The organism is Lederbergia graminis (assembly GCF_042655485.1).
Classification (GTDB): Bacteria; Bacillota; Bacilli; order Bacillales; family Bacillaceae_C; genus Lederbergia; species Lederbergia graminis.
Map to the genome: position 1 here is coordinate 115,343 of NZ_JBHSMC010000010.1, position 51,662 is coordinate 167,004.

Genomic DNA, 51,662 nt, shown 5'->3' on the forward strand with positions numbered 1-51,662 from the left:
AATTTTAGAAGAGGCTGGAGTGACGGCACTATTAGAGCCTCTTAATAGTCTGGTAGATCATAAAGGAATTTATTGTGATAACTCGGAAGAAGCGTTTCGGATAATTGATGGAGTAGGTAGTGGAAATGTAAAAGTAATATACGATATTTATCATATGCAAATAATGGATGGAAATTTAATTCAGACAATCCAGAATAATCATGATAAAATAGGTTATTATCACCTAGCCAAAGTTCCTGGAAGAGTGGAGCCTGTAGGAGGAGAAGTGAATGTCCCTGCCGTTATCGAAGCAATTCGGGCGACGGGATATGATGACTTTATTGGTCTTGAATACAAACCTTCACTTAATGCAGAAACATCTTTTTCAGAAATTAAAGAATTATTTCCAACATATTTTGGTCAATTTCAAAATAGGTAGCATCTAGAGGGAATTTGATTCCCCTCTAGTGATATATGTGAGAGGGGAATTATGATGGAAGCAGTGAAAAAAACAAAAACTGGAACAGTAAGCAATATTATCCCTGATTGGTTCCCAGGAGTAATATTATTAGTAATTGTTGCGTTTATCGCACAGCAATTAGGAAAGAACTTTCCATTGATTGGTGGAACTGTAATTGCTATTTTCCTTGGTGTTTTTATCCGAAACGGATTATCCGTAAAACCTGTATACGAAGTAGGAATTGTTTTTACTCAAAAAAAGTTATTAAAGTTCGCGATAATTTTGCTAGGAACGAGTTTAAGTATCGCTGAAGTTTTAGCCATTGGTGGTCAGGCAATCACCATTATATTTATTGTTGTAGTAGCTGGTATTCTACTTACTATTTGGTTTGGAAAGCTGCTAAAAGTAGACAAAGATCTTGGCTTGCTTATTGGAATTGGTACAGCTATATGTGGAGCAACTGCAATAACCGCAACGAAAAGTTTATTAGATTCCAAAGGGGTTCAAGTTGCATATGCAATTTCGACCATCTTCCTATTTAACTTAATAGCAACTCTATTATACCCGGTTTTAGGTCACGCATTTGATATGGATCAAACTGTGTTTGGAATCTGGGCAGGTACTGCTGTTCATGATACATCCTCTGTATTAGCTGTAGGCTATATGTATGGAGATGAGGCAGGGGAAGTTGCTACGACTGTAAAGCTAGTAAGAACTCTATTCCTAATTCCGTTAATGCTTATTATTGGAATTTGGGTTGCTAAATCAAAACAGGACAGTGGAGACAGCTCAACTAATCTATCGAAAAGCATCTTTAAAGCTTTTCCATGGTTTGTAATTGGATTCATTGTGATGAGTGTATTAAATAGTTTTGGAGTATTTCCAGATGAAATAAAAGAGTGGATACAGAGCTTTTCTAAATTTCTTATTTTGATGGTAATGGTTGGAGTTGGTCTGCAAGTTGAGTGGAAGAAAATGATTGCACAAGGACTTAAACCGGTTATTGTTGGTTTACTAGCTTCCGTAGCAGTTGCAGTTATTAGCTTTGTTTTTATTTATATTTTAGTAGTGTAAATGGAGACGTGGTAATGAGGAAAAATAAGGACAATCCAAATGTTATTGTATTTTTCACCGATCAGCAGCGTTGGGATACTACTGGAATACATGGGAATCCGCACGGTCTAACGCCCAATTTTGATCGAATGGCGATAGAAGGTACACATGTCGCTAACTCTTTTACATGTCAACCTGTATGTGGACCTGCTCGATCCTGTTTACAGTCAGGACAATATGCGACAACAACCGGTTGTTACCGGAATGGTATCGCCCTTCCAACAGAGACGAAAACAATGGCACATTATTTTCGAGATGCTGGTTACAAGACCGGCTATATAGGAAAATGGCATTTAGCCGATCATGATCCAGTTCCACTAGAACAACGCGGTGGATATGAATATTGGTTGGCAGCAAATACTCTAGAAATGACATCAGATGCCTATGATACAGTTGTATTTAATGAGGACGAACAGCGTGTAAAGCTTCCAGGTTATCGAGTGGATGCACTAACAGATGCAGGGATTCGTTATGTGGATGAGCATCAAAATGAACCTTTCTTTCTGTTCATGTCTTTCTTGGAACCACATCACCAAAATCATCGTGATGATTACCCTGCTCCAGATGGATATGCACAACAATATATATCCAAATGGATACCAACTGATTTAGCTGCTTTGGGAGGTACGACACATCAGCATTTAAGTGGATATTATGGAATGGTGAAGCGATTAGATGAAGCATTAGGAAGATTGATAGATGCACTAAAAAGCTTGGATTTATTAGATAATACGATTATTTTATTCACATCTGATCATGGCTGCCATTTTAAAACAAGGAACTCAGAATATAAACGTTCTTGTCATGAAAGTTCGATACGCGTTCCAACCGCTTTACGGGGACCTGGCTTTGATGGGGGTGGACATGTTCGTGAGTTAGTAAGTTTAATTGATTTACCACCAACATTATTAGATGCGGCAGGCATTCCAGTACCGAAAGAGATGCAGGGAAAATCGATCCTACCATTATTGACCGGGAAATGTCAGGACTGGTCTGGGGAAGTATTAATTCAAATTAGTGAGTCACAAGTAGGGCGGGCAATTCGAACAAAAAGATGGAAATATAGTGTAGTTGCTCCGCATAAAGATGGATGGAAGGACTCGGATTCAAATCGATATGTGGAGGAATGCCTATATAATTTACAGGCGGATCAATATGAATTATGTAATTTAGTAGATCACCAGTCACATCAAGAAGTGAAAGAGATTTTAAAGAAACGTTTAATTCGAAAAATGGTGGAAGCAGGAGAAGAAAAGCCGATAATTGAATCTATTAAGGTAAAACCAAGTGGTCAGCGGAGAGTTGATAAAGAAGAAGCTTTCTTGTAGGAATCCATTACTAAAAATTGGAGTGGACCGTAATATGAAAAAGCAACGTTTACCTATATAAAGGAAAACGTTGCTTTTATTATTATTCTACTTCAATACTGGAAACTCTCCGATTCTTAGTTTAGCAGCCCCATATGGAACTAGCTCAATCGTTTCTTCCTTGGCATCTCTGTATGGAATTGGATTTAGAGGAGGTGCACCAGCAGAGTTGTTTTCCATTACCCAGTTTGCAACTTGTCTTCCCGTCGTTACTAACTTGATTGGGGCATCAGCTGTGTTATAAGGTTGATAAACAATATCCTGTATTTCCACTGTAAAAGTAGCATCTTTCACTAAACCATAACGCCAAGCAGATGTCGGATAAATTTCCCAATCATGGAAACGTACGCGCTCCTGCACTTTCACCCATTGCTCTCCAATTGGTAATGCAAACACAAGCGGTCCACGATTTACACTTACCGCCTCATTATTTCTTTCTTCTAGCTTCACTTCCATTGGTAGAGTAACTTCAATTACATCGTCTTTGTTCCATTCACGTTCAAAACGGGCAAAGCCATTTTTTACAATTGCATTTTGAACTTCTCCATTAATCTTCACTTCAAAGTTTACACACCACTCAGGTACACGTAGTAGCAGTGGAAATCGAATAGACTCCGACACATTCACTTCCATTGTTACTGTTTCGCGGAATGGGTATTCGGTTCTAACTGTAATCTCAAGGTCTTTTCCATCTGCAACTAAAGTTTGAACATTACATGGTACATAGGATATTGCAGCTACACCACCATCCTCTGTTGCCATCCATGCACTAGCTGTGAATTTCGGCCAGCCTTGATGCATATTGGAAGTACAGCACCCAAAGTTTGGTTCCAACCCAAACATATTCGCTTCTGCATTATTAGACCAAGGTCTGTGCGCAGCATTACAAATAACTTGATTCACTTGTTGATCATATTGGTGAGCATCCCATTCCTCCGAAATCGTTGCAGGTAGCGCATTAAATGCAACCTTTTCTAAAATATCACCAAACTTACCATCGCCAAGAATCCGGACGAGATTTTCCATACTGAACATATACTCGACAACGGCACATAATTCTACACCTTGACTTGGATGGGTACCTGATAGCCACTCATCACCAGAAAACATGCCATGGGCTTGACCATGATATGTCATTAAACTTTCAATCCCTTTATACACTGCTTCTTTTTCCCAATCATTATTTGTTTGTCGGTAGAAAACAGCTGGGGTTTTTATTCCCATCGCTACATTTACAACATGTGTACGGTGGTCCCATTGTTCTTGCTTACGCCAAAAAGGGAATTTATCAAAAATCTTACTCCAATCTGTTGTCTGTTCCCGGACAATTTCAGTTAGATCTAGCAACGAATCATCCTTATTCTTCTCATATAGCCAATGGATGGATAGCAGTAAATCAGCTCCACGTGCTTGTGCCCATTCTTTGAGTGGATATTGGATAAGGGCTTCTTGCAAATACGAAAAGTATTTTTCCATAAAAGGAATAACACGCTCATCATTAGTCGCTTCTTGATACTGGATCAGCACCTTAAGCATAATCATTTCTTGCCACCAGTCTTGATTATCATGAAGGATTGCATTTTCTTGGCGTAAATCATTGGGACCAAAAGATCCATCTTCCCGTTGGCTAGCAAGTGCCCACTCAATCCATGGCTTTGTTTTTGCAATTAATTTAGGATCGTCTAGTAAATACGCAAGTGGGAGTAAGCCATCTAAATAGTAAGGTCCACGTTCCCAACTATCTCCATTACCACCTAGCCAACCATTATTAGGTCCGACATCTTCCCAATGTTCATCTAAATGTCCAGTAAATCCATCTGCTTGGATTTGTAGTTGATTTTTAAGCCATCCCTGGGGCTTAATACTTCCAAGTGGTATAGCTTTCAAAGCGGTTGAAATAAGTTTGTGTTGGACTGCTTTTTCCATAATTATTCCCCCTGAGAAATTAATAATAATGTCTTATATGAAACTATTATAGTGTATAATGGACTGTAAGATATGCAGGATTCTAACAGCTTTTTGCACAATCGTAACATGTTGGAGGGTTGCAAATGCTGCACATAGTTGCACCACCTCTACCTACTTTAATAGCAGCAGGTGAGGATACGTACAATGTTGGTCAGTCACATCCAAATCGTCAAGGGATTGGAGTATTTGATTTGCTCATTGTAACAAATGGAAGCCTATACATTGGGGAAGAAGAGAATCATTTTCATGTAAAAAAACATCAGGTGCTTATTCTATATCCCGATTGCCATCATTTTTCTTTTCAAGCATGTACGGAAACTACTCATTTTTATTGGTTTCATTTTTCAGCAAAAGAATGGATGGAGTTACATGAAGCTTCTGGAAATCGCAATGTGGATAGAAGGGAGGAAGACAGTGGTAATCCTTTTACGGAAAGAACTTTCGGAATTCTGTTAGAAAAGTATTGCCCAATTCATAACGCACTGGCTGTCGAAACGATCTGTGAACAAATTCTTTACGCGGATAATGAAGCGCTTTATCGATGGGAATGGAAAAGGCAAATGTTATTCCAGCAATTATTACAAGAACTCTCCAATAATACGAAGTTATCACAATCATTACCCTCTTTAGCTATTGCGGAACAAGCTGCTGCATATTTGCGAAAGAATTTTCAGCGAAAAGTAAGTTACCAAGAGCTTGGGGAAGTTCTTAATTTCCATCCTAATCACATTGCTAGATGTATGATTAGTACTCTAGGCTGTACACCAATAGAATATGTGAATCGAGTTCGTCTCGATCAAGCAAAGATATTACTATTATCAAAAGACTGGAGTATTGAAGAAATAGCTATCCATTGTGGTTTTTCTCAATTGGCCTATTTCAGTAGGATGTTTAAAAAACAAGAAGGTGTATCTCCAAATCAATTTCGCAAAAAGTTTATGTCTGTAAAGGAAAACTAAAATAGGTAGGTGACAAATAATGGGTAAACATGTTTTAGTAAAACTATCCATTTTACTGATTGCCCTGTTACTCGTAATGGTGGGCTGTAGTAAAGAAAATGCAGAAGAGAAAGATAACGAGAATAAGGTGGTCGACAAAACACCTAGTAAGGAATTAGAAGAAGAGGAAGAAAAACAAGAAACGATTCCTTCTATCATTGATTTTGTAAGGATATCGGAAGTAGAACAATTAACTGGACAAAACTCCGTAAATAAAACGGAAGAAAGATATGATGTAGGTGGTACAGACCTAGGTAGTATATTTGAAATGGATGATAAGTTGTATTATGTGTTTGGTGATACTTTCGGTGCGAATAGTACGTTACCACCAGGAGAAGGTCCAACAACGAATTGGAGATCAAATGTTGTAGCATACTCCACAGATAAAGATCCATCTGATGGAATTGTGTTAGACGGATTTTTAGAGGAGAATGGAGTAGCTAAAGAACTCATCCCATCTAATAAACTACATGGTAATTTCTTAACAGCTATTCCTACTTATGGTGTTTCTGTAAACGATAACATGTATCTTTATTATATGGCTGTTGATGTTTGGGGAGAACCTGGTGTATGGGCAACCTCACATGCTGGGGTGTATAAATCCGCGGATAAAGGAGAAACATGGGAAAAGTTAGACGACTTGGAGTGGGGCATTGCAAGTAATTTCACACAAGTAGCGATAGTAAAACCAAATCAAAATGAAGCAGTATTAGGAGAAGAAATCTATTTTTATGGAGTGAAACCTGGAAGATACAGCAATATTCAATTAATGAAGGTTCATCAAAACGATATAGAAAATAAGGATAAATATGTTTATTTTACTGGTGTGGATGAAGAAGGTAATCCACAGTGGTCTAGTGAGGAAAAAGATGCGACAAATATGATTGAAACAACTGCAGGAGAACTTTCTGTCGTTTGGAATGAGGATTTACAAAGATGGCTATTAACGTATATTAATGGAACTACAACGAATATTGATTTAGTAGAAGCGGAGAATCCGTGGGGACCATGGACAGAGCCTCAAACAATGGTTTCTCAAAGTGCATATCCTGGTTTATATGGATCATATATGCATCCACAGTTTATTCAAGACAATGGTAAAACACTATATTTTACAATGTCTAGATGGGGCCCATACAACACATTTATTATGAAAGCAGACATCGTTTTAAAGGAAGAATAAATACTTTTGATAAATAGGTGTTGAAATAAAATTTAATTTGGTATAATATTAGTAGTGTGTAAACGATTACACACATTACACACGTTTTTAAGAATAAACGTGGTAGTTTAATAGTAAGTAATGAAAGCCCTTTAAAAAATAGCAAAAAGGAGATAGATTATGACCGTACTACAAGATGTGAAAAAAGCAATTGAAATTGAAGCAGCGGCTGTTAAAGCGCTAGCAGAGAATGTAGGTCCAGAATTTGAGGAGGCAATTAAATTAATCCAAAACTGCACAGGTAAAGTTATTGTTACTGGTGTAGGCAAATCTGGTCACGTTGGTAAAAAGATTGCAGCTTCCCTTGCAAGTACAGGTACCCCGGCATTCTTCGTACACAGTACGGAAGGAGTTCACGGTGACCTAGGCATGATTGAAGAGAAAGATGTAGTCATCATGATTTCAAATAGTGGGGAAACAGCAGAAGTTTTAAATCTACTTCCATCACTATCAGTCATTAAACCGAAGAAAATTGCAATTACGAAAAATGCCGATTCGTCTATGGCAAAGGCTTGTGACGTAGCGCTAACGTATAAATATGAAACAGAAGCAGATCACCTTGGACTTGCACCAACAACAAGTTCCACATTGGCGCTAGTAATTGGAGACGCTTTAGCAGTTGGCCTATGTAAAGCGCAAGGATTTACAAAGGAAAACTTCCACCTCTATCACCCAGGTGGTAGCCTAGGGAAACAATTATCAAGATAAAGCTTTGAAGATGAAAAAAAAGACCGTTTATTAAAAAATGATTGAAGCGTAAGGTGGCGAGACTCCTGTGGGATGAAGGGTCAGGGTGAGACCCCACAGACGCGGAAGCGTCGAGGAGGCTCACCGAACCGCCCGCGGAAAGCGAGCCACCTGGAGCGGAAATCAACACTTGTAGAGCATAGAAGAAAATAAACAAGGTATAAAGGAGAAATGATGATGAGTTTTGTAGGAACTTCTTTAAGAGATTTATATCGTGAGAGAGATGCAAAGCGTAAAAGATTTTCAAGTTATGATGTTACTGGAGGAAATAAGGACTATTTAGAAATTTTCCCTGGTGAAACAAAAACAATTACAGACATTGAAGGTTCTGGCTGTATCACACATATTTGGACAACAATGGCTCCAATAAGTGAGGTAATGGAACAATACCTACACAGAAAAGTTGTTGTTAGAATGTACTGGGATGGCGAAGAAAACCCAAGTGTACAAGCTCCTATCGGTGACTTCTTCGGTATGGGACATGGTATCACGAAAAACTATTCTTCTGCACCACTTCAAATGAGCCCAGAAAATGGAACAGCAATGAACTGCTTCTTCCCAATGCCTTTTGGAAAAAGCGCAAAAATTGAAATCGAAAGTAATGCTGATGAGCCAATCAAATTCTACTACTATGTTGACTATGAGCAATATGATGTAGAAATCGATAGCCCACTTCGTTTCCATGCAATTTGGCATCGCGAATTAACAGAAGGTATCGATCCAAACACAGATAATGCACTATACAGCTTTGGTGGGAAAAATACAACTGGTGAAGGCAACTATGTCATGCTAGAAGCAGAAGGTAAAGGTCACTATGTTGGCTGTAACTTAAATATTCATAACTTAAGAGAAACACATGAGTGGGATTGGTATGGAGAAGGAGACGACATGATCTTCATCGATGGTGAAAAATGGCCACCAGCGCTACACGGAACAGGTATGGAAGATTACTTCAATACTGCATGGTGCCCACAGCAAGAACAAAACACACCATATCACGGTATTATTTTAGGCGGTGGACCTAACTGGTCAGGAAAAATTTCCGCATATCGTTACCATATCCAAGACCCAATCATGTTTGATAAATCAATCAAAGTAACAATTGAGCACGGTCATAACAATAACCGCAGTGATGACTATTCCAGCACTGCATACTGGTACCAAACAGAGCCACATAAACCAGCGGCTGAAATTTTACCAGTAAAAGACCGTTTACCATTACCTGACATTAAACCATTTAACCCAGAAACATTAAAACAATGCTTCTCACATGATAGTAAATAAGAAAAGCGGAAGTGCCTGCTTATCGACGTACGGATTTTCTAGGGACCTGACGAGATAAAGGAAACACGATGAGCCAAAGGCGAATCGATGTTGACTTATCGTAGGAAGATACCGGAAATCCGCTAGTCGATAGGCACTGTAGCTAGCCAATAAGAAAAGCGGAAGTGCCTGCTTGTGAGTAATCTAGTAATTAACTAAAATCAAACCTCCTATGATAATCCAGACAATTACTATAATTGATAGAGGATTTCTAGGAGGTTTTTTCATCTTTTTACATGATAACGTTTACTTAGATTGGGGAGAGAGAGATGGAGAAAAAAATATATATTGGAGCAGGATACTACCCAGAACATTGGCCAAGAGAACGATGGCCAAAAGATATTGCAATGATGAAAGAGGCGGGAATAAAAGTACTTCGTTTAGCTGAGCTTTCCTGGTCTTTCCTTGAGCCGCGAGATGGAGAATTTGATTTTTCATGGCTCGATGATTTTATCGAACTAGCAAGTAAGGAAGGATTGCAATTTATCTTAGGAACACCATTCGAAGCTTCCCCTCCATGGGTACGTCATCAACATCCGGAAGTAGTGAGGACAGATCGCTTTGGTAGAATTCATGGAGAGAGGGGAATGCATTGTAAGAATAATAAAGCGCTCATCTTCTATATAGATCGCCTAGTCAATAAGATGGCGACACATTACGCAAATAATGATGCGGTAATTGGCTGGCAAATCGATAATGAATTAAGAAACGTTGAATGTTATTGTCAAGATTGCCGTGAAGGCTTTGTGAAGTGGTTGCAAGAGCGTTATGGTACATTAGATAAATTGAATGAAACGTGGGGAACAAAGTTTTGGAGTCAAGTGTACAATAGCTGGGAGGAAGTAACACCACCATCTGCAGATCAGTTAACAATTTCTATCTCACAAAAACTAGACTTTACTCGTTTTGGTTCAGATTCAACAGTAGAGCATATAAGTCGTCAAGTCGATATTATTAAGAAACATGCTCCACATCAATTTGTCACCCATAATATGCTAGGCTGGTATGAACGTCTCAATTCCTATGATGTAGCAGATAAGTTGGATTTTATTGGCTGGGATTGCTATCCAAGTGTAGATGGTGATAATCATATTGAGACTTTACTACATGACCATTATCGAAGTGCAAAGCATAAAGGACATTGGGTATTAGAGCAAAAAAATGGTTATTTTAACTATAGTGATTATAATCTTGCCAATGAACCCGGCTTAGTTCGATTATGGTCTTATCAAGATATTGCTCGTGGTGCAGACGGTATTCTATATTACCGTTGGCGTTCAAATAGGTACAGTAATGAACAGAATCCAAATGGATTATTGCGTCATGATGGTAGTCCGAGAAGACCATATTATGAAGTGCAGCAAATGACAAAGGAACTCGCAAAGTTCGAAGATGAACTGGCAACTACAACGGTAGAAGCACCTGTTGCGATTTTCTATGATTTTGATCAAATGTGGGCATTTGATGCTCATAAACAATATCGTAATTTTGACCATCGTGGCCACATACTAACTTACTACCGAGCTTTAACAAAAATGGGAGTTACAGCAGACTTAGTAAACCCAACTACTGATTTATCGAAGTATAAGGTAGTAATTGCTCCATCCATGGCCATGGTGAGTGATGAAATCTATGAAAATATAAAATCTTACGTTGAGAATGGTGGAAGTTTAATAATAGGTGCTAGAAGTGGTATGAAGGATTGGGCAAATGTCACGATTGAGGAACCATGGCCAGGAAAATTGGCTGAACTAGCAGGATTAATTATTGATGAGTTTGAAGTTTTACCAGATCGTTATGCAAACTCTATTTTTTATAATGGAAAAGAGTATCCAGTAAAAGTATGGCTAGACATGCTTGAAACAAATACGGCTGAATCTCTAGCAACATATAAACAAAAATTCTATGCTGGTAGAACAGCAGTGGCAAAAAATCAATATGGAAATGGTACTGTTTACTATGTAGGAGTAATGGGTAGTGATGAATTTGCGAGTGACTTTTTGACAGACATAGTAAATGAGCTTGGGATACCGAATGGAACATTGCCAAAGGGTATATTTGTAAGCAGTCGTGTAAATGAAAATGTCCGATACACATTCTATATAAACATTAACCGAGAACCTACGGCAGTTACTGTACAAGAAAATGGCTTTGATGTGATTAAAGAAAAGAATGTTTCAGGGGAAGTAATAATAGATGGGCTAGATGTGTTGATAGTGAAATCTTAAAGTCGACGAGTGCTTATGTGAATGTATGCATTCATTAAATGGCCATTCTAACTTTTAACTAAAGCCCTAACATAAATTAACTGATTCCCGTAATGCCTTTTAATTATTAAAACGGGAATCAAAGAGGTGTTTTGATTCCCGCAAAGCCATTTTATTTATGAAACGGGAATCAAAGAGGTGTTTTGATTCCCACAAAGTCATTTTATTTATGAAACGGGAATCAAAGAGGTGTTTTGATTCCCACAAAGTCATTTTATTTATGAAACGGGAATCAAAGAGGTGTTTTGATTCCCACAAAGCCATTTTATTTATGAAACGGGAATCAAAGAGGTGTTTTGATTCCCGCAAAGCCATTTTATTTATGAAACGGGAATCAAAGAGGTGTTTTGATTCCCGCAAAGCCATTTTATTTATGAAACGGGAATCAAAGAGGTGTTTTGATTCCCACAAAGTCATTTTATTTATGAAACGGGAATCAAAGAGGTGTTTTGATTCCCACAAAGTCATTTTATTTATGAAATGGGAATCAAAGAGGTGTTTTGATTCCCGCAAAGCCATTTTATTTATGAAACGGGAATCAAAGAGGTGTTTTGATTCCCGCAAAGTCATTTTATTTATGAAATGGGAATCAAAGAGGTGTTTTGATTCCTAAAAATCTATAATACTTTCAAATGGGAATCAAAATTGAATTTTTATAAAGTTTCTATAGCATTAAGCAAAATACCTTTATTTCCTTTGCAATCCTTATAGAGAAACGGTAAAATGGTATTGAAAGCGTTTAATTGTGTAAACGATTACACATACAAAATGTGGTGTAGGAGGGATTGGGATGAGCATAACTCTTCCTAATTGGTTGGATAGTTGGATTGAGATTAATAATAATGATGATTTGAATGTAATAGTTTCAGAGGAGAAAGACGAAAATGGTAAACGAGTTGCTGTAGTGGAGGCATTTTGGAATGGTAATGCAACTGAAGTTTCTCAAGCGCAAGTAGATATGGTACTGAAAAATGAAACCGCTAACTGTACTTGGAAACCACATTTGTCTCCATTCGAAGATATGGTTATTGGGGATTTGTTTTTCCAATCACCTGCCATGATATTTGAAAATGACGAAGAGCTTTTTGCTCTTGTTCCAGATTTGGATTTTTTAGATGAAAATAGAATTGCTCCACATGTAATGGATTATGTTGAGCCAGACAGAAGTTTATTTTATGGCCTAGGACACTATGAGAAGATATTCCATGTTTATCATCGCAGAATTGATAAACCAATTTCAGTAGAAAAGGGACAGTTACTATTTCGTTTTTATTTAGTCCAGTGGCAAGGGGTAACAGAAAAAAGGAATTATACAAGAGTGACAGATTTCCTTTGGGAAAGATTTGCGAAAAAACGAATGGTACAAGCCTCAACAGAAAAGGATGCATTAAAAGAATTAGAGCTTTATGTTGATTACACGTATGACTGGGCATTTAATCGCTGGGAACCGATTGTGTGGCAAGAATTTGATTTAGATGGACAAAAAGTTGGCGGAAGTGTGTTCATTGTACGAGCTGCGCAAACTCCTGGGCTTGGTAATGAAGATAGCTGGAGAGAGAAGAAAAGTATTTGGAATCAAGCTTGGTTCTCTAGCCTTCGTAGTGCATATGGTTACCGACTTTGGGGAGAAATGCGAAAAGATAATGATTTAATTCGTCGAGCAGAATTAACGAAAAACTTCGCTTTATCTGCACCGCAAACAGATGGATTATTCCCGTCTGTATATTGGGCAGGAGCAGATAATGAATGGGATACAGGGAATTGGGGTCATTCCGATCGTAGGCCAGTCAATCATGATAACTATGCGCATTTATTAGATATGTCTTGGACATGTATTTGGATGCTGAAATGGTATACAGATCTGGAAAAAGATCCATCTCTCTTAGATTATTCAACGAATTATGCGAAGAGATTACTAACACTTCAAGGAGAAGATGGTAGTTTCCCAGGATGGGTGCATGAAGAGACTGGTGACATTTCTCCTTTCTTGAAGGATAGTCCAGAAACATCGATGCATGTCTGGTTCTTAACGAAACTATATGAAATTACGAAAGAAGACCAATATTTGCGAGCAGCTGAAAAAGGGATGCAATTCGTAATAAATGATGTAATTCCAGAAGGTCGTTGGGAAGATTTTGAAACATATTGGTCTTGCGCAAGAGAGTGGGAAGGAAAACAATATGGAGTGAAAGATAAGCGGAGCGGCTTATACAATCAATGTAACTTCTCAATTTACTGGACAGCAGAAGCATTGAAAGAATTGTATATTGTTACGAAAAAACAAGAGTATCTAGATGCTGGGGAGCAAGTATTGGCGGAGCTTTCCTTGTATCAAGCAATTTGGAACCCAGAATATTTGAACCAGCCAGTATTAGGTGGGTATAGCGTTATGACGTCAGATGATGAATGGAACGACGCACGTCAAAGCTTAATTGCTATCACATTTGCTGATTATTACAAACTAACGAATAAAGAAGAGTACAAATACCGTAGTTACTGGGCAATGAAAGCATCATTCTATATGATGTACTGTCCGGAAAATCCAGAAGTAAAGGCATTGTTTGATAAAACATTCCCTCATTTTACTGAAAAAGATTATGGCTTTACGATGGAAAATGCACACCATGGAGAAAATATTGACATTGCAGGTGAGTTCACTATTTTCGACTGGGGGAATGGAGCAGCAGCTGCATCACTTGGAGAAATTCTATTTAAAAGATAAATAGTTTACTATGCTGATATTAAGGAGGATAAAAAGATGAAAGTACTAGACAAATTCAATCTTAAAGGTCAAGTAGCAATTGTAACTGGTGCAGCAACAGGCCTTGGTAAAGCAATGGCAACTGCATTAGCTCAGGCAGGATCTAATATTGTCATTCCTGATGTTAATTTGGAAGCAGCTGAAAAGACTGCCCAAGAACTAGCAGAGAATGAAGGTATTGAAGCAATAGCGATTAAAATGGATGTAACGAAAGAGGACGAAGTAAATGCCATGGTTGAAAAAGTGGTAGAGCGCTTCGGGAAAATCGATATTTTATTTAATAATGCAGGTATTGTCATTAATGGAAAAGCAGAAGAAACATCCTACGAAGACTGGTATAAAGTCATTGATATTAACCTGAATGGTGTATTCCTAGTATCTAAAGCGGTTGGAAAAGTGATGATTGAGCAGAAGAAAGGTTCTATCGTGAATATTTCTTCGATGTCTGGAATTATTGTTAATACACCACAATGCCAAGCTTCATATAATGCATCAAAAGCTGGAGTTATTATGCTAACAAAGAGCTTAGCAATGGAATGGGCGAAACACAATATTCGAGTTAACACAATTGCACCTGGTTACATGAAGACAGAATTAACGAAGAAGTTCTTTGAATCTGGTGGTGGCGAAGTGGATACATGGTTAAGTATGACGCCAATGGGCCGCCCTGGAAACCCTGAAGAATTAGGAGCAATTGCCCTTTACTTAGCTTCAGATGCTTCTTCATTTGCAACTGGATCAGTATTCACAATTGATGGTGGCTATACAGCACTTTAAAGGAATGAATGCTCTTTTACACAAATGTGAAAGAGCATTATTCTTTTTTAAGAAAAGGATTTTACGATGATTCATAGAATTATATAAAAAAAGGGATATGTAAAAAAGAGGGGATATTATGAGGCAAAATAAATTAATGCAAATCGCCACATCTGTAATATTGCTGATGGTTATTTTAACTGCAGGATACTTCCTGGCACAAAATAGAGATACAGCTAATACAGATGAGGATAAAACAGAACAGAAAGATATTGATGAGAATAAAGAGAAAGAAAAAGAGAATGAAAAAGAAGACGAGAAAGTAGAAATACCACAACCAAATGAACATCAGTTCCGAAATCCAATTGCATGGAATGGAGCGGATCCTTGGGTTGTGAAGCATACTGACGGACTATATTACTACACACATACAACTGGTAATAATATAACGATTTGGAAATCAGAAACATTAGTAGACATTGGATTAGCTAAGAGGAAAATTGTTTGGTCTCCATCTCCAGGTGCACCGAATAGTGGATCGATATGGGCACCAGAGCATCATTTTATTGATGGAAAATGGTATATCTATTACGCTGCTTCTGTTGAGAATGATGATAAACGAATGTATGTATTAGAGTCGGAAGGCGAGGATCCATGGGGTCCATACGATTATCCAGAAGGAACAGAAGAAACATATGGACAAATTACCGATCCGTCGAATAAATGGGCGATTGATGGAACAGTGTTAGAACACGAAGGGAAATCATACTTTGTCTGGTCAGGATGGGAAGGCGACGTGAACGTTAGCCAAAATACATATATTGCTCCTATGTCCAATCCATGGACAATTAGTGGGGAACGTGTAGAAATTTCTCGACCTGAGTTATCCTGGGAGGCTAACACAACACCAAAAGTCCAAGAAGGGCCACAAGTATTGAGAAATGAACAAGGGCAATTATTCTTAATTTACTCTGCAAGTGGCAGTTGGACAAACACATATTCTTTAGGAATGTTAACATTCGTTGGCGATGATCCACTTGATCCAGCAGCTTGGGAAAAGAGTCAACAGCCTGTTTTTGCCTATAGTCCAGAAAACGAAGTGTGGGGGCCAGGCCATAATAGTTTTGTTAAATCAGCAGATGGAACAGAAGATTGGATTGTATACCATGCTGCAAAAGAGATTAATTCTGGTTGGGATCGAAATGTGAGAATGCAGAAATTTACTTGGAATGAAGACGGTACACCGAACTTTGGAGTGCCAGTTCATATTGATACTATTTTAGATAAACCATCAGGAGAGTAGGGAGAAAAATTCCTACTCTTTTTTTGGGTATTTAATACTTATCGTGCTAGGTCTTTTGGATTATTTTTCAAATAACAACAGGAATTTCTTGAGATGGAGAGAATTGTATAATTGGACGAATTATATAAAAATGAATTGGAAGACAAAAAATGATAGCGTTTACTAATGTGTTGTAGAGTTGGATAGCACTATTTTTTATATTTTATATGTAAACGTTATCACAAAGCAGAACTGTTTTAAATAGCAGATAGTAGATGAAATCGAAGAAGGAGGAGAATTACTGTGTAAACGTTTACTGGTATGATAAAGATTTTTATCTAAATATAATTCGTTCATTTAATTATATGAATACAAGGGGGAAGAAAATGTGAATTCAAAGAAAAGACGTTCAATTGGTTCGATGATCGTATTAATTATTATGATTGTATCTTTAGCAATACCGCCATTTCCATCACCATCTTTTGCGGTAACACAGCAAGATCTTCCAGAATCAACTACACAACAAGAGCTTCCAGAAAAATTTGAGTTAACCGCAACAAAGGCAGAAACGATTGCTAGAGTAACTGGCCCAACTCTAGAAGGGGAAACGATCCCAAATCCAAACCAAACACATGAAAGATGGGGATTAAGAGCAACTGACTTAGGGGTTATTTGGGATGCTACTACTGATCCTGAAGATAAGAAAGTAATGATTGCCTTTGGAGACTCTTATGACGACGGTTGGGGAGGCTTCGGTGGCGGAGGTGGAGGTTGGAGATCTAATTTATTAGCTCTCTCACATGACACGGATTTATCCGATGGTCTTGCATTCTCTTCCATGATTACAGAAGAAGGAAGAGATGATTATGCGAAGGAAATTCTATTTTCAGAGAAAAATACATCTGGTAATGGTGATTTTACCGTTATTCCTAATGCAGGTGTAACAGTTGGCGATCGCCACTATATCCACTACTTCCAATTAAGAACTTGGGATGGTTGGACAATAAACCATGCAGGAATTGCTTATTCAGATGATGAAGGACAAAACTGGACATATTCTGATGTGCAATGGGATGGAGATAGTAATTTTGGTTTTGCTTCTTTTATAAAAGAAGATGGTTATGTTTATATGGTTGGTGCTCGTACAGGTAGAAACCATGCTGCTCATTTAGCTAGAGTACCTGAAGAAGATATGTTAGTGAAAGAAAGCTATGAATATTGGAACGGATCTGAATGGGTAAATGATGAATCAGCATCTGCCGTAATAGTCGATGCTCCTATTAGTGAAATGTCTATAATGTATAATTCCTACTATGACAAGTACATTCTCATGTATTTAAATGTTAATAGCTATGCAATGGTTATACGATCATCTGACCATTTAACACACGGTTGGTCAGACGAAGTAGTTGTTGCTACTGGAGCGGAACATCCACAATTATATGGTGGATATATGCATCCATGGTCAATGGATGGAAAAGATCTCTATTTCGTAATGTCCTTGTGGGGTCCATATAATGTTGTACTCATGCATTCTACATTAGATGCTCAAAAAGTACGCGACGAAGTAAATTTATTAAGTGACCCGTCATTCGAAGAACAAACAACAAATGAAGTTTCTGCACCTTGGCAATTAGAAGGGGAAAAGGAGGGGGGAATTGATCTTCATGGTCTTGCGTATAGTGGGAACAAAAATTTGTATTTACGTCATGAAGCTGGTTGGAATGCATTTACACAAACAGTAGATGTGGAACCAAATACCGACTATAAATTTGAAGGTTGGGTACGGACTTCTGGTAATAACACTGCTGGATATTTCGGAGTGCGAGATGCTTCTGGTGGAATAATGAGTGAAGTTCAATTCGGTTCTCACGGAGGCTATGAAAAGCTAACAGTACGCTTTAATTCCGGTGACAATAATAAGGTAACAATTTTCACTGGAATGCATGCTGTTAATGGCGATACATGGATTCAAGCAGATGCATATAAATTAACAGAAACTGATATAAATCCTCCAGTAATTACACTAAATGGTGATGAAACGATAGAAGTTCCTGTAGGTGATACATTCGTAGATCCAGGAGCAACAGCAATAGATGAATTTGATGGTGACTTATCAGAAAAAATACAAGTAAGCGGTGAAGTAGATACAAACTTTATCGGAACTTATACACTAACTTACGATGTAACAGACTCAGATGGTAATAAGGCAGAAACTGTTACACGTACTATTATTGTAACTGGTGATGACTATACGGTGAGCAATGCTAAATTCCAAGATGAGGAAGGCAATGAAATTAGCAAACTACCGAAAAAAGGACTTGTTACTGCAAGTGTAGATGTACGCAATAATACAAAAGAAGAGCAAACAGTGACAGTTGTAGTTGGGTTATATGATAAGAAGGGTAAATTAGTAAATATTTCTGGGCTAACACAAGCAGTACCTTCCGGAAATACAGAAACAATTACAGGTGGTTTCATGATGCCTGGAAATAATTCTGGCTATGAAATTAGAATCTTTGTTGCAGAGTCTCTAACAAACTTAGATGCACCACTTTCAAACATTGCTAGTTTAGGACAAAAATAAGAGTTTAAGAGAAAAACAGGCGAAAACACTTGGCCTGTTTTTTTATATGAAATGAAGACCAATTTTGGTGTTAATATGGCTAGTAAAAGGAATGGAGCATAAAAGTAAGGTAGATGAACAGTCTTAAAATTTTGATTATCAGTAAAAGAGTTTGTAACTAGTGTGTGCAAAGGTTGTTGATTAATAGGAATATAGGGCTGATGTTTCTACTGAAATTGATAATAAGTCCTATTTGTTGGAAGGACTTTAGGATGAAATTATAAATTGATAGAGGGATTTTCCTTCTTTAAGTGAATTGTATAAGAGGATATGACTTAATTCTGTGGATAAGTTTTTTAATAAAATAAATATATAATTCTCTTCGATAAAAATGTAAACGTTATCATTCGGATTGGAAATAGGGAAGTACTACCTATTAAGTACTTTTTACCAAAAAATATTAAATGAAAGGAGTGATGCAACATTCTAAGTCTATTTAAAAGAGGTACCACTTAGTTAATTAGAAAAGACAGAAGCAATAACAAAATTTTATTAGGGGGAAGAATAATTGAACAGTAAGAATCGTCGTTCCACTCGCTTTATTATCGTAATTGCACTAATGATTATTTCTTTAGCGATTCCACCATTTCCATCACCATCCATTGCAGTTACACAACAACAAGATCTTCCGGAATCATTTGAATTAACTGCTACAAAAGCAAAAACAATTGCGAGAGTAACAGGTCCAACGCTTGAAGGAGAAACTATTCCAAATCCAAACCAAACTCATGAAAGATGGGGATTAAGAGCGACTGATTTAGGCGTTATTTGGGATGCTACAACAGACCCGAATGATAAGAAGGTAATGATTGCTTTCGGTGATTCTTGGGATGACGGTTGGGGAGGCTCCGGTGGCGGTGGTACTTATGAAGGATGGAGAGCTAATGTACTAGCAATCTCGCATGACACCGATTTATCTGATGGACTTGCGTTCTCGTCTATGATTACAGAAGAAGGCAGAGATGATTATGCAAAGGAAATTCTTTTTTCAGAGAAAGACATATCTGGGACTGGCGATGGTACTGTAATCCCAAATGCTGGTGTAACGGTAGGGGATCGCCACTATATCCACTATTTTCAACTGAGAAATTGGAATAACTGGACAATTAACCATGCTGGAATTGCTTATTCTGATGACGAAGGTCAAACTTGGACTTATTCTGATGTTAAATGGGAAACGGATAGTAATTTTGGCTTTGCCTCATTTATAAAAGAAGATGGCTATGTTTATATGATTGGTTCTCGTACAGATAGAAAATATGCAGCGCATATCGCTAGAGTGCCAGAAGAAGATATGTTAGTGAAAGAAAGCTATGAGTACTGGAATGGATCTGACTGGGTTAATGATGAATCCGCGTCGGTTTCTATAATTGATGCGCCTATGAGTGAAATGTCGATTATGTATAATTCATATTACGATAAGTATATTCTGATGTATTTAAATATAAATAGCTATGCAATGGTCATTAGAACTTCGGATCATTTAACACATGGCTGGTCCGAAGAAGTAACAGTAGCAACGGGTGCGGAATTCCCACAATTATATGGTGGCTATATGCATCCGTGGTCAATGGACGGTAAAGATCTGTACTTCGTAATGTCACTGTGGCAGCCATATAATGTCGTATTGATGCATTCTACCTTGGATGTTAAAAGAGCGAAAGTTAATTTACTAGAAGATCCATCATTTGAAAAACAAACAACACATGAAGTTTCTTCGCCATGGATACTTGAGGGAGAAGAGAAGGGTGGTATTGATTTAAGTACTGGCGCAGCATATAGTGGCTACAATAATTTATATTTGCGAAATGATGGAGGTTGGAATGCGTTCAAACAATCTGTAGACGTTGAACCGAATACCGATTATAAATTCGAAGGGTGGATTCGAACTTCGCCAAATAACGTTGCAGGATTTTTTGGTGTAAGAGATTCTGCTGGAGGAATTTTAAGTGAATTGCAATTTGGCCATCATGCTGGATATGAAAAGCTGACTGTGCGCTTTAATTCTGGAGAAAATGAACAGGTAACTATTTTTACTGGAATGCATGCAGTGAATGGTGATACGTGGATACAAGCAGATGCGTATAGTCTTTCCGAAACTGATATAAATCCTCCTAAGATTACCTTATTAGGTGATGCTACGATGGAAGTAGCAGTAGGTGATACTTTCATTGATCCTGGAGCAACCGCAATTGATGAATTTGATGGAGATATTTCAGATAAGATTCGAGTTACTGGGAAAGTGGATACTAATTTTATTGGAACATATACGTTAACATATGATGTCGTTGATACAGATGAGAATGAAGCAGAAACAGTAAGGCGTACGGTTATCGTAACCGGTGAGGATTACAAAGTTACTAATCCTGTTTTCAAAGATGCGGAAGGAAATGAAATTAGCAAACTACCGAAAAAAGGACTAGTTACCGCAAGTGCTGACGTAAGTAATCATACACATGAAGAACAAACGGTTACTGTAGTTATTGCTCTATATAACAAAAAAGGTGAAATTGTTAACATATCAGGTCTTACGAAAGCAATACCTGCCGGGGTTAAGGAAACAATAACTGGTGGTTTCATGATGCCTGGAAATAATTCTGGTTATGAAATTAGAATCTTTGTTGCGGAGTCACTAACAGACTTAGATGCACCCCTTTCAAACATTGCCAGTTTAGGACAAAAATAATAGTTTAAGAGAAAAGCAGGCGAAGTGTTTTCGCCTGTTTTTTATATGGGTGACGGATAGTTTGGTGTTAAATTTTTCAATTATGCAAGTTGGTAAATATAGGGAACGAAAATTCTTGCTACTTCAACAAAAAACTGTCCCCCGAATCTAAATTATGATTCGATGGGACAGCTTTAATTCAAATTTTATAATCTGCAATAATTTTCTCTAAAAGCTTAGTGCATCCTTCTTCAACCAGGTCATATGTTTCTTGAAAGTCATCTGTGTAGTAAGGATCCGGGACATCAGTTTTTTTATCGGTTAAATCTAAAAGTCGAATAATCTTTGGATGGTTTGGTTGACCTGTCATTTCATAAATATCAGCAATATTGCTTTCGTCCATACCTATTATGTATTCGAACTTTTCAAAGTCATCTTTAGTAAGTTGGCGCCCTTTCATACCTTCAAAACTAATCCCATACTCTTTTAGTTTTAATTGGGTTCCTTTATGTGGTGGTGCACCAATATGCCAAGAGGAAGTCCCAGCAGAATCTACTGTAATCTCATTTTCCAATCCTGCTTTTTTCACCATATCACGAAATTTTGCTTCCGCCATTGGAGAGCGGCAAATATTTCCCAAGCAAACAAATAAAACGTTAATCATGAAAAATCCCCCTTATATATTTGTATGAAGTTGGACACTCCAATGTTGTAAATCTGCATCATAGCGTTGAACAGTGTCTTTTGAAAATACAAAGGACCAAGGTTGTGAATGATATGAATCGATATGTAGGTTAGGTGAAAAAGCTGCTTCTGCAATTACTTCACTTTTAGCATCTAACACAGTGACCTTCACATCTTCTAGTGCTAATTGTTGGTTTAACCCGTTATTTATTAGGATAGTAGCAGAAAAGCCACCATTCTTTTTATATGTTGCACGCACAACTGTGTTGGTGATGCCATTAGTGTTTATGGTTTGCGTCTCGGCTAACTTTTTATAAGCTAAAATCTCTTCTTCTGGGAGTTTTTCTTCCCAAACAGGGTGAAGCTGTAGTTGATAGTAACTCATGTATTCACCACCAAGGTTAGATATGTAGCCTTTATAATAGCATTGACATGACAACGATTGCAAATAATCGTAATCTGCAACTCTATTGAAATCCAAATTCACACAAGCGTATAATATAAAGAAAAAAGGATAGTATCATGCAGAAAAAACATATTTGGATAGTCATAACGATTCTGTACTGTGCAGCGATTTTTATCGCAACAGCTTCTCCATCTATGACGGGAAATAGTACAAAATCATTTATAGCGGAAATTTTAAAACTAACACCAGAGCAAGCAGCAACATTAAATTTCCTTTTTCGCAAAAGTGTTCACTTAAGCGCATTTGGTGTATTAGCATTATTAATCTACCAATGCTTTGATAGAGAAAAGTACGTCTGGCCATGGATTCTAACTACTGTATATGCAGCCACAGATGAACTGCACCAGGCTTTTATACCAAGCCGAACAGGATCTATTATAGATGTAGGAATTGACTCACTTGGCGCCATCATCGCACTTACTTTAGCCAGAGTATATATGGAATATCGTAAGAGGAAGTTACAAAAAGAATATTAATGATGGAGTTTTTTGATGGATGCGTTCTAAAGGACATTTTGTTTGCGAGTGGAGGGGGAAATGTCTAATAGGGGCGTTCTAATGGACGTTTGTTTGAGGGATGGAGGCTGAAATGTCTAATAGGGACGTTCTAATGGACATTTGGTTAAGAGGTGAAGGTGGAACTGTCTGATAGAATGGCTCTAATGAACGTTTGGGTGAGGAATGGAGGAGGAAATGTCTGATAGGAAGGTTCAAATGGACGTTTGGGTGAGGAATGGAGGCCGAAATGTCTATTAGATACGATCAAATCAACATTTGAAAGCTGAAAAAATGAAGAAATGTAAAATTGGATACTTCTCAAGACGTTTTCGTCCAAGAATCGAGGTAAAATCAGTCAAGATAAGCCTCCTCAAGACGTTTCCATCCAAGTATTAACTCCAAATCCGTCATGATGAGCCCTCTCAAGACGATTCCACTCAAGAATCAAGTACAAACCAGTCATGATAAACTCCCTCAAGACGTATTCATCCAAGAATTCAGGTAAAATGCGTCATGATAAGCTCTGTCAAGACGTTTCTACCCAAGAATTAAGTACAAACTAGTCATGAAAATCCCTCTCAAGACGCATTCATCCACCAATCAAGCTAAAATCCTTCAAGATAATCCCCCTCATGCCATTTTCACCCAACAACCAGCATCCATCCAGTCATGACGCCCTCCACATAACATCCTCATCCAAAAATCACCTTCCCATTCTAATCCAACACCGAAAAACCGGTAAAGAAACTATTCACGTTTCTCTACCGGTTTTATTAGTTTTAAAGTAACGCTCTGACGAGTACAGGTTGTATATGGCTATAAATCTCATCAAATTGTGAGATTGGGAGTGGGTTTTGGCCGATGCCGAGTTCTAATGTAAAGCCAGGTCTGCGGAAGTCTTGGATGAACCAATCTTTGTAGCCTGCGAAGCTATCTACATATCGTACAGAACGGTAGCCACTTAAATTTGCAAAGTCAGTTGCCAGTACTTCTGATTCTGGTGGCTCGAGTCCTTCGAATCCCCAATAAATTTCTTGGCCTTGCGTGTGTAAGGCAAGCAGGCGGTCAAAGCTTTCATTTCGTACGAGGTTTGCCATTGCCTGCGTTTCTGGTTCGGATAGTGGTTGCGTTCCTGGGAAATCACGTGGTCCGGGCTCTTTTGGTTTTCGATCTCGTTCAATTTCCCAAAGGGCAGGGAACTGTTTATTCAAGTCGACACCACGTATATTTGCTTTCCATCCAGAAAAATCACGGCTACCATTATTTAAATTAATGAGTTCATTTTCAAGACCTGATGGTGGACCATTTAAGACAAGGCTCACTCCGTCTGGATTTACCATTGGTATTGCAGATAATTGAAAACGTTCATACATAATTAATGGATCGACACCACTCATTAAATAACTGTTCGTGAGTGCTAATAAATATTCATTTAGGAATTTCATTAATACAGGTGTTGTTATCCATTCATTGGCGTGGAAGGAGGCGTTCATTTGTACTTTACGGTCACTTTTACCGACACGAATGTCATACAAAGGTAAGTTGAGAACACTATTTCCAGCGCTACGTCTTGTGATAAATGGATATATGGATTGTAATTTTTCCAAATCAGCCTGCATGCGGGTAAAATCGTAGTGTGCTTGAGGGTTAACAATTAATGAAGTTACCCTTTCCGGGAGGCTGATTGTTTGGCCAACTTGCAAATTATTAGGATTTACTTGTTGATTTAAAAGTTGAAGAGCATCGATGCTTAAATAGCGAGATTGAGCAATTTTCCAAAAAGTATCTCCAGGTCGAACTGTATATGAAGTTTCAGTAAAACCAGGAATTGTAACCGTTTGGCCAACTTGCAGAGCATAGGGATTAATGCCCGGGTTGGAATCAATGATTAAAACGGTTGGTATAAAAAATAACTGACTGTAGTGCCAAAGCATGTCTCCAGGTCTAACTCTGACTTCCATAGGCGTCCCTCCAAAAAGCATTATCATAATAGGTATATGACTAGAAATGCAAATCGTGACTGAAACATGTAATTGCAAAGGAAGTATTAGTTAAAGATAAAAAAACTACTTGTCCCATCCAAGTAGTTTTTCTACAATATTCATTCAACAATTGGAGTGGAGCCCTCGAATATTTCTCCAAGTACTAAAGCTGCTGCACCCATAGCTGTGGCATTTTTACCTTGTTTGGAACACGAGATCAATGTGGATTTCGCTTGATTCGTAATACCTCTTTTCGCTATCGTATCTTTAACACGAGGCAAAATAAACTCACTCGCTTTTGCAACTCCACCACCAATAATAATTTTCTCCGGATTCAACATATGGATGAGATTGGTGAGCCCAATCCCAATAACATCTCCAGCTTCTTGTAAAATTTCAATCGCCAGTGCATCCCCATTTGTTGCTGCACTATATACCGTTTCCCCATTTATTTTATCCACATCACCGTTCACTAATGAAAGGATATCTGTTTCTGGATGTTGAACACTTTTTTCTTTGGCAATCTCAGCAATGGCAGGACCAGAAACGAGTGTCTGCCAGCAACCAGTATTACCACATGTACATTTGCGACCAGCTACGTCGATTGTCATATGGCCAATCTCACCAGCTAAAAAGTGATCTCCGTGAAAAAGCTCACCATTTAGTACGATTCCCGCACCGACACCATGTCCAATATTTACCGTCACCATATTTTTACTCGTTTCCACATCGGAATACCAATACTCCCCAAATGCCATAGCTCGCACATCGTTATCTACTTTTACAAGCACATTATATTCCTTTTCTAATTCCTCTTTTAAAGGAATATTTCTTAAGTTTAGGTTAGGGGCAAACACACTTGTACCTGTTGCGACATCGACAACCCCATGCATTCCAACACCAATTCCAATGATCTCTTTATTCTGATGTGATTCAATTAATTTTGATATTGATTTTTTTAATAAAATAACCAATTCATTTTCGTCAATCGCATGAGGAATAGTGTTACCAACCGCTTCAACTAAGTCGCCGGATAAGTCCGTTAAAGCAGCACGAATCTTTTTCGGTCCGATATCAACTCCTATAATGTAGAAACGGTTGCTATTAATGATTAACATAGTAGGTTTTCTACCACCGAGCGATTTTCCTTGTTCACTTTCAATTACAAGCTCTGATTCCAATAACTCATTGACGAGGCTACTTACAGTCGGTGGCGTTAATTTCGATACTCTTGCTATTTTTGCACGAGAAATTGGACCTTGTGTACGTATTATATTTAAAACAATTGATCTATTAAGTGATTTCATCCATTTAAAACTACCTTTTTCCATAAAAAAATCATATCCTTTTTCTTATTGTTTATCTCTAAGTTTTATCATCGTTTTTCTTCTATATTAGTCTACGGTATTAAAGTTGTCGATGACCAGTGCCTTCTGTTTTTTCTTTGGCTAACTAAAGGCGGAAAGTACTTGGGGCGAATGTTTTACCCCTAAAACATCCTGCTTTTTTCTTGTAAAAATTGATTGCAAATCGCTTACATTTATTATAACATAGTAAGTAAGTTAAATTAATTAATTAAGTGTTTTATAGATAAAAATTTTGAGGGTGGGATATGTTGTGAAGTTTGAGGAGCTTAAGCAGGTATTCATTTCAAAGTTCGGTGAAGAAGGAGAAATTCGTCAATTCTTTGCACCTGGACGCGTTAATTTAATTGGGGAGCACACTGATTATAATGGTGGTCATGTATTCCCATGTGCACTTGATGTAGGTACAACCGCTGTAGCTAGAAAAAGAAATGATAAAAAATTACGTTTTTATTCGGTTAATTTTGATGAAATTGGTATTATAGAATCTGATCTAGAACAACTGGTGTATACAGAAGCTGATGATTGGGCGAATTACCCGAAAGGTGTTGCAGATGTTTTTCAAAAAAGTGGTTTAGAATTACAATATGGAGTGGATGTTGTCTATTATGGTAATATTCCAAACGGTGCTGGTTTATCCTCATCTGCTTCTATAGAACTTGTGACAGCAGTAATTTTTAAAGAACTGCTACAATTAGATGTAGATATGATTAAAATGGTAAAACTCTCACAAAAAGCCGAAAATGAATTTATCGGTGTCAACTGTGGAATTATGGATCAGTTCGCAATCGGAATGGGGAAAGAAAATCATGCTATTTTACTAGATTGCCAGACACTTGATTATCAATACAGCCCATTACAGATGGATGACCATATACTCGTAATAGCAAACACGAATAAGCGTCGTGGATTGGCTGATTCTAAATACAATGAAAGACGTAGTCAGTGTGAGCGAGCTTTATCTCAGCTACAAGCTAAGCTAGAAATTCAATCGCTTGGAGAACTTTCAGAAGTGGAGTTTGAAGAAAATAAACATCTTATTACGGATGAAACAGACCGTAAGCGTGCGACACATGCTGTGACGGAAAACCAACGCACAATCGCTGCCGTTGAAAAATTGGGAGCAGGGGACCTTGATGCGTTTGGTCAATTAATGAACGCATCTCATGTTTCATTGCGAGATGACTATGAAGTAACAGGAAAAGAGTTAGATGCACTAGTAGAGGCTGCATGGGATGAAGGTGCAGTTGGAGCAAGAATGACAGGTGCTGGTTTTGGCGGATGCACAATCAACCTGATCAAGAAAGAAAATTTACATGATTTTATCGATAATGTTGGTAAAAAGTATGAACTGGCTACTGATTTAAAAGCTGATTTCTATGTTGTTCAAATCGGCGATGGAGCCCGTGAAATAATCGAAGGGTAAGTTTCTGCCTCAGATTATATTTTGGAATAGGAGGAATTAAGATGGCAATTTTAGTTTGTGGTGGTGCTGGGTATATCGGTAGTCACGCAGTTGCAGAGTTATTAGCTCGTGGTGAAGAGGTAGTGGTAGTTGATAACTTGCAAACCGGACATAAAGAGGCAATTACAGAGGGTGCCTTATTTTATGAAGGGGATTTACGTGATGAAGTCTTTCTAGATAAAGTGTTCTCAGAAAATGATATTGAAGCAGTCATGCATTTTGCTGCTGATTCACTTGTTGGTGTAAGTGTGAAGGAGCCAATTCAATACTATGACAACAATGTTGGTGGAGCGATTTCACTTGTAAAAGTTATGAATAAGCACAATGTGAAAAAGATTGTCTTTTCTTCCACGGCAGCAACATACGGCGAACCAAAGGAAATTCCAATCTTAGAAACATTAGAAACAAATCCAACGAATCCATATGGTGAAACAAAGCTAGCAATTGAAAAAATGTTAAAGTGGAGCGATAACGCATACGGTCTCAAATATGTAGTTCTGCGCTACTTCAATGTTGCGGGTGCCCACACAAATGGAATCATAGGAGAAGACCATAACCCAGAAACACACTTAATTCCGATTATTTTACAAGTTGCACTTGGTAAGCGCGAGAAGATTTCAATTTTCGGTGAGGATTATGATACACCAGATGGCACATGTATTCGCGACTATATCCACGTAATGGATTTAGTAGATGCGCACATATTAGCAATTGAAAAATTACGCAAAACAGAAGAAAGCGGCACATACAACCTCGGAAATGGCAATGGATTTAGTGTAAAAGAAGTTATTGAAACAGCACGTCAAGTAACGGGCCATCCAATTCCAGCAGAAGTTGCACCAAGACGTGCAGGAGACCCAGCACAACTAGTTGCCTCATCCGAAAAAGCAAAACAAGAACTTGGCTGGAACCCACAACACGCATCATTAGAATCAATGATCGCTAGCGCCTGGGCTTGGTTCCAAAAACATCCAGATGGATATTAAGAAATAGGTTCGGAGCGGGAGTTGGCTATCAAGTAGGGAGTTACTCTCGGGAGATTCTCGCGATTTTGGAGTTAATCTCGTGATTGTGGAGTTATACTCGCGCTTGTGGAGATATACTCGCGCTTGTGGAGATATACTCGCGCTTGTGGAGTTATTCTCGCGGTTTTGAAGATATTCTCGCGATTCTGGAGAAATACTCGCGCTTGTGAAGATATATTCGCGCTTGTGGAGATATACTCGCGCTTGTGGAGATATACTCGCGCTTGTGGAGATATACTCGCGCTTGTGGAGATATACTCGCGCTTGTGGAGATATACTCGCGCTTGTGGAGATATACTCGCGCTTGTGGAGATATACTCGCGCTTGTGGAGATATACTCGCGCTTGTGAAGATATATTCGCGATTCTGGAGTTATACTCGCGATTCTAGAGATATATTCGCGATTCTAGAGATATATTCGCGATTCTAGAGATATATTCGCGATTGTGGAGTTATTCTCGCGGTTTTGAAGATATTCTCGCGATTGTAGAGATATACTCGCGATTGTGGAGAAATACTCGCGCTTGTGAAGATATACTCGCGATTGTGGGGATATTCTGCGATTGTGGGGATATTCTGCGATTGTGGAGATATTCTCGCGATTGTGAAGATATTCTCGCGATTCTGGAGAAATACTCGCGATTGTGGGGTTATACTCGCGATTGTGAAGATATATTCGCGATTGAGGGTTATATTCGCGGTTCTGGAGTTATTCTCGCGATTGTGGAGAAATACTCGCGATTCTAGAGATATATTCGCGATTATGAAGATAATCTCGCGATTCCGAAGAAATACTCGCGAAACCGAGGAAAATACTCGCGAACCCGCAGAAAATTCTCTCGCATCCAAACCAAATACGATTGCTATCAATTACTATATATAAAAAGGAGGGCAAGATGATGAAGATTTATGAGAAACTGGAACAGCTCATTCAGTATGGCTTAAGGAAGAAACTGATTGAGGATGCTGATGTTGAGTTTGTCCGTAATGATTTACTTGCTATCCTCGGATTGGAAGATTGGAAGAGTGTTTCTGTTGAACCAGTAGATGATGAATCACCAACAGCAATATTAGCAGATATTTTAGATTGGGCTGCTGAAAACGGCATACTTCCTCATAATACCGTTACGTATCGTGATTTACTAGATACAGAAATAATGGGTGCGTTCATTGCAAGACCATCAACGATTATTAAGGAATTTTCACAAATATATCGTGAAAGTGGTCCTGAAGCAGCGACAAAGTATTTCTATCATCTTTCCAAGGATTCTAACTATATCCGCACAGATAGAGTTGCTAAAAATGAGCATTGGTTCACGAAAACTGCTTATGGAGATTTGGAAATTACGATAAACTTATCAAAACCGGAGAAGGATCCTGTTGCAATAGCTGCGGAGAGGAACCAGAAAAAGGTTGGTTATCCAGAATGCTTGCTATGTAAAGAGAATGTTGGCTATGCGGGTCGAGTAAATCATCCTGCTCGTCAGAATCACCGCATAATTCCGGTTGATTTAGATGGTGAGCCTTGGTATTTACAATTTTCTCCTTATGTTTATTACAATGAACATGCGATTGTTTTTAGTAGCGAGCATAAGCCGATGAAAATTTCCAAGGATGGATTTAATAGATTGCTAGCTTTTACGGAGCAATATCCTCATTATTTTGTTGGATCAAACGCTGACTTGCCAATTGTGGGCGGCTCCATTTTAAGCCATGACCATTTTCAAGGTGGGAATCATTCCTTCCCGATGGCAAAAGCAGAAATTGAAGAAAGTTTTACTGTAAAAGGTTTTGAAGAAATTGAAGTGGGGATTGTACGTTGGCCTATGTCGGTAATTCGCCTACGTGGTAAAAATCGAGCACAAGTTGCTGATCTAGCAGAGTATATTACAAATCAGTGGAAATCTTATAGTGATCCAGAAGTGGAAATCATTGCCGATACAAACGGAACACCACATAATACGGTAACTCCAATTGTTCGTCGCTCTGGTGAAAATTTTGAGTTTGATATCGTATTGCGTAATAATCGTACAAATGAGAAACATCCAACAGGTATTTTTCATCCTCATGCAGAGGTTCAACATATTAAAAAGGAAAATATTGGACTCATTGAAGTAATGGGACTGGCAGTTCTTCCAGGACGATTAAAAGAAGAGTTGCAATTAGTTGGGGAGTACTTATTAACAGAGGATTATGAGGAAAAACTGCGTGCAAGTGAATTAACAGATAAACATGCAGATTGGGCAATTCAAGTAAAAGCGAACTACCCTGAACTTAATAGCAATAATGTTGAACCAATATTAAGAGACGAAGTAGGCAAAATTTTCGCGACGGTGTTGGAACATGCTGGAGTGTTTAAAAGAACGGAAAGCGGTCAAGCTGCATTTCGGAAGTTTGTACAATCTATTACAACTCCGTCTGTATCAACAAAATAAGTTAGAACAAAAAACAAAAGACGAATTCGTTTTAGAGTTCGTCTTTTTGCTTATTTTTAAGGCTCTGTTATAGTTCATTGTTGTTAACAACTTAGTTGATTGTAGCGGATGTACACGAGACTCCTGCGGGAATAGCACGAGCTGAAGATCCACTTGGCAAAGCGGTTTTCTTTGCCAAGTTAGCTGAGGCCGTGCCCGCGGAAAGCGAGTATACAGGAGCGAAAATCAACAACAGAGTTTAACAGAGCTATTTTTAAAAATAGATTCTAGAAAGTACTATAAATTTCTATAAAAGAATTGTTTTGCCAGAAAAACTGTAAAAAACTATATACTGCAATAATATGATTCTTAGAATATACTATATCAGTGGGTTGAAAAAAGATAATCCACCTTGCACATTTTGAGCAAAACAAATTTAAACATCAATGGGAGAGACCTAAATGCATAAAAGAATGAATTATTTAATCGTATTTTTATTGAGTATTTTTTTAGTTGGATGTACGAGCGTTGAAGATACAACCAAACCAGATGTTGAAACAGGTAAAAAAGAAGTAGCTACAGTTGAAACAAATGAGAATAATGAAACGGAAGAAACTGAGGTTGAAACAACTGAAAATAATGAAACTGAGGAAACTGAGGAAACGGAAACTTCAGCTGATAATCCCGTAGAAGAAGAAACACCAACTCCAGCAAAAAATGAATTATTCCCGGGATATACACTTATGGAAGTGGACGGTGGTGATTTATCTGGTTTTCGTGAACCTAACGCCGTTGTTGACATTGGCTTTGGAGACCGTGAATATTGGGCATTTACGAATCAACATGGGCAACTAGTACGTGTCATTGCGGATAAAATCATTTTACAAGATGACAAGAACGAACCTGTTTTATCTTCTGGAAGATACTATTCCGATGAGGCAAAAGTTCCTGGTGTTGAAAGTGATGTTTTAGATGAAGGACATGTCATTGCTGATTCTCTAGGTGGGGTATCAAATGCATACAATATTACCCCACAAAATAGTACACTTAACCGACATGGTGATCAGGCCTACATGGAAAAAGTAATCCGAGACGCAGGTGGAGCTACGAATTTTGAAGCAATTATCACATACCCGAATACAAAAACACACATTCCTTCCAGTTATCAGTATACGTATACGGTAAAGGGGAACAAAGTCGTAGACAAGTTTGACAATGTAAACCCTGATAAAGTAAACGAATCACAAGGCTTAACAAAAACGGAGCCTACTAAGCCAAAGCCGAAGCCATCCAAGCCAACTAATACAAACAAAAACGATTCAACTTCTTCTAACACAAAAGAAGATGTTTCTAGAGTGGATACGAACGGTAATGGTAAGGTGACAATTAAAGAAGCAAAAGATGCTGGTTTCAAAATGCCTATTACGAGTGATCATTGGTTATACAAATATATGGATGATCGAGATAACGACGGTATGGTAGGCGAGTAAACCTTTATAACTTAAAGGTGAAGAACTTGGGCTGTTTTAGATAAAATTTGAGTTCTAAGAAGAATATAGAAAAAAGAAACGCAGAGACTTTAATGTGTCTCTGCGTTTTGTAATTTTCCTTGCTATGTACCTTGCGAAATCTCATTTTAAAATCAGTAACGATTAGAAATTATTCCACATCTATTTCTAAGTATTCGTTTTTTCCTACATTTATTGCCGCTTGTCCATTTGTTAGTTCTGTTATCCATTCAGTAAAGGCTTCTGTTTGGGCATCTTCTACATACACTTCTACTTCGACGAGGTCGGAGTAGTGAATCTCCTTCAAAAGGTAATGGGATGAGCGAATTTCGTTTTCTAATTTTCCGAGCCATGTGTAGTCTGCTTTTACATGCATGATGGCCATTAGTTTCCGTTCCACAACACCGACTGCATTAATTCCTTCGGATGTTGCTTTTCCGTATGCGCGAATTAAGCCACCTGCACCAAGCTTAATACCACCGAAATACCGGGTTACAACGACAACGGTATCCTTTAAGTTGCGTTTTTTTAGAACTTCTAGCATCGGTACTCCAGCAGTACCACTCGGTTCACCATCGTCATTTGCTTTTTGAATTTGGTCATGTTCACCAATCATATACGCAGAACAATTATGTGTAGCATTCCAATGTTGCTTTTTTATTTCCTGAATAAAATTTTGTGCTTCCTTTTCTGTTTCAGCACGTTTAACATGAGCGATAAATCGCGATTTTTGTATGACAATTTCGTGTTCTCCATGTTCTTTTACAGTAAGATAGTTTGGAAGCATAGAGCGAACTCCTCCCCCAGCAATGATAAGAAAATCATACTATATAAGTGAATTATACATGAAATAATAGTCACTGTCTTTATCGAGGGGATGAGGGTTATAGGAATGAAAAAAGAGTAGTTGATTCTACTCTTTCGTAAATGTACCAAATTTAAAATACCATTTGTGGTAAAGATGGGATATATAGTAAGTTATCCAAATCGTAATAAAACTCCAGTACCATCTCCATTTATGGTAATTGATTAATTTTGTATACCTAACTGCAAATGCTTCAAAAGCTGTAATAATCCCTGTATGGAAGAAATAATATAGAAACTTTTTAATGGCATTCTTCCTTTCTGGGTAATATAAATTAAATAACGCGCATAAAGCAGGGTACACAAAGTATTCAAATGTAAAACTAGACTTAATTGCTTTTTTAAAGAACAGTCGTTGCGGGTATGATATCAGATTTTTCTCTACTACAAGTAATCCGAATATCCATGTAATCACATGCTTAAACATAAAAGCTACTTGTGCTTCTCGCATTCTTTTTTTCGGCACAAATTTTATAAGTAATAAGATAGTAGCGATCCATGCACCCACTTCAATTGATTTTTCCAATTTATATCGCAATGCCATTCACCTCTATAGATATAGAATGACAAAAAACAAAGTTTATATTCATAATAGTTTTTTATTTGTGAATGACAACGTCTGTGCCTATAGAGACCCTAGAAGATAAATCTAATACATCCTGATTGTACATTCTGATACATCCAGCAGACACATTCTTCCCAATAGAGGCAGGATTATTAGTTCCATGTATCCCATAATGAGGTTTGGATAGTCCCATCCAAAAGGCTCCATATGGCCCACCAGGATTCTGTTGTTTATTGATGATCTTATATGATCCAGTTGGTGTCGGTGTTAACATTTTTCCAAGTGCAATAGGGTATGTTTTGATCAGCTTTGATCCATCAAAAAGTTTTAATTCGTGCTTTAAGGTAGATACATTAATCCATTTAACCAATTTCAACATCTCGATTCTAATGAAATAAGAATACCAGGTTGTACTGGCTATTAAAATTGTTGAGAGAGAGCTTTATTTGCAAGGTTCATATCATTTTGGAGTAATTCCCTTAAATTATAAGAAGGATAAAAACCTTTATCATACATATATTTATATATTTGACCATGTAGATCAATTGCTGCCATTAATTGTTTTGTTAATACCTCTCTAAGGGAGGGGGTAGCTGTTTCTGTAATGGCAATAGAATAATTTCTTACCGAGGTTTTAAATAAGCCTAAAAGATCCCCAGAAAAAAATGGTAGGTAATCTTTACGTTCATCTAAAAGTCGATCGGTAGTTGGAGCTAAAGGATAAAATTTTAGCAACTCTTGAAGGTTATTACTTATACCAGCTATCGATTTTTTGTACAACTGTTTTAAAGTTGGATCCGTAATGCTGGGAAAAGTTTTTTTAAGTCTCATTAAACCAATTGCTTGAAAAGCAACTAGCTCGTGTATTTCTAAAGTTTCATGCCAAGCAAGATGGCTGTGATTTGCATAAGAATAATTTGGGGTCATGATGTTCCTCCTGAAATAAAGTTTTGAATAACCTATTCAAGAATTCCTCATTTGGTGATTTACCTAGTTAGAAAAAAGCAAATTGGCAAATAGTTTAGATTTATTACTATTAAATTTCAAAGCTATCACATTTTCACCGTTAGGCTTTTTAATCTGTAAATTTTGATATAATATATAGATGCAATACGTAATAAATAAGGATTTTAAGTGAGAAATGTATGTTATAATATGGAAGGTGAAGTAGATTATACAGAATAGGTCTTTTTGCTAATGTCTAGGAAATAAGTCTGTATGGTCGTAATCGTTTTCTATTCTATTATTAGTCTATTCGAATTGTTTTTTCGAAAATGAATCTCTAAAAATAGGTGAATTGTATATATTCAGGTACAATAAATTTAATCCGTAAGGGAGGGTATCCCCTGAGGGAAGCATGCCATTACGAAAGTTAGACGTAAAATCACTAGATTATATAGTGGAACAAATGATTAGTACGGTTGAACAAAGTAAGAGTGAAGTTTTCCGTATAGGGGAACAATGCCGGCACGATCATGATGCATTAATTGCAGAATTAAAAGAAATAAAAGAACAAGTCCATCATGTCATTCATGAAGGTGATAAATTAGAAAGTCAGGCGAGATTAGCTAGAAAAAGACTTTCCGAAGTAAGTAAAAACTTCCAGGCTTATTCGGAAGAGGATGTACGCAATGTGTATGAAAAAGCACATGAATTGCAAACAAAACATATGGTGAACAGCCAACTTGAAAAACAACTACGTCTTCGTCGTGACGAATTAGAACGCCGGTTACTAGCTCTACAAGAAACAATTGACCGTGCGGAAGTGTTAGTTTCTCAAATAACCGTCATCTCTAATTATCTTGTAAGTGACATTAAGGGAATTGGAGAGGCTTTAGAAGATGCAAAAATGAGACAAGACTTTGGCCTTCGGATTATTGAAGCCCAAGAAGAAGAACGGAAAAGAATATCACGAGAAATCCATGATGGTCCAGCACAATTACTAGCAAATGTGCTTATCCGTTCAGATATCGCAGCGAAAGTACATCAGGAAAGTGGTCCAGAACAATCACTTGCCGAGATTCGTAGTTTAAAAGAAATGATTCGCTCAGCATTATACGAAGTGCGTCGCATCATTTACGATTTACGACCGATGGCATTAGATGACCTGGGGCTTGTACCAACGCTACAAAAATATTTAGCTACTATCGAAGAGTATCATAAAGTAATTAAGATTGATTTTATTCATATTGGAGAAGATAAGAGACTACCTCAAAAATATGAAGTTGCACTGTTCCGACTCATTCAAGAATCGGTACAGAATGCAATTAAACACGCAAATGCTAGTTTAATTAAAGTGAAACTAGAAATGTGCTCAGAAAACCTTTCCGTCATAGTTCAGGATAACGGTATTGGTTTTGACCCTAACTTGAAAAAAGATGGCTCATTTGGGTTAATGGGAATGAGAGAACGGGTAGTAATTCTTGAAGGTGTTCTGGCGATTGATTCGAAAGAAAATAAAGGAACAACGATTAAGATCCAGATACCTTTAATAGATTAATATTCAATTATTAATATACCTAGGTACGGGGGGAGTAAAAAAAATGACAACTAAAATCGTGATTATCGATGATCATCAATTATTTCGTGAAGGTGTAAAAAGAATACTAGAATTTGAAAAGTCTTTCTCTGTTGTAGCTGAAGGGGATGACGGTAGTGTTGCAACACAATTAGTGGAAAAATATAATCCGGACGTTGTTCTTTTAGATATTAACATGAAAACAACAAACGGAATTGAAGCAACAAGACAATTAGTGGAAGCAAATCCAGAAACAAAAGTGATGATCCTTTCAATCCATGATGATGAAGCATATGTTACACATGCCTTAAAAACAGGTGCATCTGGATATATGTTAAAAGAAATGGATTCAGATGAATTAATAGAAGCGGTGAAAGTAGTAGCGGATGGCGGATCATACATCCACCCGAAAATTACACACAAATTAATCAATGAATACCGCAGAATTGCGAATCAACATACACATGGTCGTGGTTATCAACAACCAGAAGTACAAGTACCACTACACTTATTAACAAGTAGAGAATGTGAAGTACTACAATTACTAGCAGATGGTAAAAGCAACCGCTCCATTGGTGAAGCACTTTTCATCAGTGAAAAAACAGTTAAAAACCATGTAAGTAATATTTTACAAAAAATGAATGTAAACGACCGTACGCAAGCAGTTGTAACAGCCATTAAAAATGGTTGGGTAGAAGTACGCTAAAGAATAGGGGGAATTCTCCTATTCTTTTTTACGTTTTATTACATAAATATGTAAAGACTTTTCAAATGCTATGTAATTAGATAGAATGAAAGGACAAGTGTTAGAATATAAGATTGAGGGTGAAGAAGATGAAGACGGTAGTAGTGACCGATAGTACTTCATACATACCTAAACACATTCGGGAAAATCTTAATATACATATGATTCCATTAAGTGTTGTCATTAACGGCGAGACATATCGCGAAGAAGTTGATTTAAATGTTTCAGATTTTTATGATGCAGTAAAATCGATTGAAACACTTCCTACGACTACACAACCACCAATTGGTGAGTTTGAACAATTATATTCAAAACTAGCGGAAGAGTATGATGCCATTATTAGTATTCATCTTTCGAGTGGGATTAGTGGTACATATCAAGGAGCAGTTGCCGCTGCAGAAATGGCAGAGAATGTAAGGGTATACACGTATGATTCTGAAATTAGTTGTATGGCACAAGGCTTCTATGTACTAGAGGCAGCGTCTATGGCGCAAGCAGGTAAAACTCCAGAGGAAATTATCCCGCGTTTAGATGAATTAAAAGCGGAGATGAGTGCGTATTTTATGGTAGATGATTTATCCCATCTGCAACGTGGTGGTAGACTTTCAAGTGCGCAAGCTGTTATTGGAAGTCTTTTAAATATTAAACCATTACTTCATTTCCAGGATAAAGTGATAGTTCCTTTTGAGAAGATCCGAACTCGTAAAAAAGCGATGAAGCGGATTGTTGACTTACTCGCGGAAGATGTAGAGAAAGGGAAGTTCTTACGTGCTACCATTATTCACGCCAATCGTGTGCAGGAAGCAGCAGATTGGAAGGCAGAATTAGCGGTACAATTCCCAACTGTTGATTTTAGTATTAGTTATTTCGGTCCTGTCATTGGTACCCATTTAGGGGAAGGTTCGATGGGGATGGCTTGGACGATTAAATAAAAAACATCTTAAAGGGTTGTCTTCTTGGAGACGGCCCTTTTCCTATAAACTATATGAGGTGATATTTTGAAAGAAAGAAAATTAACTCCAATCACACCTTCCTCATCGCTAGATCTCTCCACTTATCTCTCCGGTCGTTCGCTTCTTGCTAGTGAGATTCCTTATCCAGAAGAGAAACTTCAAAAGGCTGAACATGTTCATGTTAGCCCTGGGCTTACGAAAAAGGCGAATAGTTGGCAGTGTAATCGTTGTGGAAATAGCAAGCAACGGTTATTTGGGAATTTTCCTTGTGCTAATTGTCATCAAGAGGAAGGATGCTATTATTGTAGGAGCTGTATCATGATGGGCAGGGTTTCTTCCTGTACACCCTTGTATCAGTGGGCTGGTCCAGCACTGGAAATAGTACCGGCTTCCCATCTTGTCTGGGACGGTGAACTATCAGAGGGACAACAATATGCATCTGATGAAGCTGTTCGCGCTGTAGAAACCGCTTCTGAACTGCTTGTGTGGGCAGTTTGTGGTGCAGGTAAAACGGAAGTGCTCTTTCAAGCGATTGATAAAGCATTACAGTTAGGAAAAAGGATTTGTATTGCTACCCCAAGAACTGATGTCGTATTAGAATTAGCTCCTCGTTTTAAGAAAGTGTTTCCTACAATCTCAGTAGCTGCTCTTTATGGAGGCAGTGAAGACCGTCATTTATTTGCTCCTCTCACCATTTCCACGACTCACCAACTTTTCCGATTTAAAGATGCTTTCGATGTAATGGTAGTCGATGAGGTTGATGCTTTTCCGTTTTCATATGATGAAAATTTACAATGGGCAGTCGAAAAAGCAACAAAGCAAATTGGCACCCGTATATTTCTAACTGCGACTCCAAGTGAAAAATGGCAACATGAATGTACGCAAGGTAAACGTCCCCATGTGAAAATTCCTGCTCGTTTCCATCGCCATCCACTTCCACTTCCAACATTTAAATGGACTGGAAACTGGGAGAAACAACTTCGAAAAGGCCGCATTCCAGCACCAATTGCAAAGTGGGTACAACAACGAAAAGACAGCGGAAAACAAGCACTGCTTTTCCTCCCAAACATTGAATTAATGGACCAAGTTCTTCCCTTATTTGAAAAACTAAATCCGAGTATTGCTGCGGTCCATTCCGAAGATCCGGAGCGGAAAGAAAAAGTAGTGAAGATGCGCCGCAATGAAATCTCTCTTTTACTAACGACGACAATTTTAGAAAGAGGGGTAACATTTCCGAATATTGATGTTGCCGTTATTGGTGCGGAAGACGATATTTTCACGGAAGCCGCACTCGTGCAAATTGCAGGTCGAGTAGGAAGAAGTGTGGATTTTCCCACCGGAAATATAACGTTTTTTCATTTTGGCAGATCGAGGGCAATGCTACGCGCTTTATTTCATATTGACCTGATGAATAAAACGGCAAGAAAGCAGGGATTAATCGATGAATAGTCATTGCCTATATTGTGATTCCTTTATACAAGGGCAAGTATCATGGATGACATTTCTATTTCCAACAGACGAACCAACATTGTGCAGCACTTGTTTACGACAATTACATGTAATAGAAGGAAAGCGATGTGATATATGTTCTCGTAGCCTTGAAAATTTAAAAACAGAGTACATCGAAGATAATACATGTTTGGATTGTATACGTTGGAGTAAGCAAGGGGAAGTATTAGAGAAAAATATCTCCCTGTACCATTACAATGATTTTATGAAAGAGTTAATGGCGAAATTTAAGTTTCGCGGTGACTATGAATTAGGAAAAGTGTTTGTACCAGCAATTCGGAAGGCGCTGAAAAAAATGGAATATGACATGCTTGTACCAATACCGCTAAGTAGGACGCGACTGAAAGAAAGAGGTTTTAATCAAGCAGCGGCAATTGGACAACTGGCTGGCTTTGAAATATACGATGTGTTAGAACGACACCATTCCGAAAAACAATCGAAGAAAACAAGAAGGGAAAGGTTACAGCAATCAAGCATTTTTACATTAATAAGAGGTGAAGTAAGTGGAAAGCAAATTCTCCTGATTGACGATATTTACACAACAGGGACAACGTTGCGACATGCAGCAAAAACATTGAAAGATGCGGGTGCAAAAAATATTCAAGCTATAACGATTGCGAGATAGTGAAAAAATAAAAGAAATAGCCGATATAAAGGATAGGATCATTGGATGCAAAGGAGCGTTCTTAAAATGGATTTGTCAAACTGTCCAAAGTGCGGCGAAATTTTTGTGAAAAACGCTGTTAGGGAAATGTGTGAAAAGTGTTTTCGTGAGGAAGAAAAACTATTCCAGAAAGTATATACTTTTTTAAAGAAACGAGAAAATAGAGCTGCAACAATTGAAACCGTCGTAAAAGCTAACGATGTGGAAGCAGAATTACTATATAAATGGATTAAAAAGGGAAAACTTCATACGACGCTTTTTCCAAATATGGGTTATCCTTGTGATAATTGTGGAACAATAATTACGAAGGGCAAGCTTTGTGATAAATGTTCGAATACAATTACAAGTGAATTAGCAATATTTGAAGAAGAAAAAGAGCGAATGGAGAAGCTACATAGAAGCACGTACCACTCGCAGAAATAGTCGAAAATTGAAGAAAGGTTCTTTGATGATGTGACTAAACATTTATTACAAGCAACCGATAAAAAGAGTACAAGGTAATTTTGGACGGATTGAAGGAGTGAGAATATGAAGATCAATCCTTTTCGACATGTGGATATGAACCCATATAAAAAGCAAATCAATAAAGTTGAACAACCACAAGTAACTGGAAAAAAGGATAAGGTGGAGATTTCATCAGAAGCGAAAGAAATGATGCAAGTTTCCTCTGTTGTGAAAGAACGCGAAGCTCGTGTTGCTGAGTTGAAGAACCAAGTTCAAAGTGGTAACTATAAACCAGACCCAAAAGCAATAGCCAAAGGGATTGCAAATTTTTATAAGTAAATAGATAAGGAACGGATTCGATGATTGCTCAAGGATGAGCAGCCATGTAAGCAGCAAAGGCCAAGATAGTTGGTCTTATTTGCTGAGCTTACTTTTTGAGAATCTGACCTGTAGGAATGTACCCTGCAAGGCGGTTGCAGACAAGGTATATTCCTTTTTTATTTTGATCAAAAGGTGTGAAAACCATGATTATACAAAACCAAACTCAATCTACAAAAATAGCACAGACCCCACAGCCAGTGAAAACTGGAACGACTCATCAAGCGACTGTAGTCGAAAAACTACCAAATGATGAAGCAATAGTACAAATGAAGGGTCAGGATGTCCGTGTGAAGGTGGAGGGGGAACTACCTGCTTCCGGAAGAGTCATGTTGCAAATAAAAGATGCTTCACAGGATATGCCTGTTGTTAAGGTAATACCTTCACCTGTATCAAAGGAACAAGCGACAAAACCAACTCCTGCATTACCAGAAAATCTAAAACAAGTTGTACAACTATTACAGGACAATAAAGTTCCGATATCACGAGAAATGCTTCAGCAAATAAAAACGTTTCTTGACAAGACACCTAACGCAACTGCACAACAGCTTGAAACAATCACTCGGATGGTGCAAAAGAAACTTGATTTTACACCAACGCAAATGAAGGCAGTGCATGAAGCGTTACACGGAAATAAGCTGGGAGCTGTTTTACAAGATTTACTAACAGACATGGATTCGGATTTCCATGTACAACAAACAAAGCCGAATGAGTCCTCTCGTGTTGTTGCATTGCTGAGTAAGCTTGAACAAGTTGTTGCTGAACCAGCAAAATTGCAAGCTATCCAGCAGTTACTAAATCAAGCGACAAAGGGAGAGAGCGTCGATAAAATTGCTAAAGCAATCATGAATCAATTTACTCATGAATTAAAGGGAAATCCAGAGCTAGCGAGAGAAGTGGCTGCCATCATTAAAGAAGCATCTGCTTCAAAACCAAGTGCCATTACCATTCAACTTTCTGGATCTGAAGCTACTTTAGCGAAAGAAGATTCTCCTTTACAAGCAATGCTGAAGCAAGCGATGCAACAAATAAAATCGGGTCCAGATTTGCAAAAAGTTATTCAATTGATAAAAAATGGACTCGAGCAAGTAGAACTACCTGCAAATGAAAAGCTGCATATCCAAACTGCTCTTTCCCAAGCGGAGCAACTACAAGGACTCGGAAAAGAATTAGCAGCTCGCCAGCAATTGGCTCAAGCGGTTAGTAAGGTAGAAGTACCACAAGCACCGGCTCCAGAAGCTGGACAAGCAGAATCGTCTTATCGCTTGAGTAGTGATCTTTTAGCAAGTATTCCTATTCAATCACGGGATATTCTCGTCACAACGATAACGAAGAAACTGTCCCAAGCTGCAATTGACTTTAAAGCAGTGCAGCGCGATATTACCAATTCACTGCGGACGGCTGAGAGCTTAATTCGTCAGGCACCAATTCAAGCGCGGCCTTCACTCGAATCCGCAATAAAACAGTTAGATAACGCGATTTTAAAAAGTGACTTTATGTTATATACCGATATGAAAACAGAGAAACAACTTCTTCAAGCTAGTTCGCAACTTCATGAAGCACGGAAATTACTAAATAGAGGAGAACGCGGACAAGCGAGTGAAATCATTCATCAAGTAAGGCAAACAGTGGAGAAAATCATGTTCCAACCTTCCGACCAACGAGTAAAACATTTTGTATCAGACGAATTAATGAAGTTAGAAGAAATCCCATTAGCGAAGCAACTATCACGATCCATTGAAGAACCATTACAAACGTTAAGAAGTGAACCTACTGCTAGAAATACGCTCGAGTATGTCCGTAGCCTTGGGTTAATGCGTGATTCTGATATTGCACATCGTTTAGTTGCTGGGGATGGAAGTAAAGCAGAAACAGATGCATCATTAAAAAGTACATTGATGAAACTGATTCAAGCAGAAGGAAATAGTACTGCAGGTCAAAGGGCAGAACAAGCATTACAAAATATTACTGGTCAACAATTATTAAGTAAAAGTGATGCAAGTGGTTTACAGACGATGCTATTTTCGCTGCCAATTGTTTTACGTGACCAAGTGGAAAATGTAAAAGTATTTTTAAAATCACAAAGCAATCATCAAAAGATAGATTGGGAGAATTGTAGTTTATACTTTCTCCTCGAAACAAAAAGGATGGGGGATGTCGGCATTATGCTGACAGCTGTTGACCGCAACTTATCAATTACCATTAAAAATGATAGCGAGCAATTTCAGGAACGGATTACTCCTCTTGCTGAAAAAGCGAAAGAAAGGCTAGAAGACATCGGCTATCACATTGGTAAAATCCAATTCAGTCATTTAACCGAAGTAGAAAAAATACAAGAAACAAAACCAGAAAAAAAGCAGCCAACATTCACAGAAAGAGGGTACGATTTTACCGTATGATACCAAACTACTATAATCAAAAAAATCGTCGTCTCAAGAATGGACCTTCTGCAGCTGTCATTCGCTATGATGAGGCAGAAGGGCAAGCACCAACCGTTGTTGCCCAAGGAACAGGAGCAGTGGCAACGAAAATAATGGCGCTCGCCAAACAACATGGCATCCAAATGCAAGAGGATGAAAGTCTCGTAGGCCAGCTGCTAGATATTGATCTCGGGAGCAATGTTCCACCACAGCTTTATTCTGTGATTGCGGAGATATTACTGCTGTTGGAAGAAATGGACCGGAAACACCGCTAAGAGATTTATTACTAATGGATTTTCAAAAATAACAGTAAAAAAAATGTCGAAATAACCGATATGTAATATGAATGGAGGAAGACGTATGGACTTTTTAACAAAAGAATTAATCTATCAGAAGACGCCGCAGCAAATCACTGCGCTCCTCTATGAAGCAGGTATCGCTAAATTAGCGGAAGCAATTAAACAAATAGAAGCAAACCAACCACTTGCTGCAAATGAAAACTTGCAAAAAGTGAATGATATTATTGAACGTCTCGGTGCTGGAATTAACTATGAGGCCGGCATTATAGCCGATCAACTAGACACTTTATACAATTACATGGCAAACCAAGTAGTAGTAGGTAACTTAAAGAAAGATGTATCGATCTTACAAGAGGTCCTACAAATTATGGAAGATATCGCAAGTGCATGGAACGAAGCGATGGCATCCGGAAATCAAGATGCACAAAAGGCATTACATAAAAAGACAAGTGCGTATGAACAAAATGTGAAGGTGCTAACTCGCGACTAGGGGGAAAAGAAAAGATGAGAATTAATCATAATATCCAAGCGTTAAACGCTTATCGAAATCTATCACAAACAATGGCAGCTACATCGAAAAGCCTAGAAAAGCTATCATCTGGATTACGAATTAATCGCGCAGCTGATGATGCAGCTGGTCTAGCAATCTCTGAAAAAATGCGCTCGCAAATTCGTGGACTTAATATGGCAGAGCGCAATGCCCTTGATGCTGTATCACTTATCCAAACGGCAGAAGGCGCATTAAATGAAACTCACTCGATTTTACAAAGAATGCGTGAACTGAGTGTTCAAGCAGCAAACGGAACATTAGAAGATGCCGACCGTGCAGCAATTCAAAACGAAATCGACCAATTAACATATGAGATTGACCGTATCGCAGACACTACACAATTCAACCAAAAGAAATTATTCAGTGGAGACGAAGCTGGTAGAGCATTTGCGGAAATTAGCACTAATAAAATTCCATACGACGGAAATGGTGTATGGAAGGGACAAGTTACAGCTGCTCCGACTTCACCTGCGAAGGTTGATGTTGAGTTTACTAGTGATTTAGGGAAATTAACTGCAGCTAATCTGGAAGGGAAAACCTTTACTATTAATGGTAAAACGTATGAAATTGATATGTCTGGTGGAACTTCACCGGGCATAACCCTAGGAAATATTGCTGTTAATATTACTACTTGGAATGATAATGCAACTACGGATGCTGCTGTTATAGCTAATATGAATCGCTTAGTAGGTCAACTTGCATCAGCAATTAGAGATAATGATCCAGATTTTACTGCAACACCTAAAAATGCTACATCAACTGGAGTTGGAACTGATGGTATTGTAAACAGCGCTGTTTTATCTTTACAGTCAGTGAAACCAATGTCCGCAAAAGATATTACGAATATGCCAGGAAACAATGAGAATATCTCTACAACCGTTGGAAATAGTGTGAAGTTTACTAATCCATATACTAATATAACAACTAATAAATTCAGTGCAGATCCTGACGCGTTACTTTCTGAAAGCTTCAACATTGAATTTTCAGAGCTACCAAAGCCTGGTGACACATTGAAAATTGATGGACTTACGATTACATTTGGTCAGCCAGCATCTAATTATGCGAATGGTGCGGCAAGGATTGATGTAACAGGTAAGGATATTCCGACTGTTCTAAATGAAATTGTCGGAGTATTAGATAGTGCTGTAAAAGATACAGCTCGTAATCCAGTAGCCGCATTAAGCCCTGTTTATTCTGTAAGTGGTACGTCTTTAACATTAGGTACAAACAAAACAGATGATGGTGCAAATAATGGTCTAGATATTGAATTGAAAGACAGCGACTTTGATGTGAATCGTGGAAAAGATCTTAGTCTACAATTCCAAATCGGTGCTAACAGTTCGGAGTCATTAGAAATTAACTTAGCTGTAATGGATGCAGCGAATCTTGGTATTGGATTCAATGCGGATGGTACACCTGCAGTAGTTGGAGTAAATGCTTCAAAAGGTGTTGATGTTAGCACAGAAACAAGTGCTCGTGCTGCAATCAATCTAATTGATGCTGCGATTAGTAAAGTTTCTGAACAACGTTCCGTACTTGGTGCTTATCAAAACCGCCTAGAGCATACTGTTACGAACTTACAAACAGCAAACGAAAACTTAACAGCTGCTGAATCACGTATTCGCGACCTTGATATGGCGCTAGAAATGTCCAACTTCACGAAGAGTAATATCTTAAACCAAGCAGGACAAGCGATGCTAGCTCAAGCAAATCAGTTGCCACAAGGAATCTTACAATTACTACAATAATGATGTATAGGGGTGACTCTATTTTGACATTGAGCCACCCCTAAATTCTTTCTTATCGTTTTCATGTGATAAAATAAAAAGCAATATTTTAAAGACGGAGTGATCTTCATGGATGTGCGTAGAATTGAAAAAGCCGGAATCAATAATGTGCAACGTAAGGAACAAGTAGCCACGGATTCCGTTAAGTTTTCCGAAGTGATGGCGAAAGGCCGAGAAAACATTGTTTATGAACGGATGGCACAATTACGCATCGATATTGAACAGCAAGGCCAGAAACTTGCCAAATCACAAACTATTGAAGATTTTAAAAAGTACAAGCAGCTCGTGAAGTCCTTTATGGAAGACGCTGTCGGCAGTGGATTGCAACTGGAAGAGCAACGCGGACTTGATTGGCGTGGACGAACGAAAGTATATAAAATCGTCAAAGAAGTAGATAAGAAATTAATTGATTTGGCAAATACTGTCCTTGACAAAGAGCAAAGAGGCTTAGATATTCTGGCACTCGTAGGCGAAATCCAAGGATTACTGATTAATATTTACGCTTAATAATAAGCTGATTTTGTCGATATAAAAATATAGGAGGGTCACTGGATGACGACCCAAACATTAATTACTGCAATGGGAAAATTGCTAGAATTACACAAAGAGCTTTTACAAACAGCAAATGAAAAAACAACTGCATTGAAAAATAATGATGTCGAAGAGCTAACAAAAATTCTTCGTACAGAGCAAAAAATAGCAGCAAGTATTCAAATTACGAATAATAAACGTCAGCAAGTAGCTGAAGTTATAGCAAAAGGCAATAAAGATGTAACGATATCAGATATTATTACGGTGCTCGAGGGAGCGGAAGGGAAAGAGCTACAGCAGTTACAAGAAGAGTTAGGAACTGTACTTGCGCAACTGAAAGATGTAAATGAACTGAACCAACAGTTGCTAAAACTCTCGCTACAATTTATTCACTTAAACCTCGATTTAATGGCACCTGAGCTAGATAATGCCAATTATACTAAAACAAGAAACGAAGCGAATGATCACCCAAATCCAGGAAAATCAATATTCGATTCTAAGGCTTAACAGAAGGGAGGAAACAAGATGCGTTCTACATTTATGGGGTTAGAAACAGCGAAACGCGGGATGTACACACAACAAAGTGCCATCCATGTAACAGGTCATAATATCGCTAATAAAAATACGCCTGGATATTCAAGACAACGTGTGCACTTTAAACAAAGTGAACCATATCCAGCAGCATCGATGAACCGTCCACAAATTCCTGGGCAAGTAGGAACAGGGGTTCATGGAGGAATCATCGAACGCATTCGCGATTCCTTTGTAGATGAACAGTTTCGCGGTGAAAATACGAAGCTTGGATATTATGAATCAATGGCAAGCTCGATTTCTAAAATGGAAGACATTATGAACGAACCGAGTGATGTCGGCTTAGCAAAAGCGATGGCACAATTTTGGCAATCATTACAAAGCTTAAGTACGAATCCGGAAAATGAAGGATCAAGACGTGTCGTCATTCAACGGGCAACATCTGTCGCAGAAACGTTCAACTATTTACATGATTCCTTAACTACGATCAAAAATGACACGAAAAAAGAATTAGATATAACAGTAAATGAAATCAATGCGCTTGCAACAGATATTGCAGCGATTAATAAGCAAATCAGTGAAATTGAGCCACATGGTTATTTACCAAATGATTTATATGATGAAAGAGATAGAATGGTAGACCAATTATCTAAGCTCGTTCCAATCGAATCAGAAAGTGTCCAATATGGCGGTAACTCGTTATCGATTGCAGAAGGTGGTCGTACCATTTCGATTACACTCAATGGTGCAAAAGTGCGACTTATTAATGATACGGAAACAAATAAACTAGAATGGGATAATACGAAGGAACATTTATTTTTAAATAATAGAGAAGTCACCTTTGATAGTTTAGGTGAAGGAAAAGGAAAGTTAGCTGCCTTATTCCATGCCCATGATGTCGATTATCCTGACATGCTTACCGACTTAGATAAGTATGCATATACATTTGCGCAAGTGTTCAATGAAGTGCATTCACAAGGACTTGATTTAAATGGGGATGCTGGACAGGCTCTATTTGATGTCGGTGCTTTACAAGGAGCGGCTGGTAGAATGAACATCATCATTACTGATCCAGCAAAAATTGCTGCTGCATTACAAGGAACGGAAAGCGGAAACGGTGGTAACGCACTGAATCTAGCAAAAATAAAAGATGCCGTTATTTCAGAAGGTGTTATTGAAGGGTTAGAAAACTTACCGCCACTCGAAATTAGATCAGGTACGATGCAATCGTTCTATGAAGGGGTTATTGGCTCCATGGCAGTAAAGGGGCAACATGCGAACCGTCTCCTATATAATACAAATGTTTTAGTAGATTCCGTAAGTCAAACTCGCAGTTCGATTAGTGAAGTGTCACTGGATGAAGAATTCTCGAATTTAATTCAGTATCAGCATGCATACTCCGCATCTGCACGAATGATTTCGGTCATTGATGAGATGCTAGAGAAAATTATTAACGGTATGGGAATTGCCGGTAGATAAGAAGGTGTAACAGATGCGCGTAACAGATAGCATGATTGCTAGAAGTGTGATGAATAATATAAATCAAAGCTACGGGCGCCTTGATCGCTTATTTGAGCAAGTGCAAACACAGAAAAAAATTTCTCGCCCTTCCGATGATCCGGTTGTTGCGATGAAGGGAATGTTTTACCGTACTAACGTTATTGAGGTTGAACAATTCAAACAAAACTTCTCAGAAGCACGTAACTGGGTGGAAACAACTGACTCTGCAATTGGGGAAGCGACTCAAGTAATGGCGCGTATCCGTGAATTAACGGTGCAAGCGAGTAATGAAACATATGATGCTTCTCAGCTCGAGGCAGTTGCGGAAGAGGTTGCACAGTTAAAAGATCATTTAAAAACAATTGCTAACTCCAAAGTGGGAGATAAGTATATTTTTAATGGAACAAATACATTAAACCCACCAATTGATGAAGCTGGAAATGTTGCATTTGGAACGGATAATGTAGAATATGAGCTTGCGAAAGGCATTATGGTCCCAGTTAATATGCAGGGAGCGAATGTATTCGGAGCTGGTGGTAGTGTATTTGCGGTACTAGATCAATTAGAATCTTCTTTACGTGCCGGTGATACGAAAGCTATCGGTGACGTGTTAGATGATCTTGATGAAAGTGCTGATAATATGATTTCAGCACGAGCTGAGCTAGGTGCACGTACAAACCGCTTAGACTTCATGGAGCAACGGATTGATAACCAAGAAATTATTGCAAAACGGATTATGTCTGATAATGAAGACGTAGAATTCGAAAAAGTATTGATGGAATTTAAAGCCCAAGAAGCTGTCCATCGTGCAGCAATGTCAGTCGGTGCTCGAATAATTCAACCGACATTAATGGACTTTTTAAGATAGAGAATAGGGTCTACCTCATCATGGGGTGACCCTTTTTTAGGAGGTGGAAGCAAATGCAAATTCCGCAAATTCGCATGCAATCTCAATTTGCGAAAATCGCTATCAATACGACACCAGCGAGACAATCAATTCAACAACCTCAAGCAGAGATGCATATTTCGCAACCAAAAGCAGAAATGAGGATTAAACAAAATCCAGGGCGATTGACGATTGACCAAACACAAGCTTGGGAAGAACTAGGTTTAAAGAGTATGAAATCATTTACGCGGGATAATACTCAAAAGGCATATAGAAAAGCGAGTGAAGCAATCTCCAAAATTGTAACCGATGGAAACGAAATGATGAATTTTCATAATGGAGTCAATGCATACGCAGAACAAGCAAGACGTCATGCAAATCCACCTCCACCAGATGTCAATATTAGATATATCCCATCGCCTTTTTCTGTAAAAGTACATTACCAACGTGGTAAAGTAGATATAAATGTACAAACAAGACAACCTATAATCAATGCACAGGCAAGTAAGCCGATCATCTCCTATCAACTAGGTGATGTAAACGTATCGTTACAACAGAAAAACAGCTTACATATTGATTTTGTAAAATAAGATGGAGTGTGACGAATGAAAATAAAAACCAAATACCATGGTGAAGTTGAAATCGCGGAAGATACAATCATTATATTTGAAAAAGGAATTCCAGGGTTCCCAGATGAAACTAAGTTCACGTTATTACCTTTACCAGATTTAACTAATATGTCCGTTATGCAATCTGTAACAACTCCTGCACTTGCGTTCGTAGTTGCAGATCCATATACACTCTTTTCTCCATATGAGTTTGCTTTAGATGACAACACAGTGGAAGAACTAGAAGTAGTAAGTCCAGAAGATGTTAGTGCACTAGTCATCTTAACAGTTCAAGATCCATTTGAAAAAAGCACTGCTAATTTACAAGCACCGATCGTGATGAATATTAAAAAGAATAAAGGTAAGCAAGTCATCCTAAACGACGAAAAATACAAAACAAAGCAGCCATTATTTGGCCAGCCTGTGAAGGGGTGATGACATGCTCGTATTGACAAGGAAAAAAGGTGAATCTATCCAAATCGGCAACGACATCGAAATCACCATCGCAGCCATCAAAGGCGATCAAGTGAAAATTGGTATCAACGCACCAAAGAATGTGGAGATTCATCGGAAAGAAGTATGGATGGAGATACAAAGTGAGAATACAGCGGCATCTGCTGAAGTAAATGATTTGTTTAGCATATTGGCAAAGGCAAAGAAGGAGTAGAAATCAAAGTATTTGGTTTCCACTCTTTTTTCTTTTTGTAAAAACGATAAAAAATTTATCGAAAACTATTAAATAAAATCGAACCATGACGATATAACTATTGAAGCGAAGAAAGAAGGGCGGCCGACCTTCCAAATCCGCAACAAAATAAACAACCATCCACAAGGAAGTGGATGACACATTCAAGGAGGAAATTGAGCATGATTATCAATCATAATATTGCGGCGTTGAACACACACCGTCAATTAGGTGCTGCAACGAATGCACAAAGCAAATCAATGGAAAAATTAGCATCAGGGCTTCG

Annotated in this window: 45 protein-coding genes and 1 pseudogene (1 of these 46 cut by a window edge); 37 read left to right on the forward strand and 9 right to left on the reverse strand. The window is 38.1% G+C overall.

Features of this window, described 5'->3' with window-relative positions; all coding sequences use genetic code 11:
• The 3 genes in view from ACFPM4_RS07750 to ACFPM4_RS07760 are tightly spaced (at most 54 nt apart) and all read left to right on the forward strand, a layout consistent with a single transcriptional unit that may run on beyond the window.
• On the forward strand, nucleotides 1–418 hold the 3' portion of the coding sequence (locus ACFPM4_RS07750; RefSeq protein WP_382349777.1) for a hydroxypyruvate isomerase family protein. The gene continues 392 nt to the left of window position 1, outside the view; only the last 418 of its 810 coding nucleotides appear in the window; the start codon falls outside the window, past its left edge; the stop codon is at nucleotides 416–418.
• Between the two features lie 54 nt (nucleotides 419–472).
• Entirely contained in the window at nucleotides 473–1,513 is a 1,041-nt protein-coding gene (locus ACFPM4_RS07755) for a YeiH family protein (protein ID WP_382349780.1), read from the forward strand.
• 14 nt (nucleotides 1,514–1,527) lie between these two features.
• Nucleotides 1,528–2,880: a sulfatase-like hydrolase/transferase gene (locus ACFPM4_RS07760; RefSeq protein WP_382349783.1), complete on the forward strand. Its 1,353-nt coding sequence runs from the start codon at nucleotides 1,528–1,530 to the stop codon at nucleotides 2,878–2,880.
• 87 nt (nucleotides 2,881–2,967) lie between these two features.
• Here ACFPM4_RS07760 and ACFPM4_RS07765 read toward each other — a convergent pair whose 3' ends face one another.
• On the reverse strand, nucleotides 2,968–4,845 hold the full coding sequence (locus ACFPM4_RS07765; protein ID WP_382349786.1) for a beta-L-arabinofuranosidase domain-containing protein: 1,878 nt from the start codon (nucleotides 4,843–4,845) through the stop codon (nucleotides 2,968–2,970).
• A 125-nt stretch (nucleotides 4,846–4,970) separates the two neighbouring features.
• Here ACFPM4_RS07765 and ACFPM4_RS07770 point away from each other — a divergent pair, with 125 nt between their 5' ends.
• From ACFPM4_RS07770 to ACFPM4_RS07815, 10 genes are all read left to right on the forward strand, one after another.
• Nucleotides 4,971–5,846 (forward strand): helix-turn-helix domain-containing protein, encoded by an 876-nt coding sequence (locus tag ACFPM4_RS07770; RefSeq protein WP_382349789.1) that lies wholly within the window; start codon nucleotides 4,971–4,973, stop codon nucleotides 5,844–5,846.
• Between the two features lie 19 nt (nucleotides 5,847–5,865).
• Nucleotides 5,866–7,068: a DUF4185 domain-containing protein gene (locus ACFPM4_RS07775; protein WP_382349792.1), complete on the forward strand. Its 1,203-nt coding sequence runs from the start codon at nucleotides 5,866–5,868 to the stop codon at nucleotides 7,066–7,068.
• A 159-nt stretch (nucleotides 7,069–7,227) separates the two neighbouring features.
• Entirely contained in the window at nucleotides 7,228–7,815 is a 588-nt protein-coding gene (locus ACFPM4_RS07780; protein ID WP_382349795.1) for a KpsF/GutQ family sugar-phosphate isomerase, read from the forward strand.
• 216 nt (nucleotides 7,816–8,031) lie between these two features.
• On the forward strand, nucleotides 8,032–9,138 hold the full coding sequence (locus ACFPM4_RS07785) for a glycoside hydrolase family 172 protein (RefSeq protein ID WP_382349798.1): 1,107 nt from the start codon (nucleotides 8,032–8,034) through the stop codon (nucleotides 9,136–9,138).
• A gap of 308 nt (nucleotides 9,139–9,446) precedes the next feature.
• Complete coding sequence (locus ACFPM4_RS07790) at nucleotides 9,447–11,405, forward strand: beta-galactosidase (protein WP_382349801.1); 1,959 nt, start codon at nucleotides 9,447–9,449, stop codon at nucleotides 11,403–11,405.
• A gap of 829 nt (nucleotides 11,406–12,234) precedes the next feature.
• Nucleotides 12,235–14,166: a hypothetical protein gene (locus tag ACFPM4_RS07795; protein WP_382349804.1), complete on the forward strand. Its 1,932-nt coding sequence runs from the start codon at nucleotides 12,235–12,237 to the stop codon at nucleotides 14,164–14,166.
• 36 nt (nucleotides 14,167–14,202) lie between these two features.
• Entirely contained in the window at nucleotides 14,203–14,982 is a 780-nt protein-coding gene (locus ACFPM4_RS07800; RefSeq protein ID WP_382349807.1) for an SDR family NAD(P)-dependent oxidoreductase, read from the forward strand.
• Between the two features lie 118 nt (nucleotides 14,983–15,100).
• Nucleotides 15,101–16,264: a glycoside hydrolase family 43 protein gene (locus tag ACFPM4_RS07805; protein WP_382349810.1), complete on the forward strand. Its 1,164-nt coding sequence runs from the start codon at nucleotides 15,101–15,103 to the stop codon at nucleotides 16,262–16,264.
• Between the two features lie 367 nt (nucleotides 16,265–16,631).
• Nucleotides 16,632–18,830 (forward strand): DUF4185 domain-containing protein, encoded by a 2,199-nt coding sequence (locus tag ACFPM4_RS07810; RefSeq protein ID WP_382349813.1) that lies wholly within the window; start codon nucleotides 16,632–16,634, stop codon nucleotides 18,828–18,830.
• A 547-nt stretch (nucleotides 18,831–19,377) separates the two neighbouring features.
• On the forward strand, nucleotides 19,378–21,555 hold the full coding sequence (locus ACFPM4_RS07815; RefSeq protein ID WP_382349816.1) for a DUF4185 domain-containing protein: 2,178 nt from the start codon (nucleotides 19,378–19,380) through the stop codon (nucleotides 21,553–21,555).
• A gap of 178 nt (nucleotides 21,556–21,733) precedes the next feature.
• On the opposite strand, the gene ACFPM4_RS07820 is transcribed toward ACFPM4_RS07815, so the two are convergent.
• Together ACFPM4_RS07820 and ACFPM4_RS07825 are read right to left on the reverse strand one after the other, a co-directional pair.
• The gene (locus ACFPM4_RS07820; protein WP_382349819.1) at nucleotides 21,734–22,198 is read right to left on the reverse strand and encodes a low molecular weight protein-tyrosine-phosphatase; all 465 of its coding nucleotides are present in this window, start codon (nucleotides 22,196–22,198) and stop codon (nucleotides 21,734–21,736) included.
• A 12-nt stretch (nucleotides 22,199–22,210) separates the two neighbouring features.
• A complete protein-coding gene (locus tag ACFPM4_RS07825) occupies nucleotides 22,211–22,603 on the reverse strand; it encodes an SLAP domain-containing protein (protein ID WP_382349822.1) in 393 nt (130 codons plus the stop codon).
• A 137-nt stretch (nucleotides 22,604–22,740) separates the two neighbouring features.
• Here ACFPM4_RS07825 and ACFPM4_RS07830 point away from each other — a divergent pair, with 137 nt between their 5' ends.
• The gene (locus ACFPM4_RS07830; protein ID WP_382349825.1) at nucleotides 22,741–23,160 is read left to right on the forward strand and encodes a VanZ family protein; all 420 of its coding nucleotides are present in this window, start codon (nucleotides 22,741–22,743) and stop codon (nucleotides 23,158–23,160) included.
• Between the two features lie 800 nt (nucleotides 23,161–23,960).
• Here ACFPM4_RS07830 and ACFPM4_RS07835 read toward each other — a convergent pair.
• Nucleotides 23,961–25,142, reverse strand: coding sequence for a M14 family metallopeptidase (locus ACFPM4_RS07835; protein ID WP_382349828.1), 1,182 nt, complete (start codon nucleotides 25,140–25,142; stop codon nucleotides 23,961–23,963).
• 140 nt (nucleotides 25,143–25,282) lie between these two features.
• The gene (locus ACFPM4_RS07840; protein ID WP_382349831.1) at nucleotides 25,283–26,494 is read right to left on the reverse strand and encodes an ROK family transcriptional regulator; all 1,212 of its coding nucleotides are present in this window, start codon (nucleotides 26,492–26,494) and stop codon (nucleotides 25,283–25,285) included.
• A gap of 286 nt (nucleotides 26,495–26,780) precedes the next feature.
• On the opposite strand from ACFPM4_RS07840, the gene ACFPM4_RS07845 reads away from it, so the two are divergent.
• The 4 genes from ACFPM4_RS07845 (at nucleotide 26,781) to ACFPM4_RS07860 (ending at nucleotide 32,921) form a co-directional block, all read left to right on the forward strand.
• The gene (locus ACFPM4_RS07845; RefSeq protein ID WP_382349833.1) at nucleotides 26,781–27,953 is read left to right on the forward strand and encodes a galactokinase; all 1,173 of its coding nucleotides are present in this window, start codon (nucleotides 26,781–26,783) and stop codon (nucleotides 27,951–27,953) included.
• A 41-nt stretch (nucleotides 27,954–27,994) separates the two neighbouring features.
• Entirely contained in the window at nucleotides 27,995–28,978 is a 984-nt protein-coding gene (gene galE, locus ACFPM4_RS07850) for a UDP-glucose 4-epimerase GalE (RefSeq protein WP_382349836.1), read from the forward strand.
• A gap of 938 nt (nucleotides 28,979–29,916) precedes the next feature.
• On the forward strand, nucleotides 29,917–31,452 hold the full coding sequence (gene galT, locus ACFPM4_RS07855; RefSeq protein ID WP_382349839.1) for a UDP-glucose--hexose-1-phosphate uridylyltransferase: 1,536 nt from the start codon (nucleotides 29,917–29,919) through the stop codon (nucleotides 31,450–31,452).
• 440 nt (nucleotides 31,453–31,892) lie between these two features.
• Entirely contained in the window at nucleotides 31,893–32,921 is a 1,029-nt protein-coding gene (locus tag ACFPM4_RS07860; RefSeq protein ID WP_382349842.1) for a DNA/RNA non-specific endonuclease, read from the forward strand.
• Between the two features lie 169 nt (nucleotides 32,922–33,090).
• Here the strand turns inward: ACFPM4_RS07860 and ACFPM4_RS07865 are convergent, their stop codons facing one another.
• The 4 genes from ACFPM4_RS07865 to ACFPM4_RS07880 form a co-directional block, all read right to left on the reverse strand.
• Nucleotides 33,091–33,726 carry a YigZ family protein gene (locus ACFPM4_RS07865; protein WP_382349845.1) on the reverse strand — a complete coding sequence of 212 codons (636 nt, stop codon included), beginning with the start codon at nucleotides 33,724–33,726 and terminating at the stop codon, nucleotides 33,091–33,093.
• A gap of 126 nt (nucleotides 33,727–33,852) precedes the next feature.
• Nucleotides 33,853–34,341 carry a CBO0543 family protein gene (locus tag ACFPM4_RS07870; protein WP_382349848.1) on the reverse strand — a complete coding sequence of 163 codons (489 nt, stop codon included), beginning with the start codon at nucleotides 34,339–34,341 and terminating at the stop codon, nucleotides 33,853–33,855.
• Between the two features lie 61 nt (nucleotides 34,342–34,402).
• Nucleotides 34,403–34,738 (reverse strand): L,D-transpeptidase, encoded by a 336-nt coding sequence (locus ACFPM4_RS07875; RefSeq protein ID WP_382349908.1) that lies wholly within the window; start codon nucleotides 34,736–34,738, stop codon nucleotides 34,403–34,405.
• A gap of 50 nt (nucleotides 34,739–34,788) precedes the next feature.
• Entirely contained in the window at nucleotides 34,789–35,295 is a 507-nt protein-coding gene (locus ACFPM4_RS07880; RefSeq protein ID WP_382349856.1) for a spore coat protein, read from the reverse strand.
• A gap of 430 nt (nucleotides 35,296–35,725) precedes the next feature.
• Between ACFPM4_RS07880 and ACFPM4_RS07885 the strand changes: the two genes are divergently transcribed.
• From ACFPM4_RS07885 to ACFPM4_RS07975, 19 genes and pseudogenes are all read left to right on the forward strand, one after another.
• Nucleotides 35,726–36,868 (forward strand): sensor histidine kinase, encoded by a 1,143-nt coding sequence (locus tag ACFPM4_RS07885; RefSeq protein ID WP_144927307.1) that lies wholly within the window; start codon nucleotides 35,726–35,728, stop codon nucleotides 36,866–36,868.
• Between the two features lie 43 nt (nucleotides 36,869–36,911).
• Nucleotides 36,912–37,592: a response regulator gene (locus ACFPM4_RS07890; protein WP_144927304.1), complete on the forward strand. Its 681-nt coding sequence runs from the start codon at nucleotides 36,912–36,914 to the stop codon at nucleotides 37,590–37,592.
• Between the two features lie 128 nt (nucleotides 37,593–37,720).
• Nucleotides 37,721–38,563: a DegV family protein gene (locus ACFPM4_RS07895; RefSeq protein WP_382349861.1), complete on the forward strand. Its 843-nt coding sequence runs from the start codon at nucleotides 37,721–37,723 to the stop codon at nucleotides 38,561–38,563.
• 66 nt (nucleotides 38,564–38,629) lie between these two features.
• A complete protein-coding gene (locus ACFPM4_RS07900) occupies nucleotides 38,630–40,033 on the forward strand; it encodes an ATP-dependent helicase ComFA (RefSeq protein ID WP_382349864.1) in 1,404 nt (467 codons plus the stop codon).
• A complete protein-coding gene (locus ACFPM4_RS07905) occupies nucleotides 40,026–40,718 on the forward strand; it encodes a ComF family protein (RefSeq protein ID WP_382349867.1) in 693 nt (230 codons plus the stop codon). Before ACFPM4_RS07900 ends, ACFPM4_RS07905 begins: the two co-directional genes overlap by 8 nt.
• A gap of 66 nt (nucleotides 40,719–40,784) precedes the next feature.
• A complete protein-coding gene (locus ACFPM4_RS07910) occupies nucleotides 40,785–41,180 on the forward strand; it encodes a TIGR03826 family flagellar region protein (RefSeq protein ID WP_382349870.1) in 396 nt (131 codons plus the stop codon).
• Between the two features lie 105 nt (nucleotides 41,181–41,285).
• Nucleotides 41,286–41,540, forward strand: coding sequence for a flagellar biosynthesis anti-sigma factor FlgM (gene flgM / locus ACFPM4_RS07915; protein ID WP_144921518.1), 255 nt, complete (start codon nucleotides 41,286–41,288; stop codon nucleotides 41,538–41,540).
• Nucleotides 41,541–41,725: 185 nt separating this feature from the next.
• Entirely contained in the window at nucleotides 41,726–43,978 is a 2,253-nt protein-coding gene (locus tag ACFPM4_RS07920; protein ID WP_382349874.1) for a hypothetical protein, read from the forward strand.
• Complete coding sequence (locus ACFPM4_RS07925; RefSeq protein ID WP_144921523.1) at nucleotides 43,975–44,274, forward strand: EscU/YscU/HrcU family type III secretion system export apparatus switch protein; 300 nt, start codon at nucleotides 43,975–43,977, stop codon at nucleotides 44,272–44,274. Before ACFPM4_RS07920 ends, ACFPM4_RS07925 begins: the two co-directional genes overlap by 4 nt.
• Before the next feature lie 85 nt (nucleotides 44,275–44,359).
• Nucleotides 44,360–44,788: a flagellar export chaperone FliS gene (fliS, locus tag ACFPM4_RS07930; protein ID WP_382349878.1), complete on the forward strand. Its 429-nt coding sequence runs from the start codon at nucleotides 44,360–44,362 to the stop codon at nucleotides 44,786–44,788.
• A 14-nt stretch (nucleotides 44,789–44,802) separates the two neighbouring features.
• Nucleotides 44,803–46,596 (forward strand): flagellin N-terminal helical domain-containing protein, encoded by a 1,794-nt coding sequence (locus ACFPM4_RS07935; protein WP_382349881.1) that lies wholly within the window; start codon nucleotides 44,803–44,805, stop codon nucleotides 46,594–46,596.
• A gap of 108 nt (nucleotides 46,597–46,704) precedes the next feature.
• Nucleotides 46,705–47,142, forward strand: a complete 438-nt coding sequence (locus ACFPM4_RS07940; protein ID WP_382349884.1) for a YaaR family protein — start codon at nucleotides 46,705–46,707, stop codon at nucleotides 47,140–47,142.
• Between the two features lie 45 nt (nucleotides 47,143–47,187).
• Nucleotides 47,188–47,673 (forward strand): flagellar protein FlgN, encoded by a 486-nt coding sequence (locus ACFPM4_RS07945; RefSeq protein ID WP_382349887.1) that lies wholly within the window; start codon nucleotides 47,188–47,190, stop codon nucleotides 47,671–47,673.
• Between the two features lie 18 nt (nucleotides 47,674–47,691).
• Nucleotides 47,692–49,176: a flagellar hook-associated protein FlgK gene (flgK, locus tag ACFPM4_RS07950; protein ID WP_382349890.1), complete on the forward strand. Its 1,485-nt coding sequence runs from the start codon at nucleotides 47,692–47,694 to the stop codon at nucleotides 49,174–49,176.
• Between the two features lie 13 nt (nucleotides 49,177–49,189).
• Nucleotides 49,190–50,065 carry a flagellar hook-associated protein FlgL gene (gene flgL / locus ACFPM4_RS07955; RefSeq protein WP_382349893.1) on the forward strand — a complete coding sequence of 292 codons (876 nt, stop codon included), beginning with the start codon at nucleotides 49,190–49,192 and terminating at the stop codon, nucleotides 50,063–50,065.
• Nucleotides 50,066–50,118: 53 nt separating this feature from the next.
• Nucleotides 50,119–50,673: a DUF6470 family protein gene (locus tag ACFPM4_RS07960; protein WP_382349896.1), complete on the forward strand. Its 555-nt coding sequence runs from the start codon at nucleotides 50,119–50,121 to the stop codon at nucleotides 50,671–50,673.
• Between the two features lie 15 nt (nucleotides 50,674–50,688).
• Nucleotides 50,689–51,126 (forward strand): flagellar assembly protein FliW, encoded by a 438-nt coding sequence (gene fliW, locus ACFPM4_RS07965; RefSeq protein WP_382349899.1) that lies wholly within the window; start codon nucleotides 50,689–50,691, stop codon nucleotides 51,124–51,126.
• 4 nt (nucleotides 51,127–51,130) lie between these two features.
• Nucleotides 51,131–51,358 carry a carbon storage regulator CsrA gene (csrA, locus tag ACFPM4_RS07970; RefSeq protein WP_382349902.1) on the forward strand — a complete coding sequence of 76 codons (228 nt, stop codon included), beginning with the start codon at nucleotides 51,131–51,133 and terminating at the stop codon, nucleotides 51,356–51,358.
• 200 nt (nucleotides 51,359–51,558) lie between these two features.
• A pseudogene (locus tag ACFPM4_RS07975) lies at nucleotides 51,559–51,662 on the forward strand (flagellin); the annotation flags it as partial.

Coding starts and splice junctions, on each gene's coding strand:
- ACFPM4_RS07905 (WP_382349867.1), top strand. CDS start 40,026: ATGAATAGTCATTGCCTATATTGTGATTCCTTTATACAAGGGCAAGTA.
- flgM (WP_144921518.1), top strand. CDS start 41,286: ATGAAGATCAATCCTTTTCGACATGTGGATATGAACCCATATAAAAAG.
- galT (WP_382349839.1), top strand. CDS start 29,917: ATGAAGATTTATGAGAAACTGGAACAGCTCATTCAGTATGGCTTAAGG.
- csrA (WP_382349902.1), top strand. CDS start 51,131: ATGCTCGTATTGACAAGGAAAAAAGGTGAATCTATCCAAATCGGCAAC.
- ACFPM4_RS07805 (WP_382349810.1), top strand. CDS start 15,101: ATGAGGCAAAATAAATTAATGCAAATCGCCACATCTGTAATATTGCTG.
- ACFPM4_RS07925 (WP_144921523.1), top strand. CDS start 43,975: ATGATACCAAACTACTATAATCAAAAAAATCGTCGTCTCAAGAATGGA.
- ACFPM4_RS07800 (WP_382349807.1), top strand. CDS start 14,203: ATGAAAGTACTAGACAAATTCAATCTTAAAGGTCAAGTAGCAATTGTA.
- ACFPM4_RS07820 (WP_382349819.1), bottom strand. CDS start 22,198: ATGATTAACGTTTTATTTGTTTGCTTGGGAAATATTTGCCGCTCTCCA.
- ACFPM4_RS07765 (WP_382349786.1), bottom strand. CDS start 4,845: ATGGAAAAAGCAGTCCAACACAAACTTATTTCAACCGCTTTGAAAGCT.
- ACFPM4_RS07775 (WP_382349792.1), top strand. CDS start 5,866: ATGGGTAAACATGTTTTAGTAAAACTATCCATTTTACTGATTGCCCTG.
- ACFPM4_RS07860 (WP_382349842.1), top strand. CDS start 31,893: ATGCATAAAAGAATGAATTATTTAATCGTATTTTTATTGAGTATTTTT.
- galE (WP_382349836.1), top strand. CDS start 27,995: ATGGCAATTTTAGTTTGTGGTGGTGCTGGGTATATCGGTAGTCACGCA.
- ACFPM4_RS07825 (WP_382349822.1), bottom strand. CDS start 22,603: ATGAGTTACTATCAACTACAGCTTCACCCTGTTTGGGAAGAAAAACTC.
- ACFPM4_RS07760 (WP_382349783.1), top strand. CDS start 1,528: ATGAGGAAAAATAAGGACAATCCAAATGTTATTGTATTTTTCACCGAT.
- ACFPM4_RS07960 (WP_382349896.1), top strand. CDS start 50,119: ATGCAAATTCCGCAAATTCGCATGCAATCTCAATTTGCGAAAATCGCT.
- ACFPM4_RS07790 (WP_382349801.1), top strand. CDS start 9,447: ATGGAGAAAAAAATATATATTGGAGCAGGATACTACCCAGAACATTGG.
- flgK (WP_382349890.1), top strand. CDS start 47,692: ATGCGTTCTACATTTATGGGGTTAGAAACAGCGAAACGCGGGATGTAC.
- ACFPM4_RS07865 (WP_382349845.1), bottom strand. CDS start 33,726: ATGCTTCCAAACTATCTTACTGTAAAAGAACATGGAGAACACGAAATT.
- ACFPM4_RS07945 (WP_382349887.1), top strand. CDS start 47,188: ATGACGACCCAAACATTAATTACTGCAATGGGAAAATTGCTAGAATTA.
- ACFPM4_RS07880 (WP_382349856.1), bottom strand. CDS start 35,295: ATGACCCCAAATTATTCTTATGCAAATCACAGCCATCTTGCTTGGCAT.
- fliS (WP_382349878.1), top strand. CDS start 44,360: ATGGACTTTTTAACAAAAGAATTAATCTATCAGAAGACGCCGCAGCAA.
- ACFPM4_RS07935 (WP_382349881.1), top strand. CDS start 44,803: ATGAGAATTAATCATAATATCCAAGCGTTAAACGCTTATCGAAATCTA.
- ACFPM4_RS07830 (WP_382349825.1), top strand. CDS start 22,741: ATGCAGAAAAAACATATTTGGATAGTCATAACGATTCTGTACTGTGCA.
- ACFPM4_RS07835 (WP_382349828.1), bottom strand. CDS start 25,142: ATGGAAGTCAGAGTTAGACCTGGAGACATGCTTTGGCACTACAGTCAG.
- ACFPM4_RS07780 (WP_382349795.1), top strand. CDS start 7,228: ATGACCGTACTACAAGATGTGAAAAAAGCAATTGAAATTGAAGCAGCG.
- ACFPM4_RS07795 (WP_382349804.1), top strand. CDS start 12,235: ATGAGCATAACTCTTCCTAATTGGTTGGATAGTTGGATTGAGATTAAT.
- ACFPM4_RS07940 (WP_382349884.1), top strand. CDS start 46,705: ATGGATGTGCGTAGAATTGAAAAAGCCGGAATCAATAATGTGCAACGT.
- ACFPM4_RS07755 (WP_382349780.1), top strand. CDS start 473: ATGGAAGCAGTGAAAAAAACAAAAACTGGAACAGTAAGCAATATTATC.
- ACFPM4_RS07840 (WP_382349831.1), bottom strand. CDS start 26,494: ATGGAAAAAGGTAGTTTTAAATGGATGAAATCACTTAATAGATCAATT.
- ACFPM4_RS07890 (WP_144927304.1), top strand. CDS start 36,912: ATGACAACTAAAATCGTGATTATCGATGATCATCAATTATTTCGTGAA.
- ACFPM4_RS07885 (WP_144927307.1), top strand. CDS start 35,726: ATGCCATTACGAAAGTTAGACGTAAAATCACTAGATTATATAGTGGAA.
- ACFPM4_RS07770 (WP_382349789.1), top strand. CDS start 4,971: ATGCTGCACATAGTTGCACCACCTCTACCTACTTTAATAGCAGCAGGT.
- ACFPM4_RS07785 (WP_382349798.1), top strand. CDS start 8,032: ATGAGTTTTGTAGGAACTTCTTTAAGAGATTTATATCGTGAGAGAGAT.
- flgL (WP_382349893.1), top strand. CDS start 49,190: ATGCGCGTAACAGATAGCATGATTGCTAGAAGTGTGATGAATAATATA.
- fliW (WP_382349899.1), top strand. CDS start 50,689: ATGAAAATAAAAACCAAATACCATGGTGAAGTTGAAATCGCGGAAGAT.
- ACFPM4_RS07910 (WP_382349870.1), top strand. CDS start 40,785: ATGGATTTGTCAAACTGTCCAAAGTGCGGCGAAATTTTTGTGAAAAAC.
- ACFPM4_RS07920 (WP_382349874.1), top strand. CDS start 41,726: ATGATTATACAAAACCAAACTCAATCTACAAAAATAGCACAGACCCCA.
- ACFPM4_RS07895 (WP_382349861.1), top strand. CDS start 37,721: ATGAAGACGGTAGTAGTGACCGATAGTACTTCATACATACCTAAACAC.